Annotated in this window: 52 protein-coding genes and 1 tRNA gene (2 of these 53 cut by a window edge); 31 read left to right on the plus strand and 22 right to left on the minus strand. The window is 72.0% G+C overall.

The genetic code is table 11. The annotated features are described in order from the left end of the window. From E3O41_RS01105 to E3O41_RS01115, 3 genes are all read left to right on the plus strand, one after another. A protein-coding gene (locus E3O41_RS01105) for an MFS transporter (protein WP_135011821.1) crosses the window boundary here: on the plus strand, positions 1 to 300 show its end. It extends 1,047 nt beyond the left edge of the window; only the last 300 of its 1,347 coding nucleotides appear in the window; its start codon lies off the left edge, out of view; the stop codon is at positions 298 to 300. Between the two features lie 248 nt (positions 301 to 548). Continuing rightward, the gene (locus E3O41_RS01110) at positions 549 to 836 is read left to right on the plus strand and encodes an HU family DNA-binding protein (protein ID WP_135011823.1); all 288 of its coding nucleotides are present in this window, start codon (positions 549 to 551) and stop codon (positions 834 to 836) included. 367 nt (positions 837 to 1,203) lie between these two features. After that, positions 1,204 to 3,171 (plus strand): bifunctional copper resistance protein CopD/cytochrome c oxidase assembly protein, encoded by a 1,968-nt coding sequence (locus E3O41_RS01115; RefSeq protein ID WP_135011825.1) that lies wholly within the window; start codon positions 1,204 to 1,206, stop codon positions 3,169 to 3,171. A 53-nt stretch (positions 3,172 to 3,224) separates the two neighbouring features. On the opposite strand, the gene E3O41_RS01120 is transcribed toward E3O41_RS01115, so the two are convergent. Beyond that, the gene (locus E3O41_RS01120; protein ID WP_135011826.1) at positions 3,225 to 4,322 is read right to left on the minus strand and encodes a hypothetical protein; all 1,098 of its coding nucleotides are present in this window, start codon (positions 4,320 to 4,322) and stop codon (positions 3,225 to 3,227) included. Between the two features lie 136 nt (positions 4,323 to 4,458). Between E3O41_RS01120 and E3O41_RS01125 the strand changes: the two genes are divergently transcribed. From E3O41_RS01125 to E3O41_RS01145, 5 genes are all read left to right on the plus strand, one after another. Continuing rightward, positions 4,459 to 5,829 carry an ATP-dependent DNA helicase gene (locus tag E3O41_RS01125; RefSeq protein WP_135011828.1) on the plus strand — a complete coding sequence of 457 codons (1,371 nt, stop codon included), beginning with the start codon at positions 4,459 to 4,461 and terminating at the stop codon, positions 5,827 to 5,829. Between the two features lie 81 nt (positions 5,830 to 5,910). After that, on the plus strand, positions 5,911 to 7,203 hold the full coding sequence (locus tag E3O41_RS01130; RefSeq protein ID WP_083990971.1) for a serine hydrolase domain-containing protein: 1,293 nt from the start codon (positions 5,911 to 5,913) through the stop codon (positions 7,201 to 7,203). A 52-nt stretch (positions 7,204 to 7,255) separates the two neighbouring features. Next, positions 7,256 to 8,110 carry an EamA family transporter gene (locus tag E3O41_RS01135; RefSeq protein ID WP_067026773.1) on the plus strand — a complete coding sequence of 285 codons (855 nt, stop codon included), beginning with the start codon at positions 7,256 to 7,258 and terminating at the stop codon, positions 8,108 to 8,110. An 11-nt stretch (positions 8,111 to 8,121) separates the two neighbouring features. Next, entirely contained in the window at positions 8,122 to 8,655 is a 534-nt protein-coding gene (locus tag E3O41_RS01140; protein ID WP_067026520.1) for a DUF2087 domain-containing protein, read from the plus strand. Positions 8,656 to 8,666: 11 nt separating this feature from the next. After that, a complete protein-coding gene (locus E3O41_RS01145) occupies positions 8,667 to 10,145 on the plus strand; it encodes a carboxylesterase/lipase family protein (RefSeq protein WP_067026522.1) in 1,479 nt (492 codons plus the stop codon). Between the two features lie 5 nt (positions 10,146 to 10,150). Here E3O41_RS01145 and E3O41_RS01150 read toward each other — a convergent pair whose 3' ends face one another. The 6 genes from E3O41_RS01150 to E3O41_RS01170 form a co-directional block, all read right to left on the minus strand. Beyond that, on the minus strand, positions 10,151 to 11,023 hold the full coding sequence (locus E3O41_RS01150; protein ID WP_067026525.1) for a sigma-70 family RNA polymerase sigma factor: 873 nt from the start codon (positions 11,021 to 11,023) through the stop codon (positions 10,151 to 10,153). A gap of 12 nt (positions 11,024 to 11,035) precedes the next feature. After that, a complete protein-coding gene (locus E3O41_RS01155; protein ID WP_067026527.1) occupies positions 11,036 to 11,494 on the minus strand; it encodes a carboxymuconolactone decarboxylase family protein in 459 nt (152 codons plus the stop codon). A 67-nt stretch (positions 11,495 to 11,561) separates the two neighbouring features. Next, positions 11,562 to 11,696, minus strand: a complete 135-nt coding sequence (locus tag E3O41_RS14480) for a hypothetical protein (protein WP_276204030.1) — start codon at positions 11,694 to 11,696, stop codon at positions 11,562 to 11,564. Positions 11,697 to 11,724: 28 nt separating this feature from the next. Next, positions 11,725 to 12,342, minus strand: a complete 618-nt coding sequence (locus E3O41_RS01160) for a flavodoxin family protein (protein WP_067026529.1) — start codon at positions 12,340 to 12,342, stop codon at positions 11,725 to 11,727. A gap of 128 nt (positions 12,343 to 12,470) precedes the next feature. Next, positions 12,471 to 12,881: a nitroreductase/quinone reductase family protein gene (locus E3O41_RS01165; protein WP_067026531.1), complete on the minus strand. Its 411-nt coding sequence runs from the start codon at positions 12,879 to 12,881 to the stop codon at positions 12,471 to 12,473. Positions 12,882 to 12,953: 72 nt separating this feature from the next. Continuing rightward, positions 12,954 to 13,027: transfer RNA gene (locus tag E3O41_RS01170), tRNA-Gly, on the minus strand. A 244-nt stretch (positions 13,028 to 13,271) separates the two neighbouring features. Here E3O41_RS01170 and dcd point away from each other — a divergent pair. Then, the gene (gene dcd / locus E3O41_RS01175; protein ID WP_067026533.1) at positions 13,272 to 13,877 is read left to right on the plus strand and encodes a dCTP deaminase; all 606 of its coding nucleotides are present in this window, start codon (positions 13,272 to 13,274) and stop codon (positions 13,875 to 13,877) included. A 467-nt stretch (positions 13,878 to 14,344) separates the two neighbouring features. On the opposite strand, the gene E3O41_RS01180 is transcribed toward dcd, so the two are convergent. The 3 genes from E3O41_RS01180 to E3O41_RS01190 are packed head-to-tail and all read right to left on the minus strand — an operon-like array spanning position 14,345 to position 17,530. Continuing rightward, entirely contained in the window at positions 14,345 to 15,184 is an 840-nt protein-coding gene (locus tag E3O41_RS01180; protein ID WP_067026535.1) for a carbohydrate ABC transporter permease, read from the minus strand. Continuing rightward, positions 15,181 to 16,320 carry a carbohydrate ABC transporter permease gene (locus tag E3O41_RS01185; protein ID WP_067026537.1) on the minus strand — a complete coding sequence of 380 codons (1,140 nt, stop codon included), beginning with the start codon at positions 16,318 to 16,320 and terminating at the stop codon, positions 15,181 to 15,183. Before E3O41_RS01185 ends, E3O41_RS01180 begins: the two co-directional genes overlap by 4 nt. A 4-nt stretch (positions 16,321 to 16,324) precedes the next feature. Further along, the gene (locus tag E3O41_RS01190; RefSeq protein ID WP_240482387.1) at positions 16,325 to 17,530 is read right to left on the minus strand and encodes a sugar ABC transporter substrate-binding protein; all 1,206 of its coding nucleotides are present in this window, start codon (positions 17,528 to 17,530) and stop codon (positions 16,325 to 16,327) included. Between the two features lie 183 nt (positions 17,531 to 17,713). Between E3O41_RS01190 and E3O41_RS01195 the strand changes: the two genes are divergently transcribed. Then, positions 17,714 to 19,621 carry a glycogen debranching N-terminal domain-containing protein gene (locus E3O41_RS01195; protein ID WP_135011830.1) on the plus strand — a complete coding sequence of 636 codons (1,908 nt, stop codon included), beginning with the start codon at positions 17,714 to 17,716 and terminating at the stop codon, positions 19,619 to 19,621. Between the two features lie 4 nt (positions 19,622 to 19,625). Here E3O41_RS01195 and E3O41_RS01200 read toward each other — a convergent pair whose 3' ends face one another. Beyond that, positions 19,626 to 19,991, minus strand: coding sequence for a YchJ family protein (locus E3O41_RS01200; RefSeq protein WP_067026543.1), 366 nt, complete (start codon positions 19,989 to 19,991; stop codon positions 19,626 to 19,628). A 129-nt stretch (positions 19,992 to 20,120) separates the two neighbouring features. Further along, the gene (locus tag E3O41_RS01205; protein WP_135011832.1) at positions 20,121 to 20,762 is read right to left on the minus strand and encodes a MarR family winged helix-turn-helix transcriptional regulator; all 642 of its coding nucleotides are present in this window, start codon (positions 20,760 to 20,762) and stop codon (positions 20,121 to 20,123) included. A gap of 107 nt (positions 20,763 to 20,869) precedes the next feature. On the opposite strand from E3O41_RS01205, the gene E3O41_RS14360 reads away from it, so the two are divergent. Then, on the plus strand, positions 20,870 to 21,439 hold the full coding sequence (locus tag E3O41_RS14360; RefSeq protein WP_244927254.1) for a MarR family winged helix-turn-helix transcriptional regulator: 570 nt from the start codon (positions 20,870 to 20,872) through the stop codon (positions 21,437 to 21,439). 12 nt (positions 21,440 to 21,451) lie between these two features. Here the strand turns inward: E3O41_RS14360 and E3O41_RS01215 are convergent, their stop codons facing one another. Continuing rightward, positions 21,452 to 22,849: an MFS transporter gene (locus tag E3O41_RS01215; RefSeq protein ID WP_067026547.1), complete on the minus strand. Its 1,398-nt coding sequence runs from the start codon at positions 22,847 to 22,849 to the stop codon at positions 21,452 to 21,454. Positions 22,850 to 23,093: 244 nt separating this feature from the next. On the opposite strand from E3O41_RS01215, the gene dnaK reads away from it, so the two are divergent. From dnaK to glgX, 5 genes are all read left to right on the plus strand, one after another. Then, on the plus strand, positions 23,094 to 24,950 hold the full coding sequence (gene dnaK, locus E3O41_RS01220; RefSeq protein ID WP_067026549.1) for a molecular chaperone DnaK: 1,857 nt from the start codon (positions 23,094 to 23,096) through the stop codon (positions 24,948 to 24,950). Further along, positions 24,950 to 25,558 carry a nucleotide exchange factor GrpE gene (locus E3O41_RS01225; RefSeq protein ID WP_067026552.1) on the plus strand — a complete coding sequence of 203 codons (609 nt, stop codon included), beginning with the start codon at positions 24,950 to 24,952 and terminating at the stop codon, positions 25,556 to 25,558. The genes dnaK and E3O41_RS01225 overlap by 1 nt, the downstream gene beginning before the upstream one ends. 12 nt (positions 25,559 to 25,570) lie before the next feature. Beyond that, complete coding sequence (locus E3O41_RS01230; RefSeq protein WP_067026554.1) at positions 25,571 to 26,551, plus strand: DnaJ C-terminal domain-containing protein; 981 nt, start codon at positions 25,571 to 25,573, stop codon at positions 26,549 to 26,551. A gap of 114 nt (positions 26,552 to 26,665) precedes the next feature. Then, positions 26,666 to 27,103 (plus strand): heat shock protein transcriptional repressor HspR, encoded by a 438-nt coding sequence (locus tag E3O41_RS01235; RefSeq protein ID WP_067026556.1) that lies wholly within the window; start codon positions 26,666 to 26,668, stop codon positions 27,101 to 27,103. Positions 27,104 to 27,176: 73 nt separating this feature from the next. After that, positions 27,177 to 29,339, plus strand: coding sequence for a glycogen debranching protein GlgX (gene glgX, locus E3O41_RS01240; protein ID WP_135011834.1), 2,163 nt, complete (start codon positions 27,177 to 27,179; stop codon positions 29,337 to 29,339). A 6-nt stretch (positions 29,340 to 29,345) separates the two neighbouring features. On the opposite strand, the gene glgP is transcribed toward glgX, so the two are convergent. After that, complete coding sequence (gene glgP, locus E3O41_RS01245) at positions 29,346 to 31,919, minus strand: alpha-glucan family phosphorylase (protein ID WP_135011836.1); 2,574 nt, start codon at positions 31,917 to 31,919, stop codon at positions 29,346 to 29,348. Between the two features lie 195 nt (positions 31,920 to 32,114). Between glgP and E3O41_RS01250 the strand changes: the two genes are divergently transcribed. The 5 genes from E3O41_RS01250 to glgB all read left to right on the plus strand — a co-directional run bounded on the left by E3O41_RS01250 (position 32,115) and on the right by glgB (position 39,661). Next, on the plus strand, positions 32,115 to 33,101 hold the full coding sequence (locus E3O41_RS01250) for a carbohydrate ABC transporter permease (RefSeq protein ID WP_067026562.1): 987 nt from the start codon (positions 32,115 to 32,117) through the stop codon (positions 33,099 to 33,101). Beyond that, entirely contained in the window at positions 33,098 to 33,958 is an 861-nt protein-coding gene (locus E3O41_RS01255; protein ID WP_067026565.1) for a carbohydrate ABC transporter permease, read from the plus strand. The genes E3O41_RS01250 and E3O41_RS01255 overlap by 4 nt, the downstream gene beginning before the upstream one ends. A 56-nt stretch (positions 33,959 to 34,014) precedes the next feature. Further along, complete coding sequence (locus E3O41_RS01260) at positions 34,015 to 35,376, plus strand: ABC transporter substrate-binding protein (RefSeq protein ID WP_135011838.1); 1,362 nt, start codon at positions 34,015 to 34,017, stop codon at positions 35,374 to 35,376. Between the two features lie 110 nt (positions 35,377 to 35,486). Then, on the plus strand, positions 35,487 to 37,451 hold the full coding sequence (locus tag E3O41_RS01265) for an alpha-1,4-glucan--maltose-1-phosphate maltosyltransferase (RefSeq protein WP_067026777.1): 1,965 nt from the start codon (positions 35,487 to 35,489) through the stop codon (positions 37,449 to 37,451). Next, entirely contained in the window at positions 37,448 to 39,661 is a 2,214-nt protein-coding gene (gene glgB, locus E3O41_RS01270; RefSeq protein ID WP_244927255.1) for a 1,4-alpha-glucan branching protein GlgB, read from the plus strand. Before E3O41_RS01265 ends, glgB begins: the two co-directional genes overlap by 4 nt. A gap of 122 nt (positions 39,662 to 39,783) precedes the next feature. Here the strand turns inward: glgB and E3O41_RS01275 are convergent, their stop codons facing one another. Beyond that, complete coding sequence (locus E3O41_RS01275; protein WP_067026571.1) at positions 39,784 to 40,056, minus strand: GlsB/YeaQ/YmgE family stress response membrane protein; 273 nt, start codon at positions 40,054 to 40,056, stop codon at positions 39,784 to 39,786. 99 nt (positions 40,057 to 40,155) lie between these two features. Then, entirely contained in the window at positions 40,156 to 40,743 is a 588-nt protein-coding gene (locus E3O41_RS01280) for a hypothetical protein (RefSeq protein WP_135011840.1), read from the minus strand. 80 nt (positions 40,744 to 40,823) lie between these two features. Here E3O41_RS01280 and E3O41_RS01285 point away from each other — a divergent pair, with 80 nt between their 5' ends. Next, the gene (locus E3O41_RS01285; RefSeq protein WP_135011842.1) at positions 40,824 to 41,339 is read left to right on the plus strand and encodes an adenine phosphoribosyltransferase; all 516 of its coding nucleotides are present in this window, start codon (positions 40,824 to 40,826) and stop codon (positions 41,337 to 41,339) included. Between the two features lie 58 nt (positions 41,340 to 41,397). Here E3O41_RS01285 and E3O41_RS01290 read toward each other — a convergent pair whose 3' ends face one another. Continuing rightward, entirely contained in the window at positions 41,398 to 42,852 is a 1,455-nt protein-coding gene (locus E3O41_RS01290) for an NCS2 family permease (RefSeq protein WP_135011844.1), read from the minus strand. A gap of 68 nt (positions 42,853 to 42,920) precedes the next feature. Further along, entirely contained in the window at positions 42,921 to 43,490 is a 570-nt protein-coding gene (locus E3O41_RS01295; protein ID WP_240482402.1) for a cupin domain-containing protein, read from the minus strand. 190 nt (positions 43,491 to 43,680) lie between these two features. Here E3O41_RS01295 and E3O41_RS01300 point away from each other — a divergent pair, with 190 nt between their 5' ends. From E3O41_RS01300 to E3O41_RS01335, 8 genes are all read left to right on the plus strand, one after another. Next, positions 43,681 to 45,369 carry an NCS1 family nucleobase:cation symporter-1 gene (locus E3O41_RS01300; protein ID WP_099566303.1) on the plus strand — a complete coding sequence of 563 codons (1,689 nt, stop codon included), beginning with the start codon at positions 43,681 to 43,683 and terminating at the stop codon, positions 45,367 to 45,369. 1 nt (position 45,370) lies between these two features. Beyond that, on the plus strand, positions 45,371 to 46,144 hold the full coding sequence (locus E3O41_RS01305; protein ID WP_135011846.1) for an aspartate/glutamate racemase family protein: 774 nt from the start codon (positions 45,371 to 45,373) through the stop codon (positions 46,142 to 46,144). Next, positions 46,141 to 47,457 carry an allantoinase AllB gene (allB, locus tag E3O41_RS01310; protein WP_135011848.1) on the plus strand — a complete coding sequence of 439 codons (1,317 nt, stop codon included), beginning with the start codon at positions 46,141 to 46,143 and terminating at the stop codon, positions 47,455 to 47,457. The genes E3O41_RS01305 and allB overlap by 4 nt, the downstream gene beginning before the upstream one ends. Beyond that, on the plus strand, positions 47,454 to 48,635 hold the full coding sequence (locus E3O41_RS01315; protein ID WP_240482403.1) for an acetamidase/formamidase family protein: 1,182 nt from the start codon (positions 47,454 to 47,456) through the stop codon (positions 48,633 to 48,635). Before allB ends, E3O41_RS01315 begins: the two co-directional genes overlap by 4 nt. Continuing rightward, a complete protein-coding gene (locus E3O41_RS01320) occupies positions 48,632 to 50,212 on the plus strand; it encodes an AtzH-like domain-containing protein (RefSeq protein WP_067026583.1) in 1,581 nt (526 codons plus the stop codon). Before E3O41_RS01315 ends, E3O41_RS01320 begins: the two co-directional genes overlap by 4 nt. A gap of 18 nt (positions 50,213 to 50,230) precedes the next feature. Next, complete coding sequence (locus E3O41_RS01325) at positions 50,231 to 51,454, plus strand: pyridoxal-phosphate-dependent aminotransferase family protein (protein ID WP_135011850.1); 1,224 nt, start codon at positions 50,231 to 50,233, stop codon at positions 51,452 to 51,454. After that, the gene (locus E3O41_RS01330) at positions 51,451 to 52,758 is read left to right on the plus strand and encodes an allantoate amidohydrolase (RefSeq protein WP_135011852.1); all 1,308 of its coding nucleotides are present in this window, start codon (positions 51,451 to 51,453) and stop codon (positions 52,756 to 52,758) included. Before E3O41_RS01325 ends, E3O41_RS01330 begins: the two co-directional genes overlap by 4 nt. Positions 52,759 to 52,887: 129 nt before the next feature. Continuing rightward, entirely contained in the window at positions 52,888 to 53,649 is a 762-nt protein-coding gene (locus E3O41_RS01335) for an SDR family NAD(P)-dependent oxidoreductase (protein WP_240482404.1), read from the plus strand. Between the two features lie 163 nt (positions 53,650 to 53,812). On the opposite strand, the gene E3O41_RS14365 is transcribed toward E3O41_RS01335, so the two are convergent. Continuing rightward, positions 53,813 to 54,367: an ROK family protein gene (locus E3O41_RS14365; protein ID WP_240482405.1), complete on the minus strand. Its 555-nt coding sequence runs from the start codon at positions 54,365 to 54,367 to the stop codon at positions 53,813 to 53,815. Here E3O41_RS14365 and E3O41_RS14370 point away from each other — a divergent pair. Then, the gene (locus tag E3O41_RS14370) at positions 54,351 to 55,049 is read left to right on the plus strand and encodes an ROK family protein (protein WP_240482408.1); all 699 of its coding nucleotides are present in this window, start codon (positions 54,351 to 54,353) and stop codon (positions 55,047 to 55,049) included. The two genes, E3O41_RS14365 and E3O41_RS14370, sit on opposite strands and share 17 nt — an antisense overlap. Positions 55,050 to 55,181: 132 nt before the next feature. On the opposite strand, the gene E3O41_RS01350 is transcribed toward E3O41_RS14370, so the two are convergent. The 3 genes in view from E3O41_RS01350 to purS are tightly spaced (at most 43 nt apart) and all read right to left on the minus strand, a layout consistent with a single transcriptional unit that may run on beyond the window. Continuing rightward, a complete protein-coding gene (locus tag E3O41_RS01350; protein WP_067026594.1) occupies positions 55,182 to 56,111 on the minus strand; it encodes a 2-hydroxyacid dehydrogenase in 930 nt (309 codons plus the stop codon). 43 nt (positions 56,112 to 56,154) lie between these two features. Next, complete coding sequence (gene purQ / locus E3O41_RS01355) at positions 56,155 to 56,862, minus strand: phosphoribosylformylglycinamidine synthase subunit PurQ (protein WP_135011855.1); 708 nt, start codon at positions 56,860 to 56,862, stop codon at positions 56,155 to 56,157. Next, positions 56,859 to 56,901: the final stretch of a phosphoribosylformylglycinamidine synthase subunit PurS gene (gene purS / locus E3O41_RS01360; protein WP_067026598.1), read on the minus strand. It continues 209 nt past the right edge of the window; only the last 43 of its 252 coding nucleotides appear in the window; its start codon lies beyond the right edge, outside the window; its stop codon occupies positions 56,859 to 56,861. The genes purQ and purS overlap by 4 nt, the downstream gene beginning before the upstream one ends.

A 56,901-nucleotide genomic window follows, 5' to 3' on the forward strand; every position in this document is an offset into this window, starting at 1 on the left:
ATCCTCGTGCTCGCGTTCGTGCTCGGCGTCGTGGTCGGCATGCTCGTCAACGGCTGCGTCGCCGGCCTGTACGCGGTCGCCCCGACCCGGTACGGCACCTTCGCCCGCGCGACCGGCGTGGGCGCGGCGCTCGGCGTGGGGCGCGCGGGGGCGATCCTCGCCCCGATCGCCGCCGGCTCGCTGATCGACGTCGGCTGGACCAACGTCGCGCTGTACTCGACCACGGCAGGCCTGCTGCTCGTCGGCGGCGTCGCCGTGTTCCTGCTCACCCGGCGCCCCGTCGCACCCGACGCCGTCTGAGCGATCGCTCCCTCGCTCTGCCCCTCGCGCCGCACGCGAGGGGCGGAGTGGTTTTCGGAGTGCTCATCCGTCACATCCGTCACGCGCGACCGGCGACACGCCGCGCGGATTACGCCAAAAAGCGCGAAAATCCGCGGAATGGCGGGCCCCGTTGATACATTCGAGGCGGTCGAACGACCACCCGGGGGCATCCGTTTCCGGCTGAATACACCAACGTTCTGCGGCGTCCTTCGCCGCTGGAGGATGACATGGCCGACAAGAACATCACCAAGACCGAGCTCGTTGCGAGCATCGCGAGCGCGACCGGTCAGAGCCAGGCCGCCGTCTCGGGCGTGCTCGACGCGCTCTTCACCACCGTCTCGGAGGCCGTCGCCAAGGGCTCGAAGGTCTCGATCCCCGGCTGGATCGCGTTCGAGCAGGTCGAGACCGCCGCTCGCACCGGCCGCAACCCGCAGACCGGCGCCGAGATCAAGATCCCGGCCGGCAAGCGCGTCAAGGTGACCGCCGGCTCGAAGCTGAAGGCCGCCGTCAAGTAAGACCGCGTCCGGCAGGGCCGTCCCTTCGGGGGCGGCCCTTTTGCGTTCCCGGGCCCGCGTCCCTGCTCCCGACTTCGTTTCGATCCGTCGGAGCCGTGGTTGGTCACCGTTCGTCGGATCGGCTGCGCCGGTGTCGGATCGGGCGGAGGGATGTCGCCACACTGGCCCCAGATCTTCACGCCAGCCCCACTGATCCGACGACGGGCGTCGCACCTCCGACGCCCGCGCGGGTCCCAGGCTCGTCGACCGGAGGCGCGAAGCGCCGGAGCGGAGACGGGTCGAGCGCAGCGGCGCAGCCGCGGAGTCGAGACCACGGGCCGCAACCGCGCATCGCCGGCGTTCAGGTGCCGGGAAATAGGCTGATCGGGTGACTCCCCGCCTCCTTCGAGCTGCCGGCCCGGCGATCCTCGTCCTCGCGGCGCTCGCGGCGGCGGTCTGGGCGCTCGCGTTCGCCGGCGGAGCGGATCCCCTCACGGTCGGCGACCCCGGGCCCGTCATCCGCTGGGGTCTGCCGGTCGCGAAGCTCCTCGTCAACCTCTCGGCGGCGGCGATGATCGGGGCGCTCGTCGTGGCGCTGTGGGCGCTGCGCGCGGGCGAGCGCGAGTTCGACGTCGCGCTGGACACGGCGTCGATCGGCGCCGCGGTCTTCACGGTCGCCAGCGGCACCGTCACGTTCTTCACCTTCCTCTCGGTGTTCAACCCGCAGCTCAGCGCGGGCCCGGAGTTCGGTGCCCAGCTGGGCCGCTTCCTCGTCGACACCGAGCTCGGCCGCGCCTGGCTGCTCACGACGATCGCCGCCGCGGCCGTCACCGTGCTGGCCTTCGCCGTCCGCGGCTGGATCCCCACGCTCGTCACCGCGATCCTGGCCGCCGCCTCGCTCATCCCCATGGCGACGCAGGGCCACTCGGGCGACCTCGCCAGCCACGGCCTCGTCGTGACCGCGCTCGCGATCCACATCCTCGGCGCCGCGGTCTGGCTGGGCGGCCTCGTGCTCATCGTCGTCGTGCGGCCCGTGCTCGCCGGCGATCGGGTGCGTACCGTGCTGGAGCGCTATTCGACCATCGCGCTCGCGGCCTTCGTCGTCGTCGCGGCCAGCGGCGTGCTGCGCTCGCTCGCGGCGATCGCCTCGCCGCTCGAGCTCGTGACCACGCCCTACGGCGTCGTGCTGAGCGTCAAGATCGTCGCACTCATCGCGATGGGCCTGCTCGGCGCCTGGTACCGGCTCCGCCTCATCGCCACCCACACCAGCGGCGTCTTCTGGCGGGTGGTCACGCTCGAGCTGGCGCTCATGGGCATCGCGTCCGGGGCGGCCGCGGCGCTCGCGCGCTCGGCGCCGCCCGTCGGCGAGGAGCCGCCCACCGCCCAGACGCCCGCCGAGATCCTCACCGGCGAGCCGCTGCCCCCCGAGCTCACGCCCATCCGCCTGCTGACCGAGTGGGACATCGATCCGCTGTGGCTGCTGGCGGGGGCCTTCGGCATCGCGCTGTACCTGGCGGGCGTGTGGCGCCTGCGCCGACGGGGCGATCACTGGCCGGTCTACCGCACGGTGCTGTGGGTGCTGGGCATGCTCCTGCTCGTGTGGGTGACCAACGGCGCGCTCAACGCCTACGGCCACACGCTCTTCAGCATGCACATGCTCATGCACATGCTGCTGAGCATGGCGATCCCGCTGCTGCTCGTGCCCGGCGCGCCCGTGACGCTCGCCGCGCGCGCGATCCCGAAGCGCGAGGACGGCTCCCGCGGCGGACGCGAGTGGATCCTGTGGATCGTGCACAACCCCGTCGCGAAGGTGCTGACGCACCCGCTCGTCGCCGCCGGGATCTTCATCGGATCGCTGTGGCTGTTCTACTTCAGCGAGCTGTTCCGCTGGAGCCTGTACGACCACCTGGGCCACGAGTGGATGGTCACCCACTTCCTCATCTCGGGCTACCTGTTCGTCATGTCGCTCGTGGGGATCGATCCCGTGCCGTACCGGCTGCCGCACGCCGGCCGGCTGGTGACGCTCATCGTCGTCATGGCGATGCACGCGTTCTTCGGCATCGCGATCATGAGCCAGAGCGGACTCATGGTGGCCGAGTGGTACGGCGCCATGGGCCGCACGTGGGGCGCGACGCCGCTCGAGGACCAGTACGCGGGCGGCGGCATCGCGTGGTCGATCGGCGAGATCCCCACGCTCATCACCGCGATCACCGTGGCGATCCAGTGGAGCCGCAGCGACGAGCGGCAGCAGCGCCGCCGCGATCGCCACGCCGACCGCACGGGCGATGCCGAGCTCGACGCCTACAACGCGCGCCTCGCGGCCCTCGCCGAGCGCGACCGCCGCGCCGGGGTCTGAGTCCGCGGGTCTGCGACGTCCGGGCGCTCGGCGCCGCGGACTCCGCGGACGTGTCAGTCGAGCAGCGGGGCCCCGATCCGGATCTGCGCCGAGCCGTCGGCGAGGATCTCGACCGTGCCGTCGATCGTGAACGGCACGTCCTCCGACACGTGGGTGATCGCGCCGGTGGCGATCGACTGCACGTCCATCTCGATGTGGGCGAGGCCGTCGGCCTGCTCGATGCGCCAGTAGGGGCCCTCGGGGACGAGCGTGATCTCGGGCTGCTGGACGATCGACCACTCCGGCAGCGACCCGCTCGCGAGGCGGTTCTCGACCGACACCCAGAACGGGCAGCCGGCCGGCTGCAGCACCTGCTGCGAGGCGCACTGCTCGGTGAGGAAGCTGGCGACCTGCTGGTCGACGACGTCGAGGAACTCGGGAGTGGGGGTCGCCACGATGTCGACGTCGACGGCCGTGAGCGGCGTCTGCGCGATCGCGGTGGTGGGCTCCGCCGACGTCGTCGCGGTGTCGACGGCGACCTCGTACGACATCGGCACGAACGTCAGCAGCGGCACGGAGGCCGTGGGGTCGGCGTCGAGGCCGTCGGGCGAGACCTGGCGCTTGTCGAGTTCGAAGCCGTTGACCGAGAACGTCATGGAGCCGTGCACCGACACGTCGAGCACGCCGAGCGGGCTGCTCGCGAAGCGCCACACCGGCACGAGTCCGTTCGATCCGGCCTCGGCCACGCGGTACGTGGTGCGGCCGGCCTCGCCCCCGATCGCGTACTCGAGGGTGACCTCGGTGATGCCGTCGGCGGTGGTCTCCGAGACCGCGTGGATGTCGGTGATCTCGGCGCCGAGGGCCGAGGAGCGCAGCAGCGCGTCGGAGGCGAAGCCCGACAGGCCGGCGCGTTCCAGCTCGATCGTGTCGATGCTCACGCCCGGGACGGCCAGCGCGTCGGCGGCACGGCCGTCGGCGAGCAGCTGCACGTAGCGCTCGACGAACGCGCTCGGCCCCCAGAACTCGCGGTACAGCGAGGCGAATCCGGCGGCGATCGCCGCGATCAGCAGCGCCGCGATGCCGACGCTCATGCCGATCTCGAGGGCGGCGCCGCGGCGCCGGGTGGGCACGGGCTCGACGACCAGAGCGGTGTCTGCCGGCGCCTGCTGCATGCCGGAAGTCTATGGAGAGCCGATGCGGACAAGCTGGGCGCCCCTCCGGTCGATATCGGACCGAGATGCGGCCGGCGTCGTCCACAGTTCGGCCGGGCGCAGCCCCGGGCGGCGGATGGTTCCCTACGATTGACGAGTGAGCGAGCCCGTGCTGTCGGCGGAACAGGAGGCCCTGTTCCGCCTCATCGAGGACACGCGCGAGCACGTCTTCATCACGGGCCGCGCGGGGACCGGCAAGTCGACCCTGCTGCGCCACCTCACCTGGAACACGTCGAAGCAGATCGCCATCTGCGCGCCCACGGGTGTGGCCGCCCTCAACGTGGAGGGCCAGACGATCCACTCGCTGTTCCGGCTGCCGATCGGTCTCATCGCCGACACGGACCTCGATCAGAACGAGTCGACGCGGAAGATCCTGGGCGCGATCGACACGCTCGTGATCGACGAGATCTCGATGGTCAACGCCGACCTCATGGACGGGATCGATCGCGCGCTGCGGCAGGCGCGCGGCCGGCGGGCCGAGCCCTTCGGGGGCGTGCAGGTGGTCATGTTCGGCGATCCGTACCAGCTGGCACCGGTGCCCCCGCGCGGCGACGAGGCGCGCTACATCGCCGATCACTACCGGTCGTTCTGGTTCTTCGACGCGCACGTGTGGGCGGGTGAGGCCCCCGCCGCCGACGGGCTCATCGACATCGGCCGCCACGGCGCCGACCTGCACATCCGCGAGCTCACGCACATCCACCGCCAGTCCGACGACGGGTTCAAGGCGATGCTCAACGCCGTCCGGTACGGGCGCGTCACCCAGGAGATCGCCGACGCGCTCAACGCCAAGGGCGCGCGGACGCCGCCGGACGATCCGCACGACCCGATCATCACGCTCGCCACGCGCAACGATCGCGTCAACGCGATCAACGCGAAGCATCTCGCCCAGCTGGGCGGCCGCGAGCAGACGGCGCGCGCCGAGATCAGCGGCGACTTCGGCAAGGGCGACGTGTACCCGGCCGATCCGGAGCTGAAGCTCAAGGTGGGGGCGCAGGTGATGTTCCTGCGCAACGACGTGGGCAGCAAGGGCGATCCGCCCCGCTGGGTCAACGGCACGATCGGCACCGTGACGAAGATCGTGGGCGAGACCGTCAAGGTCGAGGTGGACCGCGAGGAGTTCGAGGTGGAGCCGTCGGTGTGGGAGAAGTACCGCTACGCCTACGACCCGCACACGCGCAAGCTCACCCGCGAGGTGGTCGCCGAGTTCACGCAGTTCCCGCTGCGCCTGGCGTGGGCGGTGACGATCCACAAGTCGCAGGGCAAGACGTACGACCGCGCGATCGTCGACCTGGGCGCCGGAGCGTTCGCGCCCGGCCAGACCTACGTCGCCCTGAGCCGCCTCACCTCGCTCGACGGCCTGTACCTCAGCCGCCCGCTGCGCCCGAGCGACATCCGCGTCGACGAGGACGTGCGCCGCTTCATGCGGGGCGTCTGGGAGAAGCAGGGCGCGCAGATGCGCGTCGGCTGAGCGTGTGCGCGGCGGCGCCCGGCGCTCGGGGCACCCGCGTCCGCACCGCCTAGACTCGGAGCATCCAGACCAGGGGGTTGTATGCGGATCAAGGCTCGTCGCGCGGCAGCGGCGCTCGCGGCGGTGGTGGCGTTCGGGATCGCGCTGACCGGGTGCTCCGCCGACACGCAGGTCGAGGGCGTGGCGCTGCCCGCGCAGGCCGAGGGCAGCCTGCCCGATGACACCGTCGCGCAGATGCAGGCGGCCGTCGACCAGGCGATGCAGGCGACCGGATCGACCGGGGCCATCGTCGGCGTGTGGGTCCCCTGGAGCGGCAGCTGGGTCACGGCGCACGGCACGACCGAGCCCGAGGGCGCCGGCGCCCCCGTGACGACCGACATGTCGTTCCGCGTCGCCGACGTCACGCGCGCGATGACCTGCGACGTGCTCTACTCGCTGGCGGCCGAGGGCGTGCTCGATCCCGACGACCCGGTCACGGATCACGTCACGAGCGTGCCGAACCTGTCGAGCGAGGAGACGGGCGACGTCACGCTGCGGCAGCTGTGCGACAGCACGAGCGGGATCGGATCGTCGTGGGAGAGCGTGCGCACGGCGTTCTACGAGACGCCCGACCGCGAGTGGCACCCGCGCGAGCTCGCCTCGTACGGCATCACGCAGGACCGCGGGACCCCCGGCGCGGCGTTCCGCGACTCGGACGCCGGATACCTCCTGCTCGGCCAGGCGCTCGTGGACGCGAGCAACACGTCCGCCGCCGAGCTGATGCGCGAGTATGTCTTCGCCCCCAACGGGCTCTCCCAGACCGCCCTGCCGGGCGCCGACTCGTCCGTCCCCGCCACGAGCCCGTCGTACCTGCCGGGCTATCAGTCGTGGAACGCCGACGTCGAGGCCGGCTGCGTCGCGCCGACGGAGTACTCCAAGGCGTCGGCGAGCATGGGCTACACCGACTCGGGCGTGGTCTCGACGATCGAGGATCTCGGCCGCTACGGCAAGGTCCTCGCCGCCAAGGCGCTGGCGCAGCACGACCCCGGCCGCTTCGATCACAACCTGCCCGTCGACCCGTCGAAGGACAGCTGGTTCACCTACGGCGGCGGCGTGTATCAGGCCGGCTCGCTGCTGGGCCAGCAGGGCATGGTGCCCGGCTATGCCACGAGCGTGTGGGCCGATCCCGCGACGGGCATGGCGGTCGCCGTGGTGCTGAACAACACGGCCGGCAGCGAGCCGATCGCCGGGCTCCTGGGTCGCGAGCTGGCCGCGATCGCGTCGAAGGCGCCGGCTGCCAGCGGGCAGACGCAGCCCGAGTTCGGGCTGCCGTGGACCGCCGAGGCCGTGCACCAGCAGATCGCCGATGCGGCGGTCTGCCCCCTCGGCGAGTGAGCGCGCGCGGGAGGGCCGCGTGAGCGCGGCGATCCTGCGGCCCGGCACGCCGATGGCGCTCGGGCTCGTGGGCATCGGGCTGCTGTGCCAGGAGGTGGGCGCGGCGATCGCGGTGCTCGTGTTCCCGCACACCGGGCCGCTGGGCATGGTGATGCTGCGCCTGGCGTTCTCGGCGATCATGCTGCTGGTCATCGCGCGCCCCGCGCTGCGCGGCCACTCGCCCGCCGCCTGGTGGGCGGTCGTACGGTTCGGTGCCGTGCTCGCGAGCATGAACGGAACCTTCTACCTCGCGCTCGAACGCCTGGATCTGGGCGTCACCGTCACGATCGAGGTGCTCGGGCCGCTCGTGCTGTCGGTCGTGCTGGCGCGGCGGGCATCGGCCTGGCTGTGGGCGGGGCTCGCGCTCGCCGGCGTCATCGCCCTCGGCGCGGGCGGCTGGTCGGACCTCGACCCGATCGGCGTCGGCTTCGCGCTGCTGGCCGCGGCGAGCTGGGCCGGCTACATCCGCGGCAGCGCCGCCGTCGGTCGGGCCTTCGCCGGCGTCGACGGGCTCGCGCTGGCCATGGCGGTCGGGGCGGTGATCTCGCTGCCCTTCGGCATCGTCGACGCGGGCCCGGCGCTGCTCGACCCGGCGCTGCTCGGCCTCGGCGCCGCCGTGGCGCTGCTGTCGTCGACCATCCCCTACGCCGCCGAGCTGGCGGCCCTGCGGCGCCTGACCGAGTCGGCATTCGGCATCCTCACGAGCATCGGCCCGGCCACCGCGGCCACCGCCGGGTTCCTGCTGCTGGGCCAGGACCTGCAGTGGCTCGAGATCGTGGGCATCGCGCTGGTGATCGCCGCGAGCGCGGGCGCCGTGTGGACCTCGGCCCGCCGCACCTCGTTGCCGATCGCGGAGCCGGTGGCGTAGCGGGGAGCGGCATGGGCACGGGCGACAACGCGTGGCGACCGGTCGTCGCCGCGCTGGCGAACCCCGACACGCGCGCGGTGATCGGGCTGCTCATCGCCGGCGGTGATGTCGAGGGCCACCTGGCGGAGCTGTCGCCGTCGCGCCGGCGTCACGTCGTCGCCACCCTCGTGCGCGCCGGCGTCGTCGACGAGTCGCTCGCGTTCCGGCCCGAGGTCTTCGACGAGCTGCTCCGACGCGAGCCGGCGCGGAAGGCGACGGGGATCGATCGCTTCCTGCGCCACGGGCGGATCGCGCAGTACCCGTCGCGGCCGGCCGAGCGCGCGGAGCTGCTGCGCTGGGTCGCCGCGCGGGCGCTGCGGCCCGGCGAGGTCGTCCCCGAACGCGAGATGAACGAGCGGCTCGCGGCGTTCTCCGACGACACGGCGGTGCTGCGCCGGTACCTGGTCGACGCGGGGCTCGTGGAGCGCCGCCGCGACGGCACGGAGTATGCGCTCGTTCCCGGCGCTGCCGACGAGCGGTTGCGCGGGGACGACGCCCGCCCCTAGCGTCGGCGGTGATGGAACGCGCGGCGGAGGGACAGGGGCGCCGGGCGCCCGAGGCGAGGATCGATGCCGGTCGGCTCCGCGGTGCGTGGCGGGGAGACTGCGCCGCATTCCTCGGCGTGCCGTACGCGCAGGCCCCCGTCGGGCCGTTGCGCTTCGCCGCCCCGCAGCCGGCGGACCCGTGGGACGGGGTGCGCGAGGCGACGACGCCCGGGGCCACATCGCAGCGCGGCGCCACCGGCGTCACGCTCATCCCCGAGCCGTCGGTCCCGGGCGACGACATCCTCAACCTCAACGTCTTCACGCCCTCACCCGGGCCCGATGCGCGCCTGCCCGTGCTCGTGTACATCCACGGCGGCGGGTACGTGTCGGGATCGATCGCCTCGCCCTGGTACGACGGCTCGGCGTTCGCGCGCGACGGGATCGTCACCGTGACGATCGCCTACCGGGTCGGCTTCGACGGCTTCGGCTGGGTCGCCGACGGCGCCTCGAACCGCGGCGTGCGCGACTGGCTGCTGGCGCTCGACTGGGTGCAGCGCAACATCGCGGCCTTCGGCGGCGATCCGGATCGGGTCACGCTGGCCGGGCAATCCGCCGGCGGCGGCGCGGTCCTGACGCTGCTCGGCATGCCGGCGGCGCGGCCCCTGTTCCGGCGGGCATGGAGCATGTCGCCCACGGCCATGACGATCTCGGAGGCGGCGGCGCGCGCCGTGAGCGATGTCGTCGCCACGCGCGCCGGCGTCGGAGCGCCGACGGCCGCCGCGCTCTCCGCGGTGCCGAGCGAGCGGCTGCACGACCTCATCCCCAACCCGCTCCGCGGCGGGCTGCGCGCCCTGGCCCGCGGCCTGGACGGCGGCATCCCCAACATCGGGCCGGCCGTGGACGGCGATCTCATCCCGCGGCCGACGATCGAGGCGCTCGCGGCGGGCGAGGGCGGCGATCGTGCGCTCGTGGTCGGCGGCATGGAGGACGAGTTCTCGATGATCGCCGACGAGCTGCCGGGCGTGCTCCGGCTCGTCCCTGCGCCCCTGGTGCTGCGGTTCCTGGGGCTGCGCGGCGAGCGGCAGCGCGCCTACCTGGCGGCCAACGCTGAGCTGCGCTCGCGCGGCGCCGCCCGGCTCATCGGCCGGTTCGTGAGCGACATCACCATGCGCCGCGACGTGATCCGCGCGGCGCGCGCCCGGGCCGCCGCGGCGCCCGACACGTGGGTCTACGCGTTCACGTGGCCGTCGCCGACGCGGCGATGGGCGCTGCACTGCCTCGACGTGCCGTTCTTCTTCGACGTGCTCGGGGCGCCGGGTGTGGAGGCGATCGCCGGTGCGCACCCGCCCGCGGCGCTCGCGCGGGCCTACCACGGGGCCGCGGCGGACTTCATGCGCACCGGCGCGGTGGACTGGATCCGATGGCCCGCCGGCGAGACCGCGCGCGTGTTCGATGGCGCCGGCACGCACGACTCGCGCCGCGTCTACGCCGGCCTCATGCCGCTGGTGTGAGCGGATCACACCCGGCTGAGCTTCTCGGGGTTCGACACCTGTCGCACGCCCCGCACGAGCCCTGCCTCGGTGAGCTCGAGCACGACGACGTCGCGCCGGTCGGCCCGGCGGAAGTCCAGCGCGGCTTCGCCGTTCACCACGAGCGGGACGACCGTCACGGGTGTGCCCGCCCGCGCCGCCTTCTCCACCACGCCGAGGACGAAGCGCGCCACGGCGTCGGCGCCGATGAGCGGCCGGCGCGCGGCGCTCACCCGGCCGCCGCCGTCGCTCCACAGCACCACGTCGTCGTCGAGCAGCGCCAGCACCTCCGCGACCTCGCCGGTCTCGATGGCCGCGACGAGGCGCCGCAGCGCACCGGCATCGGCGGGGTGCGGGGCGGGGTCGCCGGGCGCGATGCGCAGCGATCGCTCCGCGCGCGAGATCGACTGCCGCACGGCGGCGGGGGAGCGCTCCAGGATCTCGCCGATCTCGCGCGCCGTCATGCCGAACGCGCGGTGCAGCACGAGCGCGGCGCGCGCCTCGGGGCGCAGCTGCTCGGCCAGGTGCAGCAGCGTGAGCGAGAGCAGCTCGCGCGTGGCCGCCACCTCGTCGGGCAGGCGATCGAGCGAGACGGGTTCCGGCAGCCACGGCCCGGGGTACGTCTCGCGGCGCGTGGCGAGCGCCCGCACGCGATCGATCGACCGCCGCACGCACGCCGTCGTCAGCCACGCGGGCCATGAGCGCACGTCGTCGCCGCGGCGCTCGGCCGCGAGCGCCGACTCGGCCACGTCGCTGGCGACGTCCTCGGCCTCGCCCAGATCGCCCAGCATGCGGTAGGCGATCCCGATCAGTCGGCCGCGCTCCCTGCCCCATGCCTCGGCCGCGAGCGATGTCGTCACGAAGCCAGCGTGTCAGACGACGGGGTGCTTGGCGTCGACCGGGGGCGTCATGCGCGTGGCGATCGCGATGCGGTTCCACACGTTGATCGTCGCGATCGCCAGCACCAGCGCGCCCAGCTCGCCGTCGTCGAAGTGCGCGGCGGCGCGATCCCACACCTCGTCGCTCACGGCGTCCTCCCCGAGCCGCGTGACGGCGTCGGTGAGGGCCAGCACCGCCTTCTCGCGCTCGTCGAGCAGGTCGCCGGCGTGCTCCCAGGCCGTCGCCGCGACGAGCACGCGCTGGGGGATGCCGGCGCGCAGCCCGTCGGTCATGTGCATGTCGACGCAGAACGTGCAGCCGTTCAGCACCGATGCGCGGATCTTCAGCAGCTCGAGGAGCCGCTTGTCGACGGAGGAGCGGGCGTGCCCCTCCATGCCGATCACGGCGGCGTAGCCGAGGCGGTTCGTGCGGCTGATGTCGATGCGGGTCATGGTGATCCTTTCTGGGGGGGGGTCACCATGTCCGTCGGACGCGGGGCACGGAGTGTGACATCCGTGCTCAGCCGCGCGTGCCGACGCCGAGAAGGATGACGAGCAGCAGTCCCGGGAAGAGCCGCCCGCGCCGGCGCGGGGTGGGCAGCACCGGCTGATTGCGTATGAGGGTCGGGTCGTCGGGGCCGCCCGGGGTGCTCATCCGGTCCGCCTCGTCGCGGGCGGGTGGGTCAGGGCACCGCGGGGTACGGGCGGGCGCGGAGCAGGCGGGCGAGGTGCGCGGCGTTGCTCGCGGCGCCGTCCATGGTCGAGGCGACCGCCTGCGGTGTCTCGGGCAGATCCTTGTAGTCGGTGGTGCTCATCGCCTCGCCGTTCCAGTACACGGCCGCCTGGGCCGGGATCGTGAACCCGATGTCGTTCAGCGCCTGGAACAGGATCGCCGAGATGTGGTGCGCGCCGTCCTCGTTGCCCACGACGCCGACGATCGCGACCTTGTCCCACAGGATCGGCCGCCCCTGGTCGTCGGTCGTCGACAGCTCGGCGTCGAGTCGCTCCAGGGCGCGCTGCGCCACGCTCGAGTGCTGTCCGAGCCAGGTGGGCGTGACGAAGACGAGGATGTCGGCGTCCAGAACCTGCTGCCGGATCCCGGGCCACGCGTCGCCCTCGCCCATGTCGGCCTCGACGCCCGGTGCGATGTCGTGGTCGACGAGCCGAAGTTCGTGCCCGTCGACGCCGTGCGCCGCGAGCCGATCGAGCAGCTGCCGCGACATCAGATGCGTGCTCGAGTCGGCCGGCGAGGGCTTGAGCGTGCAGTTCAGCGCGAGTGCCGTGATGTCGTTGTCCGCCATGCCTCGCACGCTACGTCGCGCAACGGGGGTCGCCCATCCGCTTCCGTCGCGCGGCGGCGGTGGCTACCATCCGCCGCCTGGCGTCGGCGCCCCGTGGCCGATCCGCGCCCTCGCCCCGGCGACGCGAGTCAGCGACGGCGCAGCTCGACGACCGGGATGATGCGATCCGTGCGGCGCTCGTACTCGGCGAAGCCGGAGCTCGACTCCGTGAAGCGCCGCCATGCCTCGTCGCGCTCGTCGCGCGGCAGGTCGCGTGCGCGCACCGGCACGAGGCCCTCTTCAGGCGTCTCGATCTCCACGTCCGGGTGCGCGAGGAGGTTGTGGTACCAGGCCGGGTTGTCGGGCGCCCCGCCCTTCGACGCGGCGATGTGCCACACGTCCGGTCCCTGTCGCTGGGCGGCGACGGGAGCGATCCGCTCGGCCCCGCTCTTCGCGCCGATGTGGTGCAGCAGCACCAGCCCGGTGCCGAAGCCCATGGTGGTGACGTTCCCGCCGTTGGCGCGGAACTCGTCGATGATCTGCTGGTTGAAGTCCGCCATGCGCCACACGCTACTCCCGGGCGGGGGAGGGCGGTACAACGAAGGCCCCCACCGTGGTGGAGGCCTTCAGGGTGGAGGGGCTGACGGGAATCGAACCCGCGCTGTCTGCTTGGGAAGCAGAAGTTCTGCCATTGAACTACAGCCCCGCGCGTACGCGTACCGACATGCTAACAGCGCGGGGGAGGAGTGCCGGCGCTGGCCGCCCCGGAACGCGGGTTCGGGATGTGCGTAGCCAGGCTCGGGACGGCCGGTCGGCGGTCGGCGCACCGACCCGACGGCCGCCTGAGTCCATTGCACCGCGAACCGACCACCGCCGGGGCCCCGAAGGTCCGAACTGAGTGGGGATCGGTGCGATCTGTGCGGGCACTCAACACGCCATAGGCTGGGGGCGTGCTGCTCTCGGATCGTGACATCAAGGCCGAACTCGAGTCGGGGCGGATCGGGCTCGACCCACTGGACCTGGGGATGGTCCAGCCGTCGAGCGTGGATGTGCGGATCGATCGGTTCTTCCGGCTGTTCGACAACCACAAGTACCCGTTCATCGACCCGGCGGAGGATCAGCCCGACCTCACGCGCCTCGTCGAGGTCGCCGCGGATGAGCCGTTCATCCTGCACCCCGGCGAGTTCGTGCTGGGCTCGACCTTCGAGGCCGTGACCCTGCCCGACGACGTCGCCGCGCGACTCGAGGGCAAGTCGTCGCTGGGCCGGCTCGGCCTGCTCACGCACTCGACCGCCGGGTTCATCGACCCCGGGTTCTCGGGCCACGTCACGCTGGAGCTGTCGAACGTCGCGACGCTGCCGATCAAGCTCTGGCCGGGCATGAAGATCGGCCAGCTGTGCTTCTTCCGCCTGACCTCGCCGGCCGAGAACCCCTATGGCTCCGGGCCCTACGGCAACCGCTACCAGGGCCAGCGCGGCCCGACCGCCTCGCGCTCGTTCCGCGGCTTCCACCGCACCGACGTCTCGGTCACCGACGCGGGCTCCCAGGCCGGCTGACCGGGCCGGGACCGCGGATCGGTGAGACTGCACGCCTGCGCCGAGACAGCTGGCACCGTACGCGGTCTCGGCGCAGAGCTGCAGTCTCGCGGAGCCTGAACCCCGGCGCGGGACCCGGCCCCCGGCCGCAGCGCGCCTGCGCTCGGGCGGATCCTCGGCGCCCACCGGAGGATGATCGCGCTCGGGCGGAGGAATCCGCGCGTATCCGCCCGCCGGCGCGCGGAACTCCGTCGCTGTGCGCAGATCCCCCGTCGCTGTGCGGATGCCCCGCGGCACGCGGGCGGCGGCACCCGCGCCCCCTGACGGCACCGCGAGACTGCACGCCTGCGCCGAGACAGCTGACGTTGCACGCTGTTTCGGCGCGGGGCTGCAGTCTCGCGGAACCCGCGTCCCAGCCCCGGCCCCGGCCCCGTGCCCCGGCCCCGCGACCCCCGCGCGCCGCAGCCCCCGCGTCAGCAACCCCCGCGTCAGCCCTTCTCGGCGCCCTCCGTGGTCGACATGATGCGGCGCTGGAAGAGGAAGAACACGATCGCGACCGGGATCGTCATGAGCACCGCGGCCGCGAGCTTGAGCGGGAACTGGTTGCCCGATCCGAGCTGACCCGACACGAGCGCGCCGACACCCGTGGTGAGGGTGTGCAGCTCGGGGCTCTGGCGCGAGATCACGAAGTGGCTGAACTCGTTCCACGAGCCCTGGAACGACAGGATCGTCAGCGTGATGATCGAGGGCGTCGCCATCGGCAGCGTCACCGACCAGAACGTGCGGAACACGCCGGCGCCGTCGATCCGCGCCGCCTCCTCGATCGAGGCGGGCAGCGAGTCGAAGAACTGCTTCATGATGAAGATGCCCGTGGCGTCGACGAGCAGCGGCAGGATCATGCCGGCGTAGGTGTCGTAGATGCCGAGCTCCTTGATCACGAGGAAGCGCGGGATCATCAGCACGACCGACGGCACCGCCATCACGCCCACGAAGATCGCGAACACCGCCTGGCGCCCCGCGAACCTCAGGCGCGACAGCGCGTAGCCGGCGAGGGAGTCGAAGAACACGCGGCAGATCGTGACGATGATCGTGATGACGAGCGAGTTCGCCGACAGCGGCAGGTCGGTGCCGGTGAACAGCCGCTCGTACGCGGCCCAGGTGAAGGTCTCGGGCAGCAGCGACATCGGGTTCTGCGTCGCGTCGGCGTCTGTCTTGAACGAGTTCGCCACCGAGATCACGAACGGCGAGATGTACACCGCCGCGAGGGCGACGAGCACGATGTAGGTCACGACGACGCCGGCGCTGAACCGCTGAGCGGTGGTCTTCATCGCTGCCCCTCCCCGACGCGGGCGAGGCGGCCCTCTTCCGCGGCGCGCAGGAACGAGCGCAGCTGGCGCCGCGATCCCGCCTCGCGATCGCGCAGCACCCACCGCTGGAACAGCGAGAGCACCACGATGATGAGGAACAGCACGAACGCGATCGCCGCCGCGATGCCCGGCTCGTGGTTCTCGAAGGCCTGGTTGTAGGCCATGTATGCCGGGCTCGTCAGGGTCTGCGCCGCCGGGGTGTTGGCCGTCAGGTAGACCTGATCGAACACCTGCCAGGTGCCGATGAGGCCGAGCGTCAGCACGGTGAACAGCGTGGGGCGCAGCATCGGGAGGGTGATCCGCCAGAACGCCGTCCACTTCGTCGCACCGTCGACCGCGGCCGCCTCGGAGATCTCGCCGCCGACGTTCTGCAGCCCCGCGAGGAAGAGCAGCATGAACGTGCCCGAGGTGGTGAACACCGCCAGGATGATGAGCACGCACTGCGCCACCGACGGCCCGCCGATCCAGCTCCACGCCGAGACGCCGAGGAACCCGGGCTCGTTCCAGCCGGCCGGCGGCGAATCCACGCCGAACACCCCGAGCAGGCTGTGGATCACGCCGTCGCCGTTCGCCATCCAGTTCGGCCCGGTGATCCCCACCCAGCTGAGCATCACGTTCACGACGCCCGAGGTGCTGAACAGGAACAGGAACACGCCCGTGATCGCGATCGACGACGTCACCGACGGGAAGTAGAACGCCGTGCGGAAGAAGCCCTTCGCCTTCAGCAGCCGGTTGTTCACCTGCACCGCCAGGAACAGCGCGAGCATCGTCTGCAGCGGCACGACGAACAGCACGTAGTACACGTTGTTGCGGATCGCCCGCCCGAACAGCTCGCGGGTGAGGCCGTCGTCGGTGAGGATCGTGCCGTAGTTCTCGCCGCCGACGAAGTCCACGCTGTCGTTGAACAGCGGGGAGCGGCGCCCGTTCCAGTCGGTGAAGCTCACCCACAGCGCCAGCAGGATCGGCAGGATCAAGAACACGCCGATGATCACGATCGCGGGCAGGGTGAACAGCCACCCCGCCGCCTGCTCGCCCCCGTTCGTGGCGCCCCGGCGCCGACCCCTTCGGGCCGGTGCCGGGGCGGTCGCGGTCGTCACGCGATCACTCCTGTGCGGCGTCGTACGCGGTCTGCAGCTGCGTCTGGATCCCCGCGAGGAACTCGGCGGGATCGGCCGACGCGAGCGTGGTGACCCCGTTGTTGAACTCGGTGACCACGTCGGCCGCGCCGGGGAAGCTCACCGGGTTGGTGGCGTACTCGGCTCCGGCCACGAAGGCCTCGTTCTCGGGGTAGGTCTCGGCGTACGTCGCGGCCGCCGACTCCGTGGACGGGATCACGCCGAACGCGTCGCTGAACGCGAGCTGCTGCTCGTCGCTCGTGAGGAACTCGACCAGATCGATCGCGTCATCGGCCGTCTCCGACCCCTCGGGAATGCCCCAGCAGTTCGAGAACGTGAACGTGCCCTTGCCGCCCGGGCCGGCCGGCAGCTCGACCACCCGGTACGACACGTCGGGGAAGTCGGTCTCGAGCGCGCCCGAGATCCACGGTCCCTCGACGACCATCGCCGCCTTGCCCTGGCCGAACGCCTCGCCCGCCCAGCCCGCGCCGAGGTCGGCGGGCCACTGCATCGTGCCGGCGTTCAGCAGGCCCTGCAGGTAGGTGAGCGCCTCGACGTTCTCGGGGGCGTCGGCGGTCACGGTGTCGCCGTCCATGAGCCCGCCGCCGGCCTGCGCCATGAACGCCCCGACGCGCTGGTACTCCGCGCCCATCGACAGCCCCGCGACGCCGTCGGAGGTGAGCCGCTCCGCGGCCGACTGCAGCTGCTCCCACGTGGTCGGGATGTCGGCGTCGGTCAGGCCCGCGGCCTCCCACAGCTGGGTGTTGATGACGAGCCCGAGCGTCGAGAAGTCCTTCGGCGCGCAGAAGAACTGGCCGTCGTAGCTGAAGGCGTCGACGAGGGCGGGGTAGAAGTCGTCCGCGTTGGGCAGGTCCTCTGCATAGGGCTCGAGGTAGTCGTCCGACGCGTAGGTCTGGAACTGATCCCAGCTCATGTAGAAGAGATCGGGCGGGGTGTCTCCGGCGTAGCCCTGCGCCAGCTCCTGGTTCAGGTCGCTGGCGGGGATGACCTCCACGTCGATGCCGGAGTCCTCGCTCCACGCGTCGACCGCGGTCTGCAGGGCGTTCGTCTCGGCGTCGCCCGAGGATCCGAACAGGATGGTCAGGCCCTCGTCGGAGCCGCCGCCCCCGTCGCCCCCGCCACAGCCCGCGAGAACGAGGGTCAGCCCGCCGAGAGCGGCGAGCGCTGTCACCTTTCGATTCATCAGATTGCCCCCAATCACGGCTTGGTCCGGCCGCTCGGTCGCACCGTCCGATGCTGATGTGCACATCCTCGTGCGTTCGATTGCGCGAGGCTAGGGGGTGGCGCGCGAGCGCCGGATCGTGCCAGCTTCCTCCCTGGCCGGGTGTCAGCGGCCGGGGCTAACGTGGACGGCATGCAGACGTCGACGGACGGCCCGGAGCACCTGCGGCAGCCGCTGCTCGATCGTGAACGGGTGGTGCTGGCCGCGCCCACCCAGGTGTGGTCCTCGCGTGACGGCGACGCGTGGGACATGCCGGTGCACGGCCTCTTCCACGGCGACTCGCGCATCCTGTCGGGCCTGAGGCTGCGTGTCAGCGGCGAGGTGCCCGAGGCGATCGGCCACTACGGCTGGAGCGGCGAGCTGGCGTTCGAGGGGATCGTCCGCGCGGTGGACGATCCCACCCCCGACCCGCGCGTGCGGGTGCTGCGCACACGCAGCGTGCGGGCCGGCGAGGTGACCGAGCGGATCCGGATCGACAGCGGCCTCGACGAGCCGGTCCGTGCGGACGTCGTGCTCGAGCTGCGCATCGGCATGGCGGAGCTCGGCGACGTGAAGGCCGGCCTGCGCCCGGCCAGCGCGCACGAGTTCGTGGCGTCGGAGCCCGGGGCGCATGCCACCGCCACCGATGGGCGCCGCCGCATCGCCGTCACCGCCGAGGGGGCGCACGTGCAGGCGGAGGGCGACATCATCCGGCTGCGCTGGGAGTGCGCGATCGCGCCGCGCGGGCAGGCCGAGGTCGCCGCCGTGATGGCGGTGGGCGACGCGCTCGGCGTCTTCGGCGGCTACGACGGCGACGAGCCGTGGCGCCCCCTGCCGCCCACGGGCGACCTGCTCCTGGACCGGTGGTCGTCGCGGGCGCGCGACGACCTCGGCGCGCTGCTGATGTCCGACCCCGCGTCCGGCGATGCGTTCCTCGCGGCGGGATCGCCGTGGTTCTTCACGCTGTTCGGCCGCGACTCGCTCATCGCCGCCCGCTTCCTGCTGCCGCAGGGACCGGAGTTGGCCTGGGGAACGCTGCGCACCCTCGCGTCGCGGCAGGGCACGAAGGTCGACATCGAGACGGCCGAGCAGCCGGGCAAGATCCTGCACGAGGTGCGCTCGAGCTACTTCGACATGCCGGGCGAGGGCATCCACCTGCCGCCGCTGTACTACGGCACGATCGACGCCACCCCGCTGTGGATCATCCTGCTGCACGGGGCGTGGCGGCACGGCATCGAGCTCGAGCGCATCCGCGAGCTGCAGCCGGCGCTGGAGGCGGCCCTCGCCTGGCTGCGGGATGACGGGTGCCCCGACGACACGGGCTTCCTCAAGTACATCGACGAGTCGGGCCACGGGCTGGCCAACCAGGGCTGGAAGGACTCGGGCGACTCGATCCGCTTCAGCGACGGGCGGATCGCGGAGGGGCCGATCGCGCTGTGCGAGGTGCAGGGCCAGGCGTACCAGGCGGCCGTGCTCGGCGCCGAGCTGCTCGATGCCCTCGGCGCCGATGGCGGCGACGCGTTCCGCGACTGGGCCGAGGCGCTCAAGCAGCGGTTCCGCCGTGAGTTCTGGGTGGAGCGGCGCGGGCTGCGCTTCCCGGCGATCGCGCTCGACGGGCACGGCGAGCCGGTCGACTCGCTCACCTCGAACATCGGCCAGCTGGTCGGCACCGGAATCCTCGATGCCGACGAGGAGAAGGCGATCGCGGATCTGCTGATCGATCCCCGCCTGTCGTCGGGCTTCGGGCTGCGCACGATGGCGTCGGACGAGGCGGCCTACTGGCCGCTGTCGTACCACTGCGGCACGGTGTGGCCGCACGACACGGCCGTGGCGATCGAGGGCCTGCTGGCCTCGGGCTTCCGGGTGCACGCGCGCGACCTCGCCCGCCAGCTGCTCGTCGCGGCCGAGTCGTTCGCCTGGCGCCTGCCCGAGCTCTACTCGGGCGAGCCCGCCGATCGCGCCGGCAAGCGGCTGCAGCCCGCGCGCTACCCCGCGGCGTGCCGCCCGCAGGCGTGGGCCGCGGCGGCGGTGGTGCCGGTGCACCGTGCGCTGACCGAGTAGGGCGTCAGCGCACGTCGCCGTCGACGTAGAACCAGCGGCCGCCGCGCCGGGCGAAGCGGCTGCGCTCGGTCATCGCGCCGTCGCCGCGCGGCGTGCGGTACCGGGCCGTGAACTCCACCTCGTCGCCCGTGGCGTCGTGGATCTCGAGCTCCGTCCACTCGGTGTCGTCGTCGAGGTCGAGCTCGGTCGGCCGCGTGCGCGGGTGCCACGTGCGCAGCAGGTAGTCGGCGTCCCGGCGGGCGAAGGCGCTGTAGCGCGATCGCATGAGCCGCGCGGGCGTCTCGGCGAGCGTCGCGCCGGTGTGGAGCGGGCCGCAGCACTGCGGGTACGGTCGCCCGGATCCGCAGGGGCAGGCGCTCGCGAAGCTCACCGCCCGACTGTACCGCGCGGGCGGGTCGTGCTCGCGGGTCTCGTGCGCTCGGGGCGGCGGCGGGGTCCGGCGCTTCCGGCGAGGCGATCGAGGATCGCGTTCTCCGGAAGCGCGCGGGCCCTCCGGCGATCATGCGCGGCCGCGCTCGAATCCGGCCCGGAAGCCTCGCTCGAACGCGCGCTCGGCGTGGTGGTGCGGGCCGAAGCCGTGGTGACCGGCGCCGAACGGGCGGCGCGGGTGGGGCAGGCGCTCGTCGAACGGGCGCGGACCGTCGAAGCCCGCGTGCTCGGCGAAGGGGCGCTCGGGGAAGGCGCGCTCCGGGAAGGGGCGGCGATCGCCGTGGCGGCGCGGGCGCGGAGGCATCCCGTCGCCGTCGGACCAGCCGAACGCGCGCGCGAGGGTCTCGAGGGTGCGCAGCGTCGTGGCGAGGTCGTCGGCGGGGACCGCATCGGCGACCCGGGAGCGGATCGCCGCGACCTTCTCGCCCAGGCGCTCCTTCGCGGCGCGACCGGCGTCGGTGAGCGCCCAGTCGCCGCCGACCCGCTCGATCCAGCCGAGCCGGGCGAGGCGCGCGAGCCGCTTGGATCGGCGCGGGTGGGCGGGCAGGGGCACCGCGACGGTGCCGTCGATCTGGTTGAGCGCCATCCAGTCGCGCCGATCGACGGGCTCGCCCTCGAAGGCGGCGTCGAAGGCGTGCGAGAGGAGGCGATCGACGGCCGTGAGCCAGAAGCCGATCGGCCGGGAGTCGGGAGTGTCGTCCGTGGTGTTCATGGGGTGTCCTTTCGAGGTCCGTGGGGACCGATGCATGTCAGGTGTTATGTGTATGCACTGTGACATGGAAGATGAGTGCATGTCAAGTGGCATGTATTCTGAGGGGCGTGACCGACGACAGCCCCGCCACCCGCATCGCCGATGCCCTCGCCCGCCTGCGCGGCGCCCGCACGCTTCCCAGCGGCCCGCGCCAGGGCGGCCCGCGGGGCCCGCGCACCTGGGGAGCCGTCACGCCCGACAGCCTCGGCGAACTGCGCGCGGAGTTCGCGCAGCGGCGAGCGGCGCACGCCTTCGGCCCGCACGGCCACGGGCCGAAGGGTGGTCCGGTCGGCCGCTCGATGGCGCGGGTGCGGATGCTCGAGGTGCTCTCGGAGGCCGGATCGCCGCTGTCGGTCGGCGACCTCGCCGCGCGGCTCCACGTCGATCAGCCTCGCGCCAGCCGCATCGTGCAGATGGCCGTGCAGCTGGGCCTCGCGCGGCGGGAGGCGGATCCCGCCGACGCCCGGCGCACGCTCATCGCGCTCACCGATCAGGGCGCGGCGGCGGTCGCCGAGGCGCGCGGCGCCCGCACCGATGCCGTGCGGCAGGCGCTGGCCTCGTTCTCGCCGGAGGAGCAGGCGCAGCTGGCGACCCTGCTCGGCCGCCTGGCCGACGCCTGGCCGCGACCCGGTCGCTGAGCCCGGCGCGGGTCAGCGCAGCTGCTTGACCGGCAGGAGCAGCAGCAGGCCGACGAGGATCACGCCGACGATGGCGAGGATGCCGAACTCGGTTCCCAGCCAGCCCACGATGAGCGCCCACGCGAGCGAGGCCATCCAGCTCGAAGCGCGGCCGGTGGTGGCGTAGAGGCCGAAGATCTCGCCCTCGCGACCGGCGGGGGTCACGCGCGCCAGGAACGACCGCGACGCCGCCTGGGCCGGGCCCACGAAGGCGCACAGCAGGAGGCCGCCGATCCAGTACACGATCGGGCCGAGATCGACGAGGAAGAACACCGCCAGCCCGGCGACGATCATCGACGAGAGCGCGAAGACGATGATCCGCTTGGCGCCGAAGCGATCGTCCAGCGGGCCGGCGGCGATCGTGGAGAGCCCGGCGATGAGGTTCGCCGCGACGCCGAAGATCACCATGTCGAGGAACTCGAAGCCGAACACCGAGCTGCCGATGATCGCGCCGAAGGCGAACACGCCGCCGAGGCCGTCGCGGAACACCGCGCTGGAGAGCAGGAAGAAGCCGGTGTGGCGCGTCTCGCGGTTGCGGAACAGGGCGATGACGTCCTGCACGAGCAGCCGGTACGAGGCGAAGAAGCTCACGCGGCGTTCGGGTCGCCCCAGCGACGGCTCCGGCACGTTGAGGAAGATCGGGATCGAGAACACGATCGCCCAGATCGCGCAGCCGAGCGCGATGATCCGGAACGGCAGCCCCGTGTCCTCGGGCAGCCCGAACCAGTCCGCGCTGTAGAACACCACCACGAGGATGAGCGCGATGATGCCGCCGACGTAGCCGAACCCCCAGCCGAGGCCCGAGATGCGGCCGATCGAGCGCTGGTTCGCGATGCCGATCAGCATGGCGTTGGAGCTGACCGCGGCGATCTCGCCGAACACCTGGCCGGCCGAGATGAGCGCGACGCCGAGCCAGAACAGGGTCGGCGTCGGCTCGACGAACCACAGGCCCAGCATGGAGGCGATGAGCGCGCCCGTGCCGATGGCGAGCCACGTCTTCTGTCGGCCGGCCGCGTCGGAGCGCTGGCCCAGCACCGGTGCGATGAGCAGGATCACGAGGCCCGCGATCGTGCCGCCCCAGCCGAAGTTCGAAGCGAGCTGATCAAGCGCCGCCTTGCGAACCGGATCCTCGGTCGGGAGCGCCTGGATGTCGGCGGGCAGGAAGACGTCGGTGGTGAGGTACAGCGAGACGAAGATGAAGGTCAGCACGACCGTGTTGAACGGCTGCGTCGCCCAGTCCCACAGCGCCCACGAGTAGATCTGCTTCTTGGGCGCGGTCTTGCCCTCGCGCAGGTCGAGGCCCATCACCCCGATCGCGCCGCTGTCGGCGGTGGCGGGCAGGTCGGTCCGGGGCGCGTTCGGGTCGCTCACGTCAGGGAACCTAGGGAGCGAAGGTGAACGGTTGGTGCCGTGCGCATGGCGCTCACCCTAGCGGGGCGGATGCGCGATTCCCGCAGGTGGGAGATCGGCATGCACACATCCTGCCCCGCGCAAAAGTTGAGCGTATTCATATCAAGTTCGTTTGACGCGGTCGGGGGTCGAGATCTACCCTTGAGTCAGCACGACTCAGATTCCGTGCGACGACTTTCCAGGCCGGCAACACAAAGGAGACAACATGGCACGCGCTGTGGGTATCGACCTCGGAACGACCAACTCGGTCGTCGCGGTCCTCGAGGGCGGCGAGCCCAAGGTCATCGCCAACGCCGAGGGCTTCCGGACCACCCCGTCGGTGGTCGCGTTCACGAAGGACGGCGAGGTGCTGGTCGGCGAGACCGCCAAGCGCCAGGCCGTCACCAACGTCGACCGCACCATCGCGTCGGTCAAGCGCCACATGGGCACCGACTGGAAGACCCAGGCGATCGACGGCAAGGCGTACACGCCGCAGGAGATCAGCGCGCGCATCCTCATGAAGCTCAAGCGCGACGCCGAGCAGTACCTGGGCGACACGGTCACCGACGCCGTCATCACCGTGCCCGCGTACTTCAACGACGCCGAGCGCCAGGCCACCAAGGAGGCTGGCGAGATCGCGGGCCTCAACGTGCTCCGCATCATCAACGAGCCCACCGCGGCCGCCCTGGCCTACGGCCTCGACAAGGGCAAGGAGGACGAGCTCATCCTCGTCTTCGACCTCGGTGGCGGTACCTTCGACGTCTCGCTGCTCGAGGTGGGCAAGGACGACGACTTCTCGACCATCCAGGTGCGCGCCACCGCCGGTGACAACCGCCTCGGCGGCGACGACTGGGACCAGCGCATCGTCGACTACCTGATCAAGCAGTTCAAGGACTCGACGGGCGTCGACGTCTCGAGCGACAAGATCGCGCTGCAGCGCCTCAAGGAGGCCGCGGAGCAGGCCAAGAAGGAGCTGTCGAGCTCGACGTCGACGAGCGTCAACCTGCCGTACCTGTCGCTCACCGAGAACGGCCCCGTGTCGCTGAGCGAGACGATCACCCGCGCCAAGTTCGAGGACCTCACCAAGGACCTCCTCGAGCGCACCAAGAAGCCGTTCGACGACGTCATCCGCGAGGCCGGCATCAAGGTGTCGGACATCGCGCACGTCGTGCTCGTCGGCGGCTCGACCCGCATGCCCGCCGTGAGCGACCTCGTCAAGCGCGAGGCCGGCAAGGAGCCCAACAAGGGCGTGAACCCGGACGAGGTCGTCGCCGTCGGCGCCGCCCTGCAGGCCGGTGTCCTCAAGGGCGAGCGCAAGGACGTCCTGCTCATCGATGTGACCCCCCTGAGCCTCGGCATCGAGACCAAGGGCGGCATCATGACCAAGCTCATCGAGCGCAACACGGCCATCCCGACCAAGCGCAGCGAGACCTTCACCACCGCCGACGACAACCAGCCGTCGGTGGCGATCCAGGTGTTCCAGGGCGAGCGCGAGTTCACCCGCGACAACAAGCCGCTCGGCACGTTCGAGCTGACCGGCATCGCCCCGGCCCCGCGCGGCATCCCGCAGATCGAGGTCACCTTCGACATCGACGCGAACGGCATCGTGCACGTCTCGGCGAAGGACAAGGGCACCGGCAAGGAGCAGTCGATGACCATCACGGGCGGCTCGTCGCTGCCCAAGGAGGACATCGAGCGCATGGTCCGCGAGGCCGAGGAGCACGCGGCCGAGGACAAGAAGCGCCGCGAGGCCGCCGAGGTCCGCAACCAGGCCGAGACGCTCTCGTACTCGATCGAGAAGCTGATCCAGGAGAACGCCGACAAGCTGCCCGCCGACGTCAAGGACTCGGTGCAGGCCGACGTCGACGCCCTCAAGACGGCGCTGGCCGGCGAGGACGACGACGCCGTGAAGACCGCGTTCGACAAGCTCAACGAGAGCCAGACGAAGCTCGGCGAGGCGATCTACGCGCAGTCGCAGGCGGACGCCGCGGCCGCATCCGAGAGCACCCCGACGGAGGAGACGTCCTCGGATGAGGACGTCATCGACGCCGAGGTCGTGGACGACGAGGACGAGAAGAAGTAATGGCCGGCAAGGACTTCGACGAGAACGACGAGGTCCAGCCTGGCGCCGAGGGGCCGGAGGCGAACGCTTCCGGCCCCGACGCGCAGGCGGACGAGCAGCCCGCGCCCGAGGCGGAGGCCGAGGCGCTGACGGTGGACGACATCCTCGGCGCCGAGCAGACCGACGAGGCCGCCGAGGCCGAGCACAGCGACTACGAGACGCAGCTGCTGCACGACCTCAAGCGGCTGCAGGCGGAGTACGCGAACTACCGCCGCCGCACCGAGGAGCAGCGCCAGCTCGAGATCGATCGCGCCAAGGGATCGGTCGCCAAGGGCCTGCTGCCCGTGCTCGACGACCTCGATCGCGCTGCCAAGCACGGCGACCTGCAAGAGGGAACCGCGTTCGCGCTCGTGGCCGAGAAGCTGCGCGGCGTGGCCGAGCGCATGGGCCTGACGACGTACGGGGCCGCGGGCGATGCCTTCGACCCGCAGCAGCACGAGGCCGTGTTCCAGCAGCCCGTGCCCGGCACGACCGAGTCGACCGTGCTCGAGGTGGTCGAGGTCGGGTACCGGCTGGGCGACGTCGAGCTGCGGCCGGCGAAGGTCGTGGTCGCCGTGCCGGCGGAGTAAGGCAGGAGACGGATGGCCAGTCAGGACTGGTTCGACAAGGACTTCTACAAGGTCCTGGGGGTCTCGAAGGACGTCTCCGAGAGCGATCTGAAGAAGACGTATCGCAAGCTCGCGCGGAAGTATCACCCGGACTCCAACCCGGGGGACACCGCCGCCGAGGCGAAGTTCAAGGAGATCAGCGAGGCCTACTCGGTGCTCTCCGACCCGGAGCAGCGCCGCGAGTACGACGAGCTGCGCGCCATGGGCTCGGGCGCCCGCTTCACGGCGAGCGGATCGAGCGGCGGCGGGTTCGAGGACGTCTTCAGCCGCTTCACGACCAGCCGCGGATCGTCGGCCGACTTCGACGACATCTTCTCGATTTTCAACCAGACCCGCGGCGGCGGGTTCGGGACGGGACGGTTCGGTCAACCCAGCGGCGGGTTCCAGGGCTTCGGCGGCCCCACGAAGGGGCAGGACCTGCGGGCGAACACGACGATCGACTTCGTCACCGCCGCGAAGGGCGAGACCGTGACGCTGCAGAGCGGCGACGGCAAGCCCTTCAAGATCAAGATCCCGGCGGGCGTGGCCGACGGCCAGAAGATCCGGCTGCGCGGTCGCGGGCGCCCGTCGCCCGACGGCGGCGACAACGGCGACATCGTCGTGGAGGTCAAGGTGCGCCCGCACCCGGTCTTCACCCGCGACGGGCTGAACCTGCGTGTCGCCGTGCCGGTGACCTTCACCGAGGCGGCCCTGGGCGCGACGATCGAGGTGCCGACGCTGGACGGCGACGTGGTGAAGCTGCGCGTCACGCCGGGCACGCCCTCGGGGCGGGTGCTGCGCGTCAAGGGCCGCGGCATCACGTCGAAGAACGGCACGGGCGATCTGCTCGCCGAGGTGCAGGTGGTGGTGCCGGGCCACCTCACCGACGCGCAGCGCGAGGCCCTCGAGCGCTTCCACGAGGTGGAGCCGCCCGAGAACCCGCGCGCCGACCTGATTGCGCGCGCAAAGGGCTGATCGCGATGACCCGCGAGACTGCAGCGCCGCGCCGAGACAGCAGACACGGGATGCTGTCTCGGCGCGGGCGTGCAGTCTCGGTGATGATGGCAGGACGAGCGAGGAGGTGGACGGATGAGCGACGAGTACGAGATCGATGAGGACGCGCCCGTCTTCGCCATCGCCGTCGCCGCGGAGCTGGCGGGCATGCACCCGCAGACGCTGCGCCAGTACGACCGGATCGGGCTGGTGGTGCCGGGGCGCACGCGCGGCGGGTCGCGCCGCTACTCGGCGCGCGACATCGCCCAGCTGCGCGAGGTGGCCCGGCTCTCGGGCGAGGGGATGAGCCTCGCCGCGATCGCGCGCGTGCTCGACCTGGAGGACGAGGTGCGCGACCTGCGCCGGCGGGTGCGCGCCCTGGAGGAGCGGCTGGAGGCCGAGATCGCCTCGCGCCCCGGCGCCCGGGTGTTCGCGGCGGGGGCGACGGGATCGGTCGTCACGCTGCGGGCGGGCACGCGCGTGCGCCGCAGCGCCGAGCTGATGCTCTGGACGCCGCCCTCGTCGCCGCGCTGACGGTCCCGCTGGGTCGCAAGACGCACCCGGCGCACCTGCCGGGCAATCGGCGGGGCCACGGCATCATGGGGGTATGAGCCCGCAGCTGTGGACCCGCCTCGGAGAGACCGTCGGCATCTGGCCGGGCCGGGAGTGGCCGCTCGGCGCGACGTGGACCCCCGAGAGCACGAACTTCGCCGTGTACGCCCCCAACGCCACGCGGGTGCACCTGTGCCTGTTCGGCGACGACGACCGCGAGACCTCGTACGAGCTCACCGAGCAGACCCTCGGCATCTGGCACGGCGCCCTGCCCGACATCCGGCCGGGGCAGCGCTACGGCTACCGCGTGGACGGTCCGTGGGATCCGGCGAACGGGTACCGCTTCAATCCGCACAAGCTGCTGCTGGATCCGTACGGCCTCGCCACGAGCGGCACGGTCATCGCCGAGCAGCCGATCTTCGGCGCCCGCGAGGACGACCCGGCGGTGCGCGACGACACCGACTCGTCCGCCTACACCGGGCGCAGCGTCGTGGTCGACCCGTCGTTCGACTGGGAGGGCGATCGACCCCTCGGCACCCGCTGGCGCGACACGGTCATCTACGAGCTGCACGTGAAGGGCTTCACGAAGCTGCACGATCGGGTGCCCGAGCCGCTGCGGGGCACGTACGCCGGCCTGGCCCAGCCCGCCGTGATCGAGTACCTCCGCGACCTCGGCGTCACCGCCGTGGAGCTGCTGCCCGTGCAGCAGTTCTTCTCGGAGCCGGCGCTGCTCGAGCGGGGCCTGAGCAACTACTGGGGCTACAACACCATCTCGTACTTCGCGCCCGACGCCTCGTACAGCTCGTCGGGCGACCGCGGCGGCCAGGTCGCGGAGTTCAAGAGCATGGTCAAGGAGCTGCACCGGGCGGGGATCGAGGTGATCCTCGACGTCGTCTACAACCACACCGCCGAGGCCGGTCCCGACGGCCCCACGCTGTCGTTCCGCGGGCTGGACGATCGCGGGTTCTACAAGCGCGTCATCCCGGCCGAGGGTGCCGGCTTCGACGACACGTACTGGGACGTCACCGGCTGCGGCAACACGGTCGACGCCTGGAACCCGCTCGCGCTGCGGCTCATCCTCGATTCGCTGCGCTACTGGGTCACCGAGATGCACGTCGACGGCTTCCGGTTCGACCTCATGTCGGCCCTCACCCGCACCGGCTACGAGGTCGACTTCGCGTGCGCCCTGCTCATCGCGATCGATCAGGACCCGATCCTGCGCCACGTCAAGCTCATCGCCGAGCCGTGGGACGTCTCGATGGACGGGTATCTCGTCGGGCGCATGCCCCCGCCCTGGGCGGAGTGGAACGATCAGTACCGCGACACCATCCGCGACTTCTGGCGCGGTCAGGGGACGATCCGCAACGTCGCCACGCGGCTGGCCGGCTCGAGCGACCTGTACGCCGACGACGGCCGCTCCGCCTCGAACTCGGTCAACTTCATCACCGCGCACGACGGCTTCACCGTGCGCGACCTGGTCAGCTACGACCACAAGCACAACGAGGCCAACGGCGAGGACAACCGCGACGGCACCGACAACAACCGCTCCTGGAACCACGGCGCCGAGGGCGAGACCGACGACGCGGCGATCGTGGCCGAGCGGCGGCGCCAGGCCGCCAACCTCATGCTCACGCTGTGCCTGTCGAACGGCGTGCCCATGATCACGGCCGGCGACGAGCGGGGCCGCACCCAGGGCGGCAACAACAACGCCTACTGCCAGGACAACGAGATCTCGTGGGTCGACTGGAGCGCCGACAACGCCTGGCTCGACGTGTACGAGCTCACGAAGGCCGCGCTGCGGCTGCGGCGCGAGCACCCCGCGCTGCGGCAGCGGCACTGGTTCGAGGGGCGTCCGACGATCGAGGGCGGACCGTTCGATCTGGCCTGGCTGCACCCGGACGGCCGCGTCATGACCGACGCCGACTGGGGCGACGCCGGGCAGCGGGCGATCGGCATGTACGTGTCGGGGCGCCCGCTGCGCGAGCCCGGCCCGCGCGGCGAGCAGCTCACCGACGCGTCGTTCCTGATCTGGTTCACCTCGGGCGCCGACCCGATCGAAGCCCGCATCATGCCGCAGCAGTGGGAGCCCGCGTTCCGCGTGGTGCTCTCGACCGACCCCGGGGTGACCGAGGGCACCGTCTGCCGCGCGGGCGAGGGGATCACCGTGGGCGGCCGCTCCGTCGTCGTGATGCAGTCGCTCGACGACGGGGCCGACTGACCCCGCCTACGCCAGCGCGGCCAGGCCGAGCTCGGTGGTGGTGGCGAGGAGCGGATGGACCGGCACCACGCGCACGGTGTAGCCGAACGGGCCCGCCCGATCCAGCAGCACCTCGCCCGTGAAGGCCGCGCGCGATTCCTCGAACCGCTCGCTCAGCGAGAGCGGGGCCACCCGCAGCGAGGTGAGACGATCGTCGCCCTCGGCGCGGCCGTGCACGAGCTGCACCTGGACGTCGTCGGGCGAGAGGTCGCCCAGGGCCACGTCGGCGCGGACCCGCAGCGAGGCCCCGACCTCGGCGACCTCGTCCACGCCGCTGGATTCCACGTGCTCCACCCGCACGCCCGGCCACGCCGTGCGCACGCGGCCCTTCCACGCTGCCAGCTCGACGGCCCCGGCGTAGTCGGCGCCGAGCGCCCGCGCGTTGCGCGCGGCGGGCGTGTACAGGGCGTTCACGTAGTCGCGCACCATCCGCGACGCCAGCACCTTCGGGCCCAGCGACTCGAGGGTGTGGCGCATCATCTCCATCCATCGCACCGGGATCCCGGCCGCGTCGCGGTCGTAGAACCGGGGCGCGATCTCGCGCTCCAGCAGCTCGTACAGCGCGGCCGCCTCGAGATCGTCGCGGTGGTTCGGGTCGTCCACGCCGTCGGCCGACGGGATCGCCCACCCGTTCTCGCCGTCGAACCACTCGTCCCACCAGCCGTCGAGGATCGACAGGTTCAGCCCGCCGTTGAGCGCCGCCTTCATGCCGCTCGTGCCGCACGCCTCGTAGGGGCGCAGCGGGTTGTTCAGCCACACGTCGCAGCCCGGGTAGAGCACCTGGGCCATCTGGATCTCGTAGTCGGGCAGGAACACGATGCGATGGCGCACCTCGGCGTCGTCGGCGAAGCGCACGAGCTGCTGGATGAGCGCCTTGCCGCCGTCGTCGGCGGGGTGCGACTTGCCGGCGATGACGAGCTGGATGGGCCGCTCGGGGTCGAGCAGCAGCGCCTTGAGGCGCTCGGGGTCGCGCAGCATCAGGGTGAGGCGCTTGTACGAGGGCACGCGGCGGGCGAAGCCGATCGTGAGCACATCGGGCGAGAGCGCGTCGTCGATCCAGGTCAGCTCGGCGTCCACGGCGCCGCGGTGCAGCCACGAGGCCCGCACCCGGCGGCGCGCGTCGTGCACGAGGCGCTCGCGCATGCGCCGCTTGGCCGCCCAGATGCGCTCGAAGCCGATGTCGTTGAACACCCGGGCGAGGGCGCCCGCCTCACCGTCGAGCTCGGCACCCGACTCGTCGAACATGTCGAGGAACTCGCGTGCCACCCACGTGCGGGCGTGCACGCCGTTGGTGATCGATCCGATCGGCACCTCGGCCTCGTCGAAGTCGGGCCACAGGCCGTTGAACATCTCGCGGCTCACGTGCCCGTGCAGCGTCGAGACGCCGTTGGCCCGCTGCCCGAGGCGGAAGCCCATCACCGCCATGTTGAACACGCCGGGGTCGCCGCCCTCGTAGTCCTCGGCGCCCAGGGCGAGCACCCGATCGGTGGGCACTCCCGGGAGCACGCCGCCGTCGGCGGCGAAGTACTGCTCGATGAGCGAGCGCGGGAACCGGTCGATGCCCGCCGGTACCGGCGTGTGGGTGGTGAACACCGTCGACGCGCGCGACATCTCCAGCGCGTCGTCGAAGCCGAGGCCCGGGCCGCCGTCGCCGACCGTGAGCTCGCGGATGCGCTCCAGGCCCTGGAACCCGGCGTGGCCCTCGTTGGTGTGGTAGACCTCGGGCTCCGGGGCGCCCGTGATCCGGCAGTAGGCACGCAGGGCTCGCACGCCGCCCACGCCGAGCAGCAGCTCCTGGCGCAGCCGGTGCTCGCCGCCGCCGCCGTAGAGGCGATCGGTGATGTCGGCGTAGTTCTGCGGGTTGCCGTCGACGTCGGTGTCGAGCATGAGCAGCGGCACGCGGCCGACGCGGGCCACCCAGATCCGCGCCTTCAGGTCGGGCCCGCCGGGCAGGGCGAGCGAGATCGTCGCGATCTGCCCGTCCGCCTCGCGCAGCGGGCTGATCGGCAGCTCGTCGGGGTCGAGCAACGGGTACGACTCCTGCTGCCACCCCTCGCGCGAGAGCGCCTGCGTGAAGTAGCCGTGGCGGTAGAGCAGGCCGACGCCGATCAGCGGCACGCCGAGGTCGCTCGCGGCCTTGAGGTGGTCGCCGGCGAGGATGCCCAGGCCGCCGGAGTACTGCGGCAGCGCCGCGGCGATGCCGAACTCGGGCGAGAAGTACGCGATCGCGCGGGGGCCGTCGCCGAGTTCGCGCTGATACCAGTGGTCGTCGGCGAGGTACGCGCGCAGATCGTCACGCACCCGCGCGAGCCGATCGAGGAAGCCGTCGTCGCGCGCGAGCTCGTCGAGCCGCGTCGGATCGACCCCGCCGAGCACCTCGACCGGGTCCTGCGTGCGCGCCCACAGGTCGGCGTCGACGTGTGCGAACACGTCCTGCGTCTCGTGGTGCCAGCTCCAGCGCAGGTTGCCGGCGAGCTCGCCGAGCGCGGTGAGGGGCTCGGGCAGGACGGGCCGGACGGTGAATCGTCGGATCGCGCGCATGCGCCCACCGTAGCGCCGCGGCCCCACCCGCGCGTTACACCTCCGTGAACGCGCGACGGCCGGGGCCGTTCCTGGACGAGCGGTGACGGGAGTCTGAATCGCCGGGGGCGCGTTCGCCCGTTGCGATGCATCTCGTTCACGATCCGGTCGCCGTCCCGTAGGCAGGATGTCCCGCGGCATCCATACCGTCTTGCCGTGCCCACTGCCACCGAGCCCGCATCGCTGGCGCCGGCCGCGCCACCGCCGGCCGCGCCGGCCGCCGCGCCCGCGCCCCGACGCGCGCGGTTCGATCCCGCGGCGCTGTGGCGCAACCCGCGCCGGCGCCGCGACCTCTGGGTCTTCCTGGCGTTCGCGGGGCCGAACGTCGCCCTGATCGTCGTGTTCTGCTGGCGCCCCGTCTTCCAGAACCTGCAGTACTCGTTCCTCGACTGGACGCTCGGCAATGCCACGGCCCGCCCCGTGGGCCTGGGCAACTACATCGAGTTCTTCACGGGCAGCGGGCCGGGGATCCTCTGGACGACCTTCCTGTTCACGGTTGCGACGGTCGGCGGGTCGATGGTGCTCGGCCTGCTCGTCTCCCTGGCCCTCAACCGGCGGCTGGTCGGCACCACCTTCGCGCGCAGCGCCGTGTTCGCGCCTTTCGTGCTGTCGGGCGTCGGCGTGGGCCTGGTCTGGCTGTTCATCTTCGACCCGATCGTCGGCGTGCTCTCGCACATCCTGCGGGGACTCAGCCTGGCGGTGCCGGACTGGTTCCTGCAGCCCGGGCCCGCCCTGGCGATGGTGTGCATCGTCTTCATCTGGAAGAACCTGGGCTACTGCGCGGTGATCTACCTCGCCGGCCTGCAGTCGGTCCCGTCCGACCTCATGGAGGCCGCGGCGCTGGACGGCGCCGGCCCGGTGCGGCGGTTCTTCCGGATCACGCTGCCCCTGCTGTCGCCCACGACCTTCTTCCTGCTCATCACGACCATCCTCAGCTCGCTGCAGGCCTTCGACCTCATCCGCATCATGACGCCGGCCAATCCCGGCACGCGGACGCTGATGTTCGAGGTGTACCTGCAGGCGTTCGGCGGCTACAACCGGGCGGGGTACTCGTCGGCGCTGGCGACGATCCTCTTCGTCATCCTCGTCGTGATCACCCTTCTGCAGATGCGCTACCTCGAGCGGCGGGTGCACTACTCATGACCTCCGGCGCCGTCCGCACCCGCTCCCGCGCGGCCCGCCTCCTCGGCGATGCGCTCGGCGGCTACCTGCCGCTCGTCGTGGCGACCCTGATCGTCGCGCTGCCGCTCATCTGGATGATCCTGGGCTCCCTCAAGTCGCCGGCCGAGATCATCACGCAGGACCTCGTGGTGCTGCCGAGCAATCCGAGCCTCGACGCCTATGCCGACGCCTCGGCGCGCATCGACTTCGCCCGCCTCACGCTGAACTCGACGATCGTCACGGTCGTCGGCGGCGCGATCAAGGTGGTCCTCGCGCTCACCACCGCCTACGCGCTGGTGTTCGTGCAGTTCCCGTTCAAGCGCCTGGTCTTCGGCGTCATCCTCGTCGCCCTGATGGTGCCGGCGCAGGTCGCGCTCGTGCCGAACTACGTGCTGATCGCGGGGATGGGAGGCGTCAACACGTACTGGGGCATCATCCTCCCGGGGCTGGGGACCGCCTTCGGCACGTTCCTGCTGCGGCAGCAGTTCCTCGCCCTGCCGAAGGAGATCGTCGAGGCCGCCGAGATGGACGGCGCGGGGCACGTCACGCGCCTGTTCCGGGTGATCGTCCCGGTGACGACGCCGACCATCGCGACGGTCGCCCTCGTCACGGTCGTGAACGAGTGGAACGACTACCTGTGGCCGCTCATCGTGACCAACTCGGGCGACATGATGACGCTCCCCGTCGGGCTGTCCCAGCTCAGCAACAGCGAGGGCGACCTGGGGCAGTACCCGATGCTCATGGCCGGCGCCGTCGTGGTCATCGTGCCGGTGCTCATCCTCTTCGCCTTCCTGCAGCGGTACATCGTCGCCGGCCTCACCCAGGGCGCCGTGCGCTGAACGACCTCAGGCTTCCTTCCCTCCCCGTCATCGCCCCACCCTCGAAAGGACACCGCATGATCCGCCGTCGTCTTCTCCCGCTCGCGGGACTCACCGTGGGAGCCCTCGCGCTCGCCGCGTGCGCAGGGCCGTCCGTCGCACCCGGCGGCGCCGACGCCGCCGCCTCCGTCGAGGGCGCCGGTGGCGGCCCCGACTTCGCGGGCGTGGAGCCCGCCGACAGCATCACCTTCTGGTCGGCCAACCCGGGCAACTCGGGCGAGGTCACGCAGGAGATCATCGACGCGTTCACGGCCGAGACGGGCATCGAGGTCGAGCTGGTGCCGACCGCGAGCTACGAGGAGGTCGCGCAGAAGTTCCAGACCGCCCAGGCCGGCGGCGGGCTGCCCGACGTGGTCACCCTCTCGGACGTGTGGTGGTTCCGCTTCTACCTGAACGACCAGATCATCCCGCTCGGCAACGTGCTCGAGGCCGCGGACGTGGACACCGACGACTACCGTCCCGTCTTCTACGGCGACTACACCTACGACGGCGAGCAGTGGGGCGTGCCGTTCGCGCGCTCGACGCCGCTGTTCTACTACAACAAGCAGCTCTGGGAGGCCGCGGGCCTGCCCGACCGCGGTCCGGAGACGTGGGAGGAGCTGGCGGAGTGGGCGCCGAAGCTGGCCGAGGCGAACGGCGGCAAGCCGGCGTTCGAGTGGCCGGAGATCGCCGGCTACGCCGGCTGGGTCGCGCAGAACGTGCTGTGGGGCTACGGCGGATCGTGGTCGCTCGAGGACTCGTTCGAGCCGAACACCACGTCGGAGGAGTCGATCGCGGCGATGCAGTTCGTGCAGGACTCGGTCTACACCGACAAGTGGGCCGCGCAGGCCTCGACCGACTCGACGCTCTCGCTCGTCGCGGGCGCGTCGGCCGCCACGATCGCGTCGTCCGGCTCGGGCGTCGGCATCCTCAAGGCCCTCGCGGACGCGGGCGATCCGTTCGAGCTCGGTGCCGCGCCGCTGCCCGGCGGCCCGGTCGCCACGTCGGGCGTCGTCCCCACCGGCGGCACGGGCGTGTCGATCCCCGCGGGCATCGAGCCGGAGAAGCAGCTGGCCGCCGCGATGTTCATCGGCTTCCTCACCAACCCCGAGAACGCGGTCAAGTTCTCGGGCGCGACGGGGTACATCCCGGTGCGCAGCTCGGCCGACCCGAGCGCGCTCTACGCGGACAACCCGGCGCTCGAGGTGGCCGTCGGCCAGGCCGACGCGACCCGTTCGCAGGACTGGGCGCGCGTGTTCCTCCCGGGCGCCGACCAGGAGCTGAACGCCGCGTTCTCCGACATCGTCACGCAGCAGGCGGACGTGGCCGAGACGATGAGCACGCTCGGCGACACCCTCGAGAAGATCTACACCTCGCAGGTGGAGCCGAATCTGAAGTGACGGCGGTCTGACGGGCGGGGCCGGTGCGCGAGCGCCGGCCCCGCTTCGTCGCGTGCGGCGCGGCCGTGCCGATGGTGGCCCGCCGGGCCGCGGTGTGGAAGGTTGGAGCCATGGTCGGACGCATTCCCGTCATCGAGGTCCACCCCGTCGTGCACGGCGGAGAACGGCCGGCGAAGGCGACCGTGGGCGAGCCGCTCCCGATCCGCGCGACCGTCTTCCGCGAGGGGCACGATCAGCTCGGCACCGAGGCGGTGCTGATCGGCCCCGACGGCACCCGCCGCCCGCCGGTGCGGATGCGCGAGCTCGTCCCCGGCACCGATCGCTACGAGGCCTGGGTCACCCCCGACGCCGAGGGGGCGTGGGCCTTCGAGGTGCAGGCGTTCAGCGATCCGCTGCACACGTGGACGCACGACGCGGGCCTGAAGATCCCCGCGGGCGTCGACGTCGACCTCATGTTCCTCGAGGCGCGGCTGCTGCTGGAGCGGATCGCCGACGCGCACAGCCTGGCCGGCCCCCATCGCACCGCGCACGCCGCCGCGCTCGCCGCGGCGACCGATGCCTCGCGTCCGCCCGAGGCGCGGCTGGCGGTGCTCACCGGGCCTGAGACGCAGGAGCTGTTCGAGACGCACCCGCTGCGCGATCTGCTCACCGTCGCCGGCCCCTACCCGCTGTTCGCCGACCGCGCCCGCGCGCTCTTCGGATCCTGGTACGAATTCTTCCCCCGCTCGGAGGGCGCGAAGATCGACCGCAGGACCAAGAAGCTCGTCAGCGGCACGTTCCGCACCGCGGCCAAGAGCCTCGATCGCGTCGCCGCGATGGGCTTCGACGTGCTGTACCTGCCGCCGATCCACCCGATCGGCGAGGTGAATCGCAAGGGCCGGAACAACACGCTGGCCCCCGGGCCCGACGACCCGGGGTCGCCGTGGGCGATCGGATCCCGCCACGGCGGACACGACGCGATCCACCCCGACCTCGGCACGTTCGCCGACTTCGACGCCTTCGTGCGCCGGGCGAAGCGGCTCGGGATCGAGGTCGCGCTCGACCTCGCGCTGCAGGCCGCGCCCGATCACCCCTGGGTGAGCGAGCACCCGTCGTTCTTCCGGCACCGCGCCGACGGATCGATCGCCTACGCCGAGAACCCGCCGAAGAAATACCAGGACATCTACCCGATCTTCTTCGACGACGACCTCGAGGGCGTCCTCGCCGAGGTGGAGCGGGTGGTCCGGCTGTGGATGAGCCACGGCGTGCGCATCTTCCGCGTCGACAACCCGCACACCAAGCCCGTGGCGTTCTGGGAGCGGCTGCTCGGATCGATCCGCGAGACCGATCCCGACGTGATCTTCCTCAGCGAGGCGTTCACGCGGCCGGCGATGATGCGCACACTCGGCGCGATCGGCTTCCACCAGTCGTACACGTACTTCACGTGGCGCGTGGAGAAGGGCGAGATCGAGGACTACCTGCGCGAGGTGACGAGCGAGACCGATCACCTCATGCGGCCGAGCTTCTGGGTGAACACCCCCGACATCCTGCACGCGAGTCTGCAGTACGGCGGACCGGCCATGTTCGCCATCCGGGCCACGCTCGCGGCCATGGCCACGCCCACGTGGGGCATGTACGCCGGCTACGAGCTGTTCGAGCACGTGGCGCTGCGCCCGGGCAGCGAGGAGTACCTCGACAGCGAGAAGTACCAGATCCGCGTGCGCGACTGGACGGGCGCCGAGGAGAGCGGCAAGACCCTCGCCCCGTACATCGCGCGGCTCAACGAGCTGCGCCGCGCCCACCCGGCGCTGCAGCTCCTGCGCAACCTCGTGGTGCACCGCACCGACGACGATCACGTCCTCTGCTTCTCGAAGACCCACGGCGACGACACCGTGATCGTCGTCATCAACCTCGACCCGCACGGCGCGCGCGAGACGACCGTGCACCTCGATCTGGAGGCGGCGGGCCTGCCCGAGCGCTTCCTCGTACACGACGAGCTCACCGGCGCCGAGTGGGTCTGGGGCGAGCACGACTACGTGCGCCTGGAGCCGACCGGCGACGTGGCGCACATCCTGAGCGTGAGGGCGGTGCCGTGATGCCCGAGATCCTGCCCGTCGACACCGACGAGCTCGCCGCGATCGCCGCCGGGACGCACCGCGACCCGCACGCGGTGCTCGGCCCGCACCCGCACGGGGGCGACGTGACGGTGCGGGTGCTGCGGCCGCTGGCCAGCGGGGTCGCCGTCACCTACATCGCGCCGCCGAGCCGCCGGCACCCGGACGGGCGGCACCGCGTGGAGCTGGAGCACGAGCAGGACGGCATCTGGGTGGGGGTGCTCACCGGCGTGCCCGAGGGCGACGTGCCGGCGTACCGGATCGAGACCAGCTACGCCGACGGATCGACGCACGAGGCCGACGACCCGTACCGGTTCCTGCCCACCCTCGGCCCGCTCGATCTCCACCTGATCGGCGAGGGGCGGCACGAGCGGCTGTGGCAGGTGCTCGGCGCGCACGTGCACGAGTACGACGGGCTCGGCGCATGGCCGAACGTGCGGGGCACGGCGTTCGCGGTGTGGGCCCCGCGGGCGCGGGCCGTTCGCGTGAAGGCGGACTTCAACAACTGGGACGGCCGCGAGCACCCCATGCGGCAGCTGGGCACGAGCGGCGTCTGGGAGCTGTTCGTACCGGATGTGGGCAGCGGCACGCACTACAAGTACGACATCCTCGGCGCCGATGGGCGGTGGCGCCTCAAGGCCGATCCGATGGCCCAGTACGCCGAGGTGCCGCCGCTGACGGCCTCGGTGGTGCACGAGTCGCGGTACGCGTGGAACGACGCGGCCTGGCTCGAGCGGCGCGTCGCGAGCGCCGCGCGCGGGCACACCGATCAGCCGATGTCGATCTACGAGGTGCACCTGGCCTCGTGGCGCAAGGACCGCTCGTACGCGCAGCTGGCCGACGAGCTCGTCGCCTACGTGGCCGACCTGGGCTTCACGCACGTGGAGCTCATGCCCGTCATGCAGCACCCCTTCGGCGGGTCGTGGGGCTACCACGTGACCGGCTACTACGCGCCCGACAGCCGGTTCGGCGATCCCGACGGCCTGCGCCTGCTCATCGATCGCCTGCACCAGGCGGGCATCGGGGTGATCCTCGACTGGGTGCCGGGGCACTTCGCCACCGACGAGTGGGCGCTGGCCCGCTTCGACGGGCAGCCGCTGTACGAGGACCCCAACCCGCAGCGCGGCTGGCACAAGGAGTGGGGATCGCACATCTTCGACTTCGGCCACCGCGAGGTGCGCAACTTCCTCTACGCCAACGCCGTCTACTGGCTCGAGGAGTTCCACGCCGACGGCCTGCGGGTGGACGGCGTCGCCTCGATGCTCTACCTCGACTACGCCCGCGAGGCGGGGGAGTGGTCGCCGAACGTGCACGGCGGGCGCGAGAACCTCGAGGCCGTGGCGTTCCTGCAGGAGATGAACGCGACCGTGTACCGCCGCGTGCCCGGCGTCGTGACGATCGCCGAGGAGTCGACGGCCTGGCCGGGCGTGACCCGGCCCACCTCGGAGGGCGGGCTCGGCTTCGGGTTCAAGTGGAACATGGGCTGGATGCACGACACGCTCGGCTACGTCTCGCGCGACCCCGTGCACCGCTCGCACCACCACCACGACATGACGTTCTCGCTCACCTACGCCTGGAGCGAGAACTACGTCCTCCCGCTGTCGCACGACGAGGTGGTCCACGGCAAGGGGTCGCTGCTGCGCAAGGTGCCGGGCGATCGCTGGCGGCAGCTGGCCACCCTGCGCGCCTACCTCGCCTTCATGTGGGCGCACCCCGGCAAGCAGCTGCTGTTCATGGGCGGCGAGCTCGGCCAGGAGTCCGAGTGGGCGGAGTCGCGCGAGCTGGACTGGTGGCTGCTCGACCTGCCCGATCACCGGGGCGTGCAGCAGGCGGTGCGCGACCTCAACGCGCGCTACCGCGAGACGCCGGCGCTGTGGGCGCGCGACGCCTCCCCCGAGGGCTTCGCGTGGATCGAGGCCGACGACGCGGCGGCCAACGTGCTCGCCTTCGCGCGACGATCGCCCGACGGATCCCTGCTGGTGTGCGCGAGCAACTTCTCGGCCATGCCGCACGAGCGCTACGTGCTGCGCTTCCCGGCCGCGGGCGCGTGGGACGAGATCCTCAACACCGACGCCGCCGAGTACGGCGGGTCGGGCGTCGGCAACCTCGGGCGCATCGAGGTGCCCGAGGGCCTCGCGACCGCCGTCGCGCTGCCGCCGCTCGGCACGGTCTGGTTCCGCCTCGCCGGGTGACGGCGGGTCGCTGCCGTTCGGGGCCGAGCGGGTTCCGCCTCGCCGGGTCATGCGCAAGGTGGCGCAGCGGGCACGACGAAACGCCGGCCCCAGGGGACCGGCGTCACGTCGCGCGTGGTGGCTTAGGAGCGCGTACCGCTTCGGCGCCCCGTGATGAGGCCCCAGATCAGCAGCACGACGATGGCGCCACCGATCGCAAGCAGCCAGCTCTCCAGGCTCCAGAACTCCTCGAGTCCGACGCCGAAGATCGCGGTGCCGATCCAGCCGCCGACGACCGCGCCGACGACACCGAGAAGCAGCGTGGCGAGCCATCCGCCGCCCTGCTCGCCCGGCAGGATCGCCTTCGCAATAGCTCCAGCGATGAGGCCGAGGATGATGAAAGCGATGAAGCCCATGGTCAGCTCCTTTCGTGCGGGCCCGTTGCCCGATGCCCCCACGCTAGGGACGCCGCCGGAGCCAGACGAGAGGCTTGACAAACGCCTCGCGGCTCGGGATCAGGCCGGATCCAGGCGCAGCACGTTCGACTCGCCCACGGTGAGGTCGTCGTCGAGTCGCAGCGAGCGGGCGAGCTCGTCGATCGCGCCGAGCACGGTGCCGAAGCGCTCGCGGTCGGGGCTCATCGCGGTGAGCGTGACGAGGTGCGATCCCGTGTCCCACGTGTAGGTCGCCGTGGGCGGGGCGTTCTCGCCGCGCGGCAGATCGATGACGAGGCGCTCGCCCGTGCCGAGATGCGGGCTGTGGAACGCCTCGGTGTCGTCGAACTCCATCGGCATCATGGCCCGCGCCGCCCGCAGGTGCGGGGTCAGCTCCTGCAGCTGCGCCGTCGCGATGAGCAGCTCCGGGTCGTCGCGCCAGACCCACGCGAGCACGCGGCCGTCCATGCGCTTCATGATCATCGGCACGAACTGGCTCATGAGCCACGGAGCCATCCGGCCGCTCGGGGTCTCGAGCCCCATCTGGCGGCGCGACGAGTCCAGCAGCATCCGGATCGCCGCCTTGCGGTGACGCCGCCCGCGCAGTCCCAGGCTGCCGGTGACGGGCACCCAGAGCCGCTCGTCGGCGGTGGCGGTCAGGCGGGGCATGGCTCCAGCGTACGGCGCGGCGCTGAGAGGCGGCCCGCCGTCCCGGCTGTCGTCCATCTCGCCCCGATACCCTGTGCGACGTGACCAACGCCCTCGCCCGAGCCGAGTCGCTCATCGCCGTGACCCCCGACTACCCGGAACCCGGCGTGCTGTTCCGCGACATCTCGCCGCTCCTCGCCGACGGGCCCGCGCTGCGCGCCGTCGCCGACGAGCTCATCCGCCCGTTCGACGGGGCGTTCGACATCGTCGGCGGCATCGAGGCGCGCGGGTTTCTGCTCGCCGGCTACGTGTCGGCGCTCACCGGCGTGGGCATGCTGCCCATCCGCAAGGCCGGCAAGCTGCCGCGCCCGGCCGCCGCGGTCTCGTACGCGCTCGAGTACGGCACGGCCACCATCGAGGGCCCCGACGTGCTCGCCCCGGGCCAGCGCGTGCTGCTGCTCGACGACGTGCTCGCCACGGGCGGCACGCTCACCGCGGCGCAGGAGCTGGTGCGCGAGCTCGGCGCCGTCGTGGCCGGCTCGGCGGTGATCCTCGAGCTCGAGGGCCTGCGCGGCCGCGAGCACGCCGGCGACGTGCACACCGTCTTCACCGCGTAGACCGCAGACACAAAACGGGCCCGGACACCGCGCGGTGTCCGGGCCCGTTCGCGTCCGGTCAGACGCCGAGCGCGGCGCGGATCGGGTCGAGCGTGAAGTACACGACGAACAGCGCCGAGGCGAGCCACATCAGCCAGTGGATCTCGCGCGCCTTGCCCTGGGCGAGCTTGACGATCACGTAGGCGATGAAGCCGGCGCCGATGCCGTCCGAGATCGAGTAGGTGAACGGCATGATCGCGATCGTCAGGAACGCCGGGATCGCGACCTCCATCTTCGTCCAGTCGATGCCGGAGATCTGAGTCATCATGAGGAACCCGACGAGCACGAGCGCGGGGGCCGCGGCCTCGTAGGGCACCAGCGCCACGAGCGGCGACAGGAACGTGGCCAGCAGGAAGGCGATGCCCGTCACCACGGACGCCAGGCCCGTGCGCGCGCCGTCGCCGACGCCCGAGGTCGACTCGACGTACGAGGTGTTCGACGACACCGACCCCACGCCACCGGCGACCGCGGCGAGCGAGTCGACGATGAGGATGCGGCGGGTCTGCGGCGGGTTGCCCTTCTCGTCGAGCAGCTTCGCCTCGGCGCCGACGGCGACCATCGTGCCCATCGTGTCGAAGAAGTCGGCCAGCAGCAGCGTGAAGATCAGCAGCACGGCGGTGACGATGCCGATCCGATCCCACGAGGTGAGGATGTTGAACTGACCCAGCAGCGAGAAGTCGGGGGCGCTCACGACGCCCGTGAACCGCGGCGCCGAGTTCCAGCCGCCGGGGTTGTCCTCGCTCGCGGCGCCGATGCGCAGCGTGGCCTCGAGGATCACGGCCAGGACGGTGGCCACGAGGATCGCGATGAGCATGGCGCCGCGCACCTTGCGCACCCACAGCACGATGGCCAGCACGAGGCCGACGACGAAGACGAGGATCGGCCAGGTGCCGAGGTTGCCCAGGGCCAGGATCGTCGATCCGGTCTCGACGAAGCCGGCGTTGGTGAGGCCGATGAGCGTGATGAACAGGCCGATGCCCACGCCGATCGCGACCTTCAGCTCGCGCGGCACGGCGTTGAACACCGCCTCGCGGAACCCGGTCAGCACGAGCAGCAGGATGATGAGGCCCTCGATGACCACGAGGCCCATCGCGTCGGCCCACGTCACGCCCGGCAGGCCGGCGATCGAGAACGCGACGACGGCGTTGAGGCCGAGACCGGCGGCCAGCGCCATGGGGTAGTTGGCGACGACGCCCATGAGGATCGTCATGATGCCGGCGATCAGCGCCGTGGCAGACGCGATCATCTGCACGTTGGGCGCATCACCGCCGCCGAGGAAGCTGCCGGTGCCGTCGGGCACCGTGCCGATGATCAGCGGGTTCAGGATCACGATGTAGCACATCGCGAAGAAGGTCACCAGGCCGCCGCGCACCTCGGTGCCGATGGTGGAGCCGCGCTCGGTGATCTTGAAGAAACGGTCGATCGCGCCGCCCCGTCCGGGGGCGCGCGTCACCGTGGAGGTCTCGTTCGCCATGAGAGAAATTCTTTCATGCCCGTATTGCCTCCTCGTTTCCGGGCAGGTAGAGGGAGGCGTCGCCGGCGTCAGGCGGGGTGCACGATGAGCCAGCGGGCGACGACCGGCTCGGTGCCCGTGTTGTGCAGGCGGTGCGGCCGGCTGCACGGGTACGTCACGGAGTCGCCGGCGCGCAGCACGACGATCTCGTCGTCGAAGTCGATCGTGAGCTCGCCCGACAGGACGTGCCCGACCTCGTAGCCCTCGTGCCGGAAGAGCCCGTCCTTCGTCGCGGTGCTTCCCGGCGGATACACCGACTCGAAGTAGTCCACGCCCGGCGTCTCGGCTGGCGACAGTCGGCGGAACACGACGCCGCTTCCCAGCTCGACATAGTCGACATCGGCGGCGCGCTCGATCGCGACGTCGGACGGCTCGTCCGGGCGCGCGGTGAGGACGGCCGACATCGGCACGCCGAGCGCGTCGGTGATCGTGATCAGGCGGGACACGCTCGGCTGCATGACGCCGCGCTCGATCTGCGAGACCGCGCTCGTCGAGACGCCGATGCGACGGGCGAGCGCGGCCGCCGACAGCCCCGCCCGCAGGCGCACCTCGCGGAGGCGTCGTCCGACATGCATCGGGGCGTCGGAAGGGGCGGGCACAGGGGGATCGTAACCGGCCCCGGCCGCCGGAGACGGTTTTACATCGCCGCAACACACGCGACACAGGAACGGGAGCGTGAAGCGATAGCTTCACACCCCAGGTGAAGTGATCGCTTCACACGGCGCATCGTCCGGGGCACCTGACCGGAGCTCCACTCCGACACCCCACACCTCTTCGAAAGGTGCACTCGTGCCACACAACGGATCTTCCCTCAGCTCACCGCTCACCAAGCCGCAGGACGTCATCGAGGCCGCCGGTTTCCCCGCCGGGTCGGGCAACGTGCGCCCCGGCTACGACCGTCGCCTGGCGAACGAGGATCTCGCCCCGCTGCGCAAGCAGAAGTGGTCGGCGTACAACATCTTCGCGTTCTGGATGAGCGACGTGCACTCCGTCGGCGGATACGTCACCGCCGGATCGCTCTTCGCCCTCGGCATCGCCAGCTGGCAGGTGCTCATCGCCCTCGTCGTCGGCATCGTCATCGTCCAGTGCTTCGCGAACCTCGTCGCCAAGCCGTCGCAGCGGACGGGCGTCCCGTACCCCGTCGTCAACCGCTTCATCTTCGGCGTCAAGGGCGCGAACATCCCCGCGGTCATCCGCGGCGTCATCGCGATCGCCTGGTACGGCGTGCAGACGTTCCTCGCCGCGGAGTCGCTCAACATCGTCATCCTCAAGTTCATCCCGGGCTCGGCCGCGCTCGTCGAGCCGAGCTTCCTGGGCCTGAACGCCCTGGGCTGGATCTCCTACGCGATCCTGTGGGTGGCGCAGGCGGCGGTGTTCTGGAACGGGATGGAGGCCATCCGCCGGTTCATCGACTGGGCGGGCCCCGCGGTGTACGTGGTGATGATCATCCTCGCGGTCTATCTCGTCTCGCGGGCGGGATGGGAGAACATCAGCTTCAGCCTCTCCTCGGGGGAGCCCCTCGGCTTCGTGGAGTCCCTTCCGGTGATGCTGACCGCGATCGCCATCGTGGTGTCGTACTTCTCGGGCCCCATGCTGAACTTCGGCGACTTCGCCCGCTACGGCAAGAGCTTCACGGCGGTCAAGCGCGGCAACTTCTGGGGCCTGCCGATCAACTTCCTCTTCTTCTCGATCCTCACGGTCCTCACGGCGTCGGCGACCGTGCCGGTGTTCGGCGAGCTCATCACCGATCCGATCCACACGGTCGAGCGCATCGACCACTGGTTCGCGATCCTGCTCGGTGGCCTGACCTTCGTCACGGCCACGGTCGGCATCAACATCGTCGCGAACTTCATCTCGCCGGCGTTCGACTTCTCGAACGTCGCGCCCCACCGCATCTCGTGGCGCGCCGGCGGAATGATCGCGGCCGTGGGGTCGGTCATCCTCACGCCGTGGAACTGGTACAACAACGACGAGGCGATCCACTACACCCTCGGCATCCTGTCGGCCCTCATCGGCCCGCTCTTCGGCGTGCTCATCGCCGGGTACTACGTCGTGGCGCGGCAGCGCATCAAGGTCGACGACATGTACACGATGTCCGAGAACGGTGCCTATTGGTACCGCAAGGGCTACAACGTCAACGCCCTCGCCGCGGTGCTCGGCGCCGGCGTGCCGACGATCCTCACCGCGATCGTGCCGAAGTCGCTCGTCTTCGCGGGCGTCGCCCCGGCCGGCGCCGGCGCGATCAGCGATTTCAGCTGGTTCATCGGCTGCGGGCTGGGCTTCGCGATCTTCACGATCCTCGAGCGGGTCCGCCCCCGCGTCCCGCGGCTGGAGGGCGAGGGCGGCGTCTCGGACGGCACCGTCGCGGAGCCCGTCGAGGGGTATCCCGACACCGCCACCGCCGCGATCGCGGTGACCGAGGCGGCGCGGATCGTCGCGCAGCCCGCATCCGAAGAGACGACGACGACGAAGGCCTGACGTGCGCATCACCCTGATCAACCCCAACACCTCGCGGGCGATGACCGAGAAAGTCGCGGTCGCCGCCCGCGAGGTGGCGGCTCCCGATGTCGAGATCCTCGCCGTGTGCCCCGCACCCGGCGAGGGCCCCGACGCGATCGAGAGCCACTACGACGAGGTCCGCGCGAGCGCCGCGATCCTCGACCTCGTCTCGCGTGACCTCGCCGCGGGCGGATCGGACGCCTACGTCATCGCCTGCTTCGGCGACCCGGGCGTCGACGCGGTGCGCGAGCTCGTCGACGTACCGGTCGTCGGCATCGCCGAGGCGGCCATGCACGTCGCGTCGATGGCGGGGCGCACCTTCGGCATCGTCACCACGCTCTCGCGAACGCTCGGCCGGGCCGAGGACCTCGTGCTCCGTCACGGCTTCGAGCGCGCCTGTGTGTCGGCGTGCGGCACGGGCATCCCCGTGCTCGCGCTCGAACGGGAGGATCCCGCGGCGATCGAGCGCATCGCCGGATGGTGCGAGCGCGTGGTTCGGGAGGACGGGGCGGATGCCGTGGTGCTCGGCTGCGCCGGGATGGCCGACCTGTGCCGCGAGCTGTCGGAGCGCGTCGGGGTGCCCGTCGTCGACGGCGTTGCCGCCGGTGTCGGCCTCGTGCAGGCCATGGTCCGCATGGGTGTGGGCACGAGCAAGCGCGACGAGTACGCGCGGCCGCCGCGGCTCGCGCCGGAACACCGCGCCGCGGGCGACGACACATCGGCGACACACGAGCCCGTTAGCCTGACCGCGTGAACCGCGCGCTCCCGTCCTCCGTCGCCGCGCGCCGGGTGTTCCTCGACGGAGGCTTCCGTGCCGCCACCGTGCGCATCGCGAACGGCGTCGTCGCGGCCGTCGACGCATTCGACGCCAGGGCCGACGTCGTCGTCGACGACGGACACGTGCTGCTGCCGGGTCTCGTCGACTCCCACGTGCACTTCAACGAGCCCGGCCGCACGGGCTGGGAGGGCTTCGCCACGGGAACGGCGGCCGCGGCCGCCGGCGGGGTCACGACCGTCGTCGAGATGCCGCTGAACTCCATCCCGGTCACGACGACGCCCGCGGCGCTCGCGGCGAAGCGCGAGGCGGCCGCGGGTCAGCTGGCCGTCGACATCGCGTACTGGGGCGGCGCCGTCCCCGAGAACCTCGGCTCGCTCGACACCCTGCTGGACGCGGGCGTCGTGGGGGTGAAGTGCTTCCTCGCGCCGAGCGGCATCGACGAGTTCGGCCACCTCGATGCCGACCAGCTGGAGCGCGCCCTCGCGGAGCTGGCCGCGCATGACGGGCTCCTCATCGCTCACGCCGAGCTGCAGGAGCACCTGGGCGACGCGCACGGTCCGGTCTTCACCGACTTCGTGGCCTCGCGACCGCCCGCCGCCGAGGTCGAGGCGATCCGTCGCGTGATCGACGCGGCGCGCCGGACCGATGCGCGGGCGCACATCGTGCACGTGGCCGCGGCCGGGGCCCTCGATCTCGTGCGGGCGGCGAAGGCGGAGGGCGTCCGGCTCACGATCGAGACCTGCCCGCACTACCTCACGCTGCGCGCGGAGGAGGTGCCCGACGGGCAGGGGAGGTTCAAGTGCTGCCCGCCGATCCGCGACGGCGCGAACCAGGACCTGCTGTGGGAGGGCGTGCTGGACGGCACGATCGACGCCATCGTCAGCGACCACTCACCGGCCACCGCGGAGCTCAAGGACAACGCCGACCTCGGCGCGGCGTGGGGCGGGATCTCCGGCGTCCAGACCGGTCTGCGCGCCGTCTGGACCGAGGCGCGGCGACGCGGGATCGCTCTGGAGCGCATCGTGCCGCTGTTCACGACCGGACCGGCCGGCCTGGTGCGACTCGACCGCGGCAGCATCGCCACCGGCGCCCCCGCCCACCTCGCGGTCTTCGACCCCGAGGCCGAGCGCACCCTCACGGTGGACGAGCTCGCCTATCGGAACCGGATGTCGCCCTGGGTGGGGCGGCGCCTGCGGGGCGCCGTCGTCGAGACCTATCTTCGCGGTGAGCGGATCTATACGCAGGGGGCGGGGCTCCTCTCCCGGAACGGACGCGAGGTGCTGGTGTGACACGCGACGACACGATGACGCGCAACCGATTCGGCACGGGGCCGGCGCCCGACTTCGCGGCGCTGCCGATCCTGCAGCCGGGGGTTTTCCCACCCGGAGCCGAGCCCGCGGAAGGCGTGGCGTACCTCCCCGCGAGCCCCGAGACGGTGCTCTGGGGACGCCTGCCGGGACGCCGCGATGCGCCGGTGCTGACGATCGCCTCGGGCGACACGGTCGTGATCGACACCGTCAGTCACGAGGGGATCCTCCCGGACCAGGGGCAGGACCCGGCGGCCTTCTTCGCCCAGCACGGCGTCGCTGCCGAGGCGGTGCTCGACGACGCGATCGCGATCGCCTCCCGCGCGCCGCGCGACGCGGTGGCGGACGGGCCCCACGTGATCACGGGCCCGATCCGCGTCGAGGGCGCGCGCCCGGGCGACGTGCTGCGCATCGGCATCGAGCGCCTCGAGCCCCGGGTGCCGTACGGCGTGATCAGCAACCGGCACGGCAGGGGAGCCCTGCCCGCCGTGCTGCCGAGAGACGGGCAGACGGTCAGTGTGTTCGCGCCGGTCGAGGAGCGTGCGGGCGCGCTGTGCGGCACCCTGCCGCGCACGGAGGGCGGCACGCGCGACGTCGCGTTCCCGCTGGCGCCATTCCTCGGCACGATCGGCGTCGCCCCCGACAGCGACGAGCGGCCCCACTCGGTGCCCCCGTCCGACTTCGGCGGGAACATCGACATCCGGCTCCTCGTCGAGGGCACCTCGCTCTACCTGCCCGTGCAGGTCGACGGCGCCCTCGCGTACGTCGGCGACCCCCACTTCGCGCAGGGCGACGGCGAGGTGGCGCTCACCGCGCTTGAGGCGTCGCTGCGCGCCACCCTGACGTTCGAGGTCGTCCCGGCCGACGTCGCGCGCCGGGAGTTCGGTGCTCTTGCCGGGCCGCTCGTGCGCACCCCGGACTACCTCGTGCCGACGGGGCTCGACCCCGACCTCGGAGAGGCGATGCGCAAGGCGGTCCGCGCGGCGCTCGATCTGATCCGGGCACGGTGGGGGATGGACGAGCATCTTGCCTACGCGTACCTCTCGGCGGCAGCCGACTTCGACATCTCGCAGGTGGTCGATGTGGTGTGCGGTGTCCACGCGCGCATCCGGGAGGCCGACTTCCCCGCTCTCGCGGTCGCGGGCGGAGCCGGCGCATGACCGCGCGCGAGATCCCCGGTGCGGCCGATGTGCCGGCGGACCTGCTCGAGGCGCTCTTCGCCTACGAGGCCGCGATCCTCGCCGACGACCTCGACGAGCTCGATCGCTGGTTCCTCGACTCCCCGGCGACGTTGCGCGGCGACGACGCCGGCCTGCTCGTCGGCCACGACGCGATCAGCGCGTTCCGCGGCCTGCGCGGGGGAGTGGCCGACCGCGTGATCGAGCGGATCGAGTATCGCCCCCTCGGCGACGGCATCGCCCTCGTGGTGTCGGTCTCGCGCTTCACCATCGGCGGGCGCGGGTTGCAGACGCAGGTGTGGCAGCGGACCGCGGACGGCTGGCGCATCACCGCCGCACACGTCTCGGGGCGGCCGCAGCCGTTCAACCGCGCGATGTGGCGCACGGTGGGCGATCCCCTGTTCCAGGGCGCATGGCAGGGGCCCCTCGCGGGGCTCACGGTCGCCGTGAAGGACCTCTTCGCGATCAAGGGCTACCGGATCGGCGCGGGCAACCCGACGTATGTCGACAGCGTGGCTCCCGAGCCGCGCACCGCGCCGGCCGTCGCCGATCTGCTGCGGGGCGGGGCGTCGCTGCGCGGCATAGCGCGCACCGACGAGTTCGCGTACTCGATCGCCGGAGACAACGCCCACTACGGCACGCCGCCCAACGGCGCACTGCCCGGCGCGCTGCCCGGAGGCTCGTCGTCGGGACCGGCGAGCGCGGTGGCGACGGGGCAGGCCGACATCGGGCTCGCCACCGACACCGCGGGCTCGATCCGCGTGCCCGCGTCGTATCAGGGGCTGTGGGGACTGCGCACGACGCACAACCTCGTGCCGCGCGCGGGGCTGCTTCCGCTGGCCCAGTCGTTCGACACGATCGGCTGGATCACCCGCGACGGCGAGACGCTGCAGCGCGTGGCCGAGTGGTGCCTGTCGTACGACGGTTCGGCGTCCACCGAGCGCGTGTTCGGCGCGTCGAGCGGAGATCTGCCGTGGGAGTTCCGCGTGCCGACCGAGGTGCTCGACGCCGTCGAGCCGGACACGCGCGCGGCGTTCGAGGAGTTCCTCGACACCCTGGGGGCGCCCGTGCAGCGTGTCCCGATCGGCGCGCTCGTCGGCTACCAGGAGCCCTTCCGCGTGGTGCAGGCCGCGGAGGCCTGGCGCAACAACGGGGACTGGATCCGCGAGCACCCCGATGCGCTCGGTCCCGCGGTCGCCGCGCGGTTCCGCGACGCGGCCCGGGTGACGGCCGACGACGAGCGCGCCGCCCGGGCGGCCCTCGAACCGCTCAAGGCCCGGCTCGACGACATCCTCGGCGGGGCGCAGCTCATCCTGCCGACGGTGCCGGGCCCCGCCCCGATGCGCACATCCGACGGCGCGCAGGTCGATGCCACCCGCGCGGCCACCCTGCGCATGACCACGCCCGCCGCCGTCGCCGGGGTGCCGGCCGTGTCGATCCCGCTGCTCACCGTGCCCTCGCCGCTCGGTCCTGCGCCCGTGGGCGTGTGCGTGATCGCCCGCGCCGAGACCGACATCGCGCTCGTCCGGCAGGCCCGCCGGATCGCCTCGCTCATCTGATCCGCCCGAGGAAGAACCATGACCCGCCCCACCCCGCTCGATCCCCCCGCCCGCCTGCTCATGGGGCCCGGCCCCATCTCCGCGTACCCGCGCGTGCTGCGCGCCATGTCGGCACCGCTCGTGGGCCAGTACGACCCGTTCATGACCGGCGCGATGGGCGAGGTGCAGGAGCTGTATCGCGAGGTGTGGGCGACGCGCAACGAGCAGACGTTCGTCATCGACGGCACGTCGCGGGCGGGGATCGAGGCGGCGCTGGTCTCGCTCATCCGGCCCGGCGATCGCGTGCTCGTTCCCGTGTTCGGGCGGTTCGGCCACCTTCTCGCCGAGATCGCGGAGCGCGCGCTCGCCGAGGTCCACACGATCGAGGTCGAGTGGGGTCAGGTCGTGCCGGTGTCGATGATCGAGGAGGCGATCGTCCGCGTGAGGCCGACGCTCCTCGCGCTCGTGCAGGGCGACACGTCGACGACGATGAACCAGCCGCTCGACGAGATCGGCGCGCTGTGCGAGAAGCACGGCGTGCTGTTCTACTGCGACGCCACCGCGTCGCTCGGCGGCAACGACTTCGAGGCCGACCGCTGGGGTCTCGACGCCGCGACCGCGGGGCTGCAGAAGTGCCTCGGCGGCCCGAGCGGCTCGAGCCCCATCACGCTGTCGGATCGCGCCGTCGAGGTGATCCGTTCGCGCGCCCGCGTCGAGGCCGGGATCAGAGAGGCGGGCGACGAGAGCGCCGCGGACTTCATCCGCAGCAACTACTTCGACCTCGGCATGATCATCGACTACTGGGGGCCGCGGCGCCTCAACCACCACACGGAGGCCACGAGCATGCTCTACGCCGCCCGCGAGTGCGCCGCCGTGCTGCTCTCCGAGGGCCGCGCGAACGTCATCGCGCGGCACCGCCTCGCCGGCGACGCGATGCTCGCGGGCGTGCGGGGCCTCGGACTGACGGTGTTCGGCGACGTGGCGCACAAGATGAACAACGTCGTCGCCGTCGAGATCCCCGATGGGGTTCCCGGGGACGCCGCGCGTCAGGCGATGCTCGAGGACTTCGGCATCGAGATCGGCACGTCGTTCGGTCCGCTGCACGGCCGCGTCTGGCGCATCGGCACCATGGGCTACAACGCCCGCAAGGATGCCGTGCTGACCACGCTCGCCGCCCTCGAGCAGGTGCTGCGCCGCCACATCCCGGTGCCCGCCGGCGGCGGCGTCGACGCCGCCCTCGACGTGTACCGCGTGTCCGCATGACCGACGCGCGGCTCGCCGGGATCGCCCCGGAGGTCTTCGCCGCGGCGGCCCGCCGGGTGATGGCGCGGTGCGACGAGCTCGCCCGCGTCACGGCCGACGACGGTGCGATCACCCGCGTGTACCTCTCGCCCGAGCACGCGCGCGTCAACCGCCTCGCCGCAGAGTGGATGCGCGAGGTCGGCATGACGACGCGCCAGGACCCGGCGGGCAACCAGCTCGGCCGCCTCGCCGCGGCCGACCCGGACGCCCCGGCGCTGATGCTCGGCTCTCACCTCGACACCGTGATCGACGCGGGCCGCTTCGACGGCATCATCGGCGTGCTCATGGCTATCGAGGTCGTGCGCGTGCTGCGGGTGCCCGGCGCCGTCGACGGATCGTGGCGCAGCCCGTTCCCCTTCGCGATCGAGGTCGCCGCGTTCAGCGATGAGGAGGGCACGCGCTTCGGCAAGGCCCTGCTCGGCTCGTCCGCCGTGGCCGGCGCGTGGGACGACGACTGGTGGGCCCTCACCGACTCCGACGGCATCACCCTGCGCGAGGCCTACCGCGAGTTCGGGCTCGACCCCGGCCGCATCGGCGAGGCGGCGCGCACGGGCGACCAGCTCGTCGGCTATCTCGAGGCGCACATCGAGCAGGGGCCCGAGCTCGACCGGCGCGGCGAGGCGCTCGCCGTGGTGTCGTCGATCGCGTCGGCGCGGCGCTTCCAGCTCACGGTCGAGGGCGAGGCGCGCCACGCGGGCGGCACGCCCTACGACATGCGGCGCGACGCGCTGCTCGGCGCCTCGGAGGCGGCGCTCGCCGTGGAGCGGATCTGCGCCGCCGAGCACCACATCATCGGCACGGTGGGTCGGCTCGAGGCGTTCCCGGGCGCCGTCAACGTCGTCCCCGGCGAGGCGCGCTTCAGCCTCGACCTGCGCGGCGAGTTCGACGAGGCCCGGGACCGCGTGTGGCAGTCGCTCTCGCGCGAGCTGGACGAGATCATGGGCCGCCGCGGCCTCCGCTGGAGCGCCCGGGAGATGCACTCGGCACCGGCGCTGTTCTGCGATCCACTGCTGCAGGACGTCGTACGCGCCGGCATCGGATCGACCCTCGGCTCCCGGCCGGCGGAGCCGATCACGCTCTTCAGCCCCGCGGGCCACGACGGCATGACGATCGGCTCGGTCGCGCCGGTGGGGATGCTCTTCCTGCGCAATCCCGACGGCATCAGCCACCACCCCGACGAGGCGGTGAGCGTGGCGGACGTCGCCGTCGGCCTGCGTGCGTTCGCCGAGGCGGTGGCGCATCTCGGCGCCGAGCCGGCGCGCTGAGGGCGGGGGAGGCCTCCGCCGAAGCGGTGCCCATCGGTCGCGACAGGCGTAGGCTGTCAGATATCGGTTCCATTCGAATGAATGCGTCGCGATCCCTGCGTCGCAGCCGGGTGGAGCACTGGCAGAGGAGTGATCGAATGGCATTGCGAAGGCAAGGTCGCGATCGTCACGGGCGGCGGTTCGGGCATCGGTGAGGCCACCGCGAAGGAGCTCGCCGCGCTCGGTGTGAAGGTGATCGTCACCGACATCAAGCTGGAGGCCGCGCAGCGCGTGGTCGACGAGATCGCCGCCGCGGGCGGCGAGGCCGCGGCATTCCAGGGCAACACCGCCGTCGCCGAGGACAGCAAGAAGGCCGTCGACTTCGCGGTCGAGACCTACGGCAAGCTCAACTACGCCTTCAACAACGCCGGCATCGGCGGCCCCAGCGCGCCCACCGGCGAGATGGACCTGGGCGGCTGGGACACGGTCGTCGGCATCAACCTCAACGGTGTCGCCTACGGTCTGCGCTACCAGATCCCGGCGATCCTCGAGGCCGGCGCGGGCGAGGGCGCGATCGTCAACATGGCCTCGATCCACGGCACCGTCGCGGCGCTCGGCAGCTCGGCCTACACCGCCACCAAGCACGCGGTGGTCGGTCTCACCAAGAACGCGGCCGCGGAGTACGGCGCCGCGGGCCTGCGGATCAACGCCGTCGGCCCCGGCTACATCGACACCCCGTTGCTCGCCGGCGCCCCGGCCGAGATCAAGGAGGGCCTCGTCGCGAAGCACCCGCTCGGTCGCCTGGGCCGCCCGGAGGAGATCGCCAAGGTCGTCCGCTTCCTGCTGTCGGACGACGCCTCGTTCGTCACGGGCGCGTACTACCTGGTCGACGGCGGCTACACCACCGTCTGATCGCCCCGCTCGTCGGCCCCCGCCCCGGTTCGCCGGGCGGGGGCCGACGTCGTTCACACGCCGAGACAGCACGTGTGCGCCGAGACAGCATGCAGCGCCGGCTGTCTCGGCGCAGCGATGCAGTCTCGCGGTGAGGAGAGCGGGTGATGCGTGCGGGCGGCGTTCAGACGCGGACCTGGCGCGTGAGGCGATCGTTGATCTGCCGCGAGATGCCGACGAGGATCGCGTCGGCGCCGAGGGCGGCGGGACTGATGTCGAGGTCGCGGGTCATGAGCGGGTGCGCGCCCTCATACACCTGGCTGCGGAACGCGGAGACGAAGGGCTCGAGCGTGGACAGCGCGCCGCCGAGGTAGATCGCCCCGGGGTTGAAGAAGTTCACCACGGCGCACAGCACCTCGCCGAGATGACGACCGGCGGCGCGGGTGAGGATCATCGCCGTCGGATCGGCGTCGCGTACGAGACGGATGACATCGGGGGTGCTCGTGACGTCGTAGCCCTCGGCGCGCAGCAGCCGCACGAGGGCGGCGCCCGACGCCACGGTCTCGAGGCACCCGCGGTTGCCGCACGAGCAGGGGAGATCGCCCGCGGCCGAGACACGCGTGTGCGTGATGTCGCCGGCGGCGCCCGACGAGCCGCGGTACACGGCCCCATCGATGACGATGCCCGCGCCGATCGCCGTGCCCACCTTGGGGGCGTTCGGCGTGACGATCGCGGGCACGCTGGATCCGGGCACGGGCGTCGTCGGGCGCAGCACCAACCTGCCGTGGCTCGACGGCACGGCGCCCGCCGAGACCCTGTCACGTGCGCTGGGCATACCCGGCGTCGCGGTGCAGGACGGCGAGGCCGCGGCGCTCGCGGAGGCGCGTGTCGGCGCGGGCCGGGGCGCGGGCGACGTGTTCGTGATCGCCCTCGGCACGGGCATCGCGGGGGCACACGTCGTGAACGGCGCCGTGCACCGTGGCGCGCACGGCGCGGCCGGCGAAATCGGCCACCTGCGTGCGACCGACGCGGACCACGCCTGCTCGTGCGGCGGCCGCGGCTGCCTCGAGACCGTCATCGGCGGATCGCAGCTCGGCGTCCGGTGGCGCGAGCGCGGGGGAGAGGGCGGCACGGCGCGCGACGTCGTCGCGGCCGCCGGCGCGGGGGACGCCGCGGCGATCGCGACCCTCGACGCCGCGGCCCGGGGCTTCGGCCGCGCGCTGCTCGCCCTGTCGGCGCTCGTCGATCCGGCGCTCGTGGTGGTCGGCGGCGGCGTCGCACGATCGCCGGAGTGGACGGTCGAGCCCGCCCTCCGGCATGCGCGCGCCGAGTCGACGTTCCACACCCTGCCCCCGGTCCTCCCGGCCGCGCTCGGCGTGTGGGCGGGCGCGCACGGCGCGGCGCTCGCGGCGGCGGCCTGACGCCCGGCCGCGGGCCCGGCGTCCCGGTCGGGGCCCGGGGCGTCTCCCGCGAGACTGCAGCCCTGCGCCGAGACAGCGTGCAGTGCCGGCAGTCTCGGCGCAGGCGTGCAGTCTCGCGGTCAGGGGGCCCGCTCAGGTGCGGATGACGACGTTGATCGGGTCCTCGCCGCGCACCATCCGCTCGGCCTGCGTCGCGACGAGGCGGGCGATCCGGGGCCGCATGGCCTCGCTCAGCCCGCCGACGTGCGGCGTGATGAAGACGTTGGGCAGCGACCACAGCGGGTGGTCGGCGGGCAGGGGCTCGGGATCGAACACGTCGCTCGCCACGCGCAGCCGCCCGCGCTGCACGTGCTCGACGAGCGCTGCGGTGTCGACGGTCGGGCCGCGGCCGACATTCACGACGAGGGCGCCGTCCGGAAGCGCCGAGAGCACGGCGTCGTCGATGAGGTGGTGGGTCTGCTCGCCCCCGGGGAGCACGTTGATGAGGATGTCGGCGGTCGGGGCGAGGTCCGGCAGCTCCTCGATGCCGTGCACGTGGCGGCCGTCCTCGTCCCGCGCGGTCGAGGCCACCGGGACGATCTCGACCTCGAACGGCTCCAGGCGAGCCGCGATGGCCTTGCCGACGCCGCCGTACCCGAGCAGCACGACCCGGCGATCGGCGAGCCCCGGGGTGACCGACTTGGTCCACACGGCGCGATCCTGGTTGCGCACGACGTCGACGAGTCCGCGCTGGGCCACGAGGATCAGCGCCAGGGTCAGCTCGCTCGTCGCCGTCTCGTGCACGCCCGAGGCGTTGGCGTAGACGAGCCCGGCCGGCAGGGTGTCGGCGACGCCGTCGTACCCGATCGCCTGCCCCTGCACGAGGCGGGGCATCAGGGCCGTGAGCGCCCGCAGCGTGGCGCCCTGCTTCATGTACGGCGGCACGACGATGTCGATCGGCCCCTCGGGCGTCGACGCCTCGTCCTTCCACAGCACGACCTCGACGCCGAGGGAAGGATCCAGCAGCGCCCGCACGTCGTCGGCGAGCTGTTCGGTCGGGACGGAGACGGTGAGAGCGGTCACCCGATCCACGCTACCGCGACCGCACGCCTCGGCAGACCGGGCGTCAGGCCGCGGCGGCGACGGTGGCGGCGATGGCGCTGCGGAAGAAGGCCAGGCCGTCCACGCCCGAGCGCATGGCGGCCGGGGTGCCGGGGCCGAAGCCGGGCTCGACCGCGTGCTCCGGGTGCGGCATGAGGCCCACGACGTTGCCGGCCTCGTTGCTCACGCCCGCGATGTCGTTGAGCGAGCCGTTGGGGTTCACGCCGAGGTAGCGGAACACCACCCGGCCGTCGCCCTCGATGCGCTTGAGGGTCTCCTCGTCGGCGATGTAGCCGCCGTCGGCGTTCTTGAGGGGGATGACGATCTCCTGGCCCGCGGCGAACTCGCTCGTCCAGGCGGTGGACGCGTTCTCCACGCGCAGGCGCTGATCGCGGCGGATGAACTGCTGATGCGCGTTGCGGATCAGGCCGCCGGGCAGCAGGTGCGCCTCGACGAGCATCTGGAAGCCGTTGCAGATGCCCAGCACCGGCATGCCCTTGGCGGCGGCGTCCTTGACCTCGGCCATGATCGGCGCGTGCGCGGCGATCGCCCCGGCGCGCAGGTAGTCGCCGTACGAGAAGCCGCCGGGCAGGATCACGGCGTCGACGCCCTCGAGGTCGTGCGAGCCGTGCCACAGGGCGACGGGCTCGGCGCCGGCGATGCGGATCGCGCGGCGGGCATCGCCGTCGTCGAGCGATCCCGGGAAGGTGATGACGCCGATGCGTGCGGTCATCGGTCCGCGACCTCCACGCTGACGACGTCCTCGATCACC

The sequence above is a fragment of the Microbacterium sediminis genome (assembly GCF_004564075.1).
Classification (GTDB): Bacteria; Actinomycetota; Actinomycetes; order Actinomycetales; family Microbacteriaceae; genus Microbacterium; species Microbacterium sediminis.

What these genes read in the sequence shown, in the direction of transcription:
- purQ (WP_135011855.1), bottom strand. Translation starts at nt 56,862, where the DNA reads ATGACCGCACGCATCGGCGTCATCACCTTCCCGGGATCGCTCGACGAC.
- E3O41_RS01255 (WP_067026565.1), top strand. Translation starts at nt 33,098, where the DNA reads ATGACCTCCGGCGCCGTCCGCACCCGCTCCCGCGCGGCCCGCCTCCTC.
- dnaK (WP_067026549.1), top strand. Translation starts at nt 23,094, where the DNA reads ATGGCACGCGCTGTGGGTATCGACCTCGGAACGACCAACTCGGTCGTC.
- E3O41_RS01290 (WP_135011844.1), bottom strand. Translation starts at nt 42,852, where the DNA reads ATGGCGAACGAGACCTCCACGGTGACGCGCGCCCCCGGACGGGGCGGC.
- glgX (WP_135011834.1), top strand. Translation starts at nt 27,177, where the DNA reads ATGAGCCCGCAGCTGTGGACCCGCCTCGGAGAGACCGTCGGCATCTGG.
- E3O41_RS01165 (WP_067026531.1), bottom strand. Translation starts at nt 12,881, where the DNA reads ATGGCGGACTTCAACCAGCAGATCATCGACGAGTTCCGCGCCAACGGC.
- E3O41_RS01180 (WP_067026535.1), bottom strand. Translation starts at nt 15,184, where the DNA reads ATGAAGACCACCGCTCAGCGGTTCAGCGCCGGCGTCGTCGTGACCTAC.
- E3O41_RS01325 (WP_135011850.1), top strand. Translation starts at nt 50,231, where the DNA reads ATGACCCGCCCCACCCCGCTCGATCCCCCCGCCCGCCTGCTCATGGGG.
- glgP (WP_135011836.1), bottom strand. Translation starts at nt 31,919, where the DNA reads ATGCGCGCGATCCGACGATTCACCGTCCGGCCCGTCCTGCCCGAGCCC.
- E3O41_RS01205 (WP_135011832.1), bottom strand. Translation starts at nt 20,762, where the DNA reads ATGAACACCACGGACGACACTCCCGACTCCCGGCCGATCGGCTTCTGG.
- E3O41_RS14480 (WP_276204030.1), bottom strand. Translation starts at nt 11,696, where the DNA reads ATGAGCACCCCGGGCGGCCCCGACGACCCGACCCTCATACGCAATCAG.
- E3O41_RS01120 (WP_135011826.1), bottom strand. Translation starts at nt 4,322, where the DNA reads ATGCAGCAGGCGCCGGCAGACACCGCTCTGGTCGTCGAGCCCGTGCCC.
- E3O41_RS01195 (WP_135011830.1), top strand. Translation starts at nt 17,714, where the DNA reads ATGCAGACGTCGACGGACGGCCCGGAGCACCTGCGGCAGCCGCTGCTC.
- E3O41_RS01330 (WP_135011852.1), top strand. Translation starts at nt 51,451, where the DNA reads ATGACCGACGCGCGGCTCGCCGGGATCGCCCCGGAGGTCTTCGCCGCG.
- E3O41_RS01225 (WP_067026552.1), top strand. Translation starts at nt 24,950, where the DNA reads ATGGCCGGCAAGGACTTCGACGAGAACGACGAGGTCCAGCCTGGCGCC.
- E3O41_RS01140 (WP_067026520.1), top strand. Translation starts at nt 8,122, where the DNA reads ATGGGCACGGGCGACAACGCGTGGCGACCGGTCGTCGCCGCGCTGGCG.
- E3O41_RS01280 (WP_135011840.1), bottom strand. Translation starts at nt 40,743, where the DNA reads ATGCCCCGCCTGACCGCCACCGCCGACGAGCGGCTCTGGGTGCCCGTC.
- E3O41_RS01235 (WP_067026556.1), top strand. Translation starts at nt 26,666, where the DNA reads ATGAGCGACGAGTACGAGATCGATGAGGACGCGCCCGTCTTCGCCATC.
- E3O41_RS01145 (WP_067026522.1), top strand. Translation starts at nt 8,667, where the DNA reads ATGGAACGCGCGGCGGAGGGACAGGGGCGCCGGGCGCCCGAGGCGAGG.
- E3O41_RS01260 (WP_135011838.1), top strand. Translation starts at nt 34,015, where the DNA reads ATGATCCGCCGTCGTCTTCTCCCGCTCGCGGGACTCACCGTGGGAGCC.
- E3O41_RS01230 (WP_067026554.1), top strand. Translation starts at nt 25,571, where the DNA reads ATGGCCAGTCAGGACTGGTTCGACAAGGACTTCTACAAGGTCCTGGGG.
- E3O41_RS01265 (WP_067026777.1), top strand. Translation starts at nt 35,487, where the DNA reads ATGGTCGGACGCATTCCCGTCATCGAGGTCCACCCCGTCGTGCACGGC.
- E3O41_RS01275 (WP_067026571.1), bottom strand. Translation starts at nt 40,056, where the DNA reads ATGGGCTTCATCGCTTTCATCATCCTCGGCCTCATCGCTGGAGCTATT.
- E3O41_RS01135 (WP_067026773.1), top strand. Translation starts at nt 7,256, where the DNA reads ATGGCGCTCGGGCTCGTGGGCATCGGGCTGCTGTGCCAGGAGGTGGGC.
- E3O41_RS01130 (WP_083990971.1), top strand. Translation starts at nt 5,911, where the DNA reads ATGCGGATCAAGGCTCGTCGCGCGGCAGCGGCGCTCGCGGCGGTGGTG.
- E3O41_RS01160 (WP_067026529.1), bottom strand. Translation starts at nt 12,342, where the DNA reads ATGGCGGACAACGACATCACGGCACTCGCGCTGAACTGCACGCTCAAG.
- E3O41_RS01320 (WP_067026583.1), top strand. Translation starts at nt 48,632, where the DNA reads ATGACCGCGCGCGAGATCCCCGGTGCGGCCGATGTGCCGGCGGACCTG.
- E3O41_RS01110 (WP_135011823.1), top strand. Translation starts at nt 549, where the DNA reads ATGGCCGACAAGAACATCACCAAGACCGAGCTCGTTGCGAGCATCGCG.
- E3O41_RS01155 (WP_067026527.1), bottom strand. Translation starts at nt 11,494, where the DNA reads ATGACCCGCATCGACATCAGCCGCACGAACCGCCTCGGCTACGCCGCC.